Raw genomic sequence first — 57,389 nt, 5'->3', positions numbered from 1 at the left:
GAAGTACGCAAACCCGGAATAGAAGTTGATGCCTTCCAGGATCGAGGACTGGATCAACGACTTCAACAGGGTCTCGGCGGTCTTCTCGCGCATGAAGTCGTCGTATGCACCCATGATCGGTGCGTTGCGCTTGATGATGGTCGGGTGGGTCCGGGCGATCTCGAAAATGCGGTTCTGGTTCGGCAGGTCGGTGATCGAGGCCAGCACGTAGCTGTAGCTTTCGTTGTGGATCACTTCCTGCTGGCCGATGATCGCGGCGTTGGCGTGCGCGGCCGGGTCGGTGATGTACTCGGCCACGTTGTAGATGAAGCGGGTCTGCGGTGAGTCGAGCGTGGCCAGCAGGCCGATGATGGAGTCGTAGGCGTTCTTTTCGCGCGCATTGAGCTCGCCGTACTGGCGGGCATCGAGCTTCATGTCGACCTCGTCGGGAATCCAGAAGTTGGTCGACAGCTCCTTGTAGGCCCGATAGAACGACGGGTACGGGATGTCGTTCCAGTTGAGGATGCCGCTGGTGCGGCCGTTGATGATGCCGGTGCTGCGATTGGGATGTCGCGGTTCGAGGATCTTGATGCGGTCGAGGGGGGTTGCCATGGGTTTCTGCCTTCGTTCTCTTTCTATCGTGTTGCCGGCCAGCGGCCGGCACTACCGAAGATCGCGGTGTTGCCGGCCAGCGGCCGGCACTACCGTGGATCGCGGGGTTGCCGGCCAGCGGCCGGCACTACCGTGGGCCGCCGGCGGTCAGCTGGAGCACCACTCGCATTCGCTGATGTCGATGTCGTTGGAGCGCACGTAGTAGGTGGTCTTCAGGCCCTCGCGCCAGGCACTCAGGTGCAGCTCCAGCAGGGTGCTGGCGCGGATGGTGCTTGGCACGTACAGGTTGAAGCTGATCGACTGGTCGACGTGGCGCTGGCGGCGCGCGTTCTGGCGCACGCTGGCGAACTGGTCGACCTTGTAGGCACCCTTCTCGTAGTACGGCCAGGTCTCCAGCGACAAACCCGGAGCGGCCACCGGACGCCGGAAATCCTTCTTTTCCTCGTAGTAGAACGCGCTGTAGATCGGGTCGATGGAGGCGGTGGAACCGGCAATCTGCGCGGTGCTCATGTTCGGCGCCACCGCCAACAGCCAGCCGTTGCGCAGGCCGTGCGTGGCGACCTCGCGGGCCAGGCTGTCCCAGGCCGCGCCGTTGTAGTCGCGGTCACTGAAGTAGCGTCCGTTGTGCCAATCGCTGCCGGCGAACATCGGGTAGCTGCCCTTCTCCTTCGCCAGCTGCGCGCTGGCTTGGATGGTCAGGAAGTTGATGCGCTCGTACAGGCGGTCGGCCAGCTCTTCGGCATCCGGCGATTCCCACTGGATCGACTGCTGCGCCAGCAGGTGGTGCCAGCCGAACGTGCCCAGGCCGATGGCACGGTACTTGCGGTTGGTGATCGTGGCCTGCGGCACCGGCAATGCGTTGAGGTCGATCACGTTGTCGAGCATGCGCACCTGGATCGGGATCAGGCGCTCCAGCACGTCGGTGGCCAGCAGGTCATCCGGCGCACTGATCGCACGTCCGAGGTTGATCGAGGACAGGTTGCAGACCACGAAGTCACCGGCGCGGCGCGTAGTCACGATCTGGTCGCCGCTGACGATCTCCTGGATCATCCGCGTCGGGCTCATGTTCTGCAGGATCTCGGTGCACAGGTTGCTGGAATAGATCATGCCCGCGTGCTTGTTCGGGTTCCGGCGGTTGACCTCGTCGCGGTAGAACAGGAACGGGTTGCCGGTCTCCAGCTGGCTGAGCATGATCCGCTTGAACAGATCGATGGCCTTCACCGTGCGGCGGCTGATGCGCTCATCGGCCACCAGCTCGGCGTAGCGGTCGCGGAAGCTGCCAGAACCACGCTTCTCGTCGTAGAAGTCCTGCAGGTACCAGCCCTTGGCCTGCTTCACCTCGTGCGGGTCGAACAGGTACCAGTCGGCGCGACGCTCGACCGCTTCCATGAACAGGTCGGGCACGCACACCGAGGTGAACACATCGTGCGCGCGCAGGCGCTGGTCACCGTTGTTGAGGCGCAGGTCCATGAAGGCTTCGATATCGCGGTGCCAGATGTCCAGGTACACCGCCACCGCGCCCTTGCGCTGGCCGAGCTGATCAACAGATACCGCTGTGTTATTGAGCTGCTTGATCCACGGCACCACGCCGCCGGAGGAATTGGCCACGCCACGGATCGGCGCGCCGCTGCTGCGCACATAGCCCAGATAGGCTCCAACACCACCGCCGTGCTTGGACACACGGGCGATATCGGTGTTGGAGTCATAGATGCCCTGCAGGCTGTCGTCCACCGTGTCGATGAAGCAGCTCGACAGCTGCCCGCCCAACTTGCCGGCATTGGCCAGGGTCGGCGTGGCCACCGTCATGTACAGGTTGGACAGCGCCCAGTACGCCTCTCCGACCAGCTGCATGCGCCGCTCGCGCGGCTTTTCCTCCTGCATCAGGTACAGCGCGATGGTCAGCCAGCGCTCCTGCGGCAGTTCATAGACCTCGCGGCTGCGGTCGCTGGCCAGGTAGCGCGTGGCCAGCAGGTACAGGCCGTTGTAGGCGAACAGGCGGTCGCGTTCCGGGTCGATCATCTGGCCGGCCTGCTGCAGCTCTTCCTTGGAATAGCAGCGCAGGATGTCGTTGCTGTAGATGCCGCGGTCGGCCAGGCTTTCCTGCAGGCCCACGTAGGAGCCGTACTTCAGGCCGACGTCGTAGAAGCGGTTGCGGCTGGCGCGCTTGTACAGGCGACGCAGGTAGATGCGCGCTGCAAACTGTTCCCACTCCGGCGCGACCAGGTCCACGCGCGATTCGGCCTCGCGGATCAGCAGATCGACCAGGTCATCGGCGCTGATGCTCGGTTTGCGTTCGACCATCGACTGCACTACACGGCGGTAGTCGCTCACATCCAGCTGCGGGAACTCGGCATGCACGGCGTCGATGCTGCGCTGCAGGCGCTCGGCCTCGAACGGCAGGCGACGGTTGCCGGCCTCCTTGGTGATCCAGGTCGGTACGCGCTCGCCACCGGCGCGCAAGGCGTCGCCAGCGCCGGCCAGATCGGCCACGCGGAAGGTACTGTCGGTCATGGTGGTGAAACTCCAGGCTCGCACGCGCATTGGCGGTCGATGCCATGGCGGCCCTGCACGCGATACCGGCGCACGGGGCGGTCGGGGTGGGATGCCAAAGCGCGGGAACACCAGATCGTCGGCAACAGCCTGCGCCTGCGGCCGGTATCCGGGCCGTGGGGGCGATCTGGGTCCGCTCGATGGCGGCCGCGTCGACACGGCAAGCCTTCAGGGGCGGGCCGCGGGACGTTTGCTGCATGTCCGGCGGCGGCGGCTGACCGGGAGTGACGGACACAACATAGTGGGGATATTCCAACCCGTCAACACAAGATGCGGTAATCAGCACATGTCGCGACGATCAGTCGCAGGATGCCGTGTTGCACCTGCAGCGCCTTGTCGACAACGCCTGCGTCCCCAGTTCGGTACAACATCAACTTTCCCCGGAACACCGCCCATGCGCGCTGCCCAGTACCCCTCCTTCGGCGACCCGGCCGACGTCCTCGCCATTGCAGATGCCGCCCTGCCCGAGCCCGGCCCCGGCGAAGTGCGCATCCGCACCGTGCTCGCCTCGATCCACAACCACGACCTGCTGACCGTGCGCGGCTTGTATGGCTACAAGCCAACGCTGCCGGCGATCGGGGGCAGTGAAGCACTGGGCGTGGTCGATGCACTTGGCGACGGCGTCGACGGCCTGCAGATCGGCCAGCGGGTTGCCGCCGCCTCGGTGCACGGCACCTGGGCTGAAGCCTTCATCGCGCCGGCACGCATGGTGATTCCGATGCCGGAGGCGATCCCCGACGAAATGGCCGCACAGCTGATCGCGATGCCGCTGAGCGCGCTGATGCTGCTGGAATTCCTGCACGTCGAAGCGGGCCAGTGGATCGTGCAGAACACCGCCAACGGCGCAGTGGGCAAATCGCTGGCGATGCTGGCGCGGGCGCGTGGCGTGCATGTGGCCAACCTCGTGCGCAATGCCGATGCGGTCGCACAGTTGAAGGCATTGGGCATCGATCATGTGTTCGACACCTCGGTAGACGGCTGGAAGGATCGCGTGCGTGAGGCGACCGGCGAAGCGCAGGCCGCGGCCGCGGTGGATTCCATCGGCGGCGACGCCAGCGGCGATCTGGTCGACCTGCTTGGCCACCACGGCACCCTGGTGTCGTTCGGTGTGATGAGCGGCGAACCCATGCGCATTCCCGCCGGCGGCCTGATCTACAAGGAAGCCACGGTGAAGGGTTTCTGGGGCAGCAAGGTCAGCCAGGCGATGGCGGTGGAGGACAAGCGCCGGCTGGTTGGCGAACTGCTGAAGCGCGCGGCGAGCGGCGAACTGACCCTGCCGGTGGAGCAGGTCTTCGCGCTGGACGACATCGCCCAGGCAGCAAAGGCCGGTGCCGGTTCGGGCCGCAACGGCAAGGTGCTGCTGCGGCCTTGATGGGCTGGCACTGCCTTCTGTAGAGCCGAGCCATGCTCGGCTGCTTTCCGGTCAGTGTGCGGACCAACGGTCCGCACCCACCGAAGCACAGACCGCCCCACCGAGGCCACAAACTTTCGTTAAGAACCTGTGATGTATAACTGAATGCGCTTTCGTCATTGGAAGGCGCACGTGGCTGCGTGCGGTACTGACGGCTCCTCCCCCGTTTGGCGTTGTCGCTTCCATGTACCGCACCACCCTGAACCTGCTTGCCGGCGCGATCGCGCTGGGCCTCACCGCCGGCGCTGCCGGCGCCGCTGAAACCGCCGATTCCGGCAAGGACAGCACCACCCTCGGCACCGTGCTGGTGACCGGCTCCAACATCAAGCGCAGCGATACCGCCGGGCCCAACCCGGTGCAGATCGTGAGCCGCGAACAGATCGAGCAGACCGGCCGCTCCACCCTCACCGACGTGCTGCGCAACCTGTCGGCCAATGCCGGCAACAGTTTCGACGAACAGTACACCGGCAGCTTCGCCGCGGGCTCGGCCTCGATCGGCCTGCGCGGCCTGTCGCCGAAGAACACGCTGGTGCTGGTCAACGGCTATCGGGTGTCCAACTTCGGCTTCGCACTCAATACCCAGGACACCTTCGTCGACCTCAACGCACTGCCGATCAGTGCGGTCGAGCGCATCGAAGTGCTGAAGGATGGCGCCTCGGCGGTGTACGGCTCCGACGCCATCGCTGGCGTCATCAACATCATCCTGCGCAGGAACTTCCAGGGCGTGGAAGTCGGCGGCGGCTTCGGTACCGCCACCCAGGGCGGCCTGAACGAACGCAAGGCCAACCTGCTGGCCGGCTTCGGTGATCTGGAACAGCAGGGCTGGAACGTGCTGTTCGGGTTGGACCTGCTCAAGCGCGACCGCCTCGATGGCGATGACCGTGCCTATACCCGCAGCGGCGATTTCCGCGACAAGCCGGGCGGTCGCCTGGCCGGGTGGTCCACTGCCGGTGGCAACTGGCTGAGCAACCCGCGTGCGCCGCAACCGTTCGCCAACTGCCCCGACGGCAGCCAGCTGCGCCCGTACAGCGACTTCGGCAGCACCCTGCCCGGCCAGGCCTGCGCCTTCAATGCGCAGCCGTTCAAGACCCTGCAGCCCGGCGCCGAGCGCCTGCAGGCGTCGCTGAGTGCGACCTACCGCTTCAATGACAGCGTCGAGGCCTTCGCCGATGTGCTGTACAGCCACAACAAGGCCGACCAGATCTTCAGCGCGCCACTGACCGTCGGGCCGGGCCTGCGTGCCTACAACCCGGCCACCGGCACCCTGATCGACGTACCGGCGGTGTTGCCGGTCGGCCATCCGAACAACCCGGGCAGCGCGCCGCTGCCGTTCGAGTACACCTTCTTCGATCTCGGCCCGCGCCTGAAGGACAACACGCAGGTGTTCTACCGTGCCCTGGCCGGCGTGCGCGGCAGCGGTGAACGCTGGGACTGGGAAGTGGCGGCGCTGACCTCGCAGAGTGCACAGCGCGAGTACGTCGACAATTTCGTCAACCGCTACGCGTTCGAACAGATCCTGCGCGATGGCAGCTACAACTTCCTCAACCCGTCCAGCACGCCGGGGGCGCTGGATGCACTGCGCCTGCAGACCAAACGCCCCGGCTGGTACAAGCTGCACGCGTTGAACGTAAAGGCGTCGACCACGCTGTGGGAGCTGCCGGCCGGTGCAGTCGGCTTCGCCTGGGGCGCCGAGTTCCGCAAGGAATCATTGGATGCGCGCACCAGCGCACAGGTGCTGTCGGGTACCGAGCTGCGCCCGGCCATCAACGTGGTCAACGGCGAGCGCCAGGTCAGTGCCGCCTACGCCGAACTGAGCGTCCCGCTGCACCGCACGCTGGAACTGCAGCTGGCCGGTCGCGGCGACCGCTACGACGACTTCGGCAAGGCGTTCTCGCCCAAGGTGGCATTGCGCTGGCAGCCGCTGGACAGCCTGCTGCTGCGCGGCTCTTTCTCGCGTGGCTTCCGTGCGCCGTCGCTGCCGGAGATCGCGCCGGGCCAGACCGTCAGCTACGGCTCGGTGATCGATCCGTTCGACCCACTGCAACCGGGTGGCAGCCGCGGCGTGACCAACATCCGCACCGGCAACCCGGACCTGAAGGCCGAGCGCTCGCGAAACTTCAACGTGGGTGCGGTGTGGTCGCCGGATGGCGATACCAGCATCGGCCTGGACTGGTACCGCATCGAACAGGACAACCTGGTCAAGCCTGACAGTGCGCAGTTCATCGTCGACAACCCGACCCTGTTCCCGGGCCGCGTACAACGCGAGAACGGACGCATCCAATTCATCACCAACCAGTACGCCAACCAGGGCGAACTGACCACCTCGGGGCTGGACCTGGACGCCAGCCGCACCTTCCGCACCGACGGTTGGGGCAACTTCACCGTCGCCGGCAGCTGGACCCACCTGCTCAGCTTCAAGCAGCCGCTGGTGGCCGGCCAGGCGCCCTATGACGGGGCCGGCAACAACCGCCACGGCGCACTGCCGCGCACCCGCGGCACCACGTCGTTGAACTGGGCGGTGGGCGACTGGAGCAGCACGCTGAGCCTGCAGTACGTGAGTGGCTACGACCAGCGTGTGGCGACGGTCACCAGCAACCCGGGGCTGCGTGACCGCATCAAGCCGTATCACCAGCTGGATCTTTACGTGGCCTACGAAGGTATTCCCAACACCACGCTGTCGCTGTCGGTGCTGAACCTGACCGACAAGGACCCGCCGTTCGACCCGGCCGGTGGCTCCAACGGTTTCGACATCAGCCAGTACAACCTGCGCGGGCAGTTCGTCTCGCTGGGGGCGCGCTACCGGTTCTGATGGGGCAAAGGGGTGTGCGGACCAACGGTCCGCACCCACCGAATCAGCGGCTCAGGTGCAGGAACTGCAGGTGCCGTTCGTACTGGCTGATGATGTCGTTGATGATCTGCTTGCGGCTGTAGCCGACCAGGTCGTAGTCCTGGCTGCCTTCGAACAGGTGCACTTCAGCGCGGTAGTAGCGCTGGTTGCGCAGCTGCTGCGCGGCGAACGACGGCGTCAGGTAGCCACTCAGGATCACCCGGTACAGGAAGTCCTGCTGCTCGCCGTGATTCACCGTCAATTCCATGTCGCCGGCCTCGAACCGCGTGGCCACATCCCAGCCCTGCCCGCGCAGCTGCTCGGCCACCGCCTCCATCGCTGGCTTCACGGTGTCGTCCATGAAGCGGTAGACCTGGTCGCGCACCGGGAAGTGCATGGCCTGGCTCAGGCGCTGGCGCCAGCCCTGGTGGTGGCGGTCGTCACCGATCAGCGGCGAGGGACGGTACTGCAGCGCGCGCTTGCGGTGCGATTCGTCACTGAAGGCGCGAGTCAGGCCCCACATCATCAGCAACAACACCGCCGAGAACGGCAGCGACGCCAGCACCACCGCCGATTTCAGCGCATCGATGCTGCCGGCCAGCAGCAACCCGGCGGTCAGCACCGCGATCACCGTGCCCCAGAACACGCGCAGCCAACGCGGACCATCATCCTCCGGCGCCCCGCCATGCGAGGACAACGTGGACAGCACCACCGCGCCGGAGTCTGCCGATGTCACGAAGAAAATGAAACTGACGAACACCGTCACCGCGATCACCGCCTTGCTCCACGGATACCCATCCAGCAGGGCATACAGCACGGTGGGTGGATCATCTACCGCCAGTTGCGCCAGTTGCTGCTGGCCATGGTGCAGCACCTGGTCCAGTGCACTGTTGCCGAAGATCGACAGCCACGCCAGGGTGAAGCCGAGCGGGATCAGCAGCACGCCGAACACGAATTCGCGGATGGTGCGGCCACGCGAGATGCGGGCGATGAACAGGCCGACGAACGGCGCCCAGCCGATCCACCAGGCCCAGTAGAACACCGTCCAGCCGCCCAGCCATTCCGGTCGGCCGCCATAGGCGTACACATCGAAACTCTTGCCGACCACGCTGCCGAGGTAGTCGCCCAGGTTCTGCATCAGCGTGCTGAGCAGATACTGGGTGGGGCCGGCGCACAGCATGAACAGCACCAGCGCGATCGCCAGCAGCATGTTGATGTTGGCCATCCAGCGCACGCCCTTCTCCACGCCTGAAACGGCCACGGCCACCGCCGCGCCCATCATGCTGACCACCAGGATGATCTGCACCAGGTTGGAGTGCGGGATGTTGAACAGGTGCGACAGGCCAGCGTTGAGGTGCAGCACGCCGAAGCCCATGTCGGCGCCGATGCCGAACACGGTGGCGACAATGCCCAGCGCGTCCACGGTGTAGCCGATCGGGCCATTGATGCGCTTGCCGATCAGCGGGTACAGCGCCGAACGCAGCGCCAGCGGCAGGTTGTGGCGGTAGGCGAAGTAGGCCATCGCCATCGCCGCCAGCGCGAACACGCCCCAACCGTGCAGGCCCCAGTGCAGGAACAGCAGCTGCATGGCCTGGCGCGCGCCGGCCTCACCGGCCGCCGGATCGCCCTGTGGCGGCTGCAGGTAATGGGTCAGCGGTTCGGAGACGCAGAAGAAGAACAGGGTGATGCTGATGCCGGCGGCGAACAGCATGCCGGCCCAGGAGAGATAGCTGAACTCCGGCTCGTCATGGTCGGCACCGAGCTTGATGCCACCGTACTTGGACAGCGCCACGCCGACCACGAACACCAGGTAGAGGGTCATCGCCAGCAGGTAGTACCAGCCGACATTGAGTGCGGCCCAGTCCTGCGCCTTGACCAGAAGGCGGCCCGCACCGAGCGGGAACAGGCTGACAAACAGCGCGAACGCCACGACAACGATCGCCGCGAAGGCGAACACAGGTCGAAGGGTGCGCACCGGGGATTGTTGCGGCTCCAGTACTTCCATGGGGCGGCGTTCTCCGGTAGATCAAAGGGTTAGCCGACCGATTCTGGCTGAACCGCAGTGGACAGAGCATGAAGTTGCGGCCTGCGGTCACAGGCCCGGCCCACCATTCCGTGTTATCACGCGCGCGCCGAAGCGTGCCTGCGAGCGCAGCCGCGCGCGGACCGCCTGCGAGCGCAGCCGCGCGCGGACCGCCTGCGAGCGCAGCCGCGCGCGGACCGCGTGCATCGCGGCCACGCGCGTACTGTCCAATCACGACATCACATGCACCGCGCACAGCTTGTTGCCATCCGGGTCGCGCAGGTAGGCCAGGAACAGCTGCCGCCCGGCCATGTTGCGGATGCCGGCCGGGTCTTCGATGGCGGTGCCACCGTGGCTTACGCCTGCGTCCTGCCAGCCACGCACGGCATCGGCACTGTCCAGGGTGAAGCCGATGGTGCCGCCATTGGCATGGCAGGCCGGCTCACCATCGATCGGTGCGGTGACGATGAACATGCGGCCGTCCTTGAAATACACCAGGCGCCCCTTGTCATCGAAGACACCGGGACGGGCGCCCAATGCGGTGAACAGGGCATCGTAGAAGCGATGCGCGACGTCCATGTCGTTGGTTCCAACGGTGATGTGGCTGAACATGCGGGCACTCCCTGCGGAAAGACCGCAGTGTCGGCGAGCCCGGCGGTCATCGCAAACGCCCTGGCCGTTGCCCCCCTGCACAGGGTTTGTCGTACACCTCCCGATCACACTATAATGGGAATCATTCTCATTAATGATCGATGCCGATGGCCGTGCCCGCCGCCTCCAGCACCGCGCTGGCGGGGTTCTACCGCGAACACCATGGCTGGCTGCTGGGCTGGCTGCGCCGCCGCACCCACAACGCCGACTGCGCCGCCGACCTGACCCAGGACACCTTCGTGCGCCTGCTCAGCCGACGCGTCGATCCCTCCGAACTGCGCCTGCCACGTGCTTATCTAAGCACTATCGCGCACGCCCTGCTGGTCAACCACTGGCAGCGCGCGGACCTGGAGCGCGCCTACCTGACGGCCTTGGCCGCCCAACCGGAGCCGGTGCATCCATCGGCGGAAGAACGCACGCAGGCACTGCAACTGCTGCACGCCATCGCCGACATGCTGGCCGGCCTGGCCGAACGCCCGCGGCGTGCGTTCCTGCTGGCCCGGCTGTCCGGCCTGGGCTATGCGGAGATCGGCCAACAACTGGGCGTGTCCGAGCGCATGGTCAAGAAATACATGGCGCAGGCGATGCTGCATTGCCTGCGCCTGTCCGGCGACGCAACGGCATGAGCGCCGCGCTGGCCAGCCCGGCACTGGAGCAAGCCGCAGAGTGGTTCGCGCTGCGCGAGCAGGGCTGGACTGATGACGAGCAGTACCGCTGGCGCGCATGGCTGCAGGCTGATGCCGGCCACGCCGATGCGTGGCGTCGGGTCGAGTCGGTCTGGCAGTCCTTTGCGCCCCTGTCGGCGCCGGCCGCCGCCACCGCACTGGATGCCGCAGGCCGTCGTCGCCGGCAGGCTCTGCGCAGCCTCGGTGGTGCACTTGGCATCGGCGCGGTTTCACTGCTGGGCCTGCATGGCCTGCAGGCGCAACGCGGCCTGCAGACGCAGCGCACCGTTGCCGGGCGCACCGGGCACTGGAGGCTGATTGATGGCAGCCAGTTGTGGCTCAACGCCGACAGCGAAGTCACCATCGACATCGGCAGCGGCCGCCGCGCCCTGCATCTGCTGCGTGGCGAGCTGCTGCTGCAGACCGGCCACCATCCTGCATTCACCGGCCTGCCCCTGACCGTGTATGTGCCGGGCGCACGCCTGCGGCCAATGGGCACCCGCTTCGCGGTCGGTCGTGAGGCGCAGGGCAGCCGCCTGGATGTGCTCGAGGGCGTGGTGCGCTGCCTGCCGATGTTCGGTGTGGCGCTAGATGTGGCTGCCGGAGGCGCGGTGCGGATCGGCCCGATGGGCGGGCTCACAACGGTCGCTGCCGATCCTCTGCGCGGTGACTGGCAGGACGGACGCCTGCAGGTACAGGACACGCCTTTGGTCCGCGTCATCGATGAGCTGGCCCGCCACCATCAGGGCTATCTGGGTTGTGATCCGGCGCTCGCCGCATTGAAGGTCACGGCAGTACTGCCACGCCTGGACAGCACCCAGGCGCTGCATCTGCTGGCCCGCGCCCTGCCGATCCGTGTCGAGCAGCGCTGGCCGTGGTGGACCGTCGTGCGTCCGCTTTGAAATCGCGGTTCCCTTTCTGTGCGCTCACCGGGCACTACAAGGGAACCCATTGCGGATGTTGCCGCCCCCATGAAACTGCCCTGCCCCTCCCCTCGTCCCCTGGCCATCGCGCTGTGCCTGGCCATGGCCTCCCCGTGCCTGCTGCCGGCCGCCGCCCATGCACAGGACACTGCGGCCGCCATTCGCTGGCAGATCCCGGCTGGCCCGCTCGACCAGGCCCTGACCGCGTTCGGCCAGCAGTCGGGCCTGTCCATCGCTGCCGATGCGCGTCTGACCCGCGGCCGCCACAGCAGCGGTGTGCAGGCCACGCTCGGTACTGACGCCGCATTGGCGCAGCTGCTGGCCGGCACCGGCCTGGCCTTCCAGCGTGATGCCAGCGGCGTGGTGCTGCAGGCGGCACCTACCGCTGAAGCCGGGGTACGCCAGATCGGCACCCTGCGCGTGGCTGGCCAGGCCGGCGAAGGCGCTTCACCGTGGGGGCTTGCCGATGCCGATGCGGTCTACCGTGACAGCGGCTCGCGCGTGCACCTGGACCATCAGCAACTGGAACGCTTCCGCGGCCAGTCGATCGGCGACGTGCTGGCCGGTGCAGTGGGCGTGCACACCGCTGACGTTCGCAACGGCGGTGCGCTGGACGTCAACATCCGCGGCCTGCAGGGCCAGAACCGGGTGCCGGTGATCATCGACGGCGGCCAGCAGGCCATCGACGTGTACCGCGGTTATGCCGGCGTGCAGCAGCGCAGTTATCTCGACCCGGACCTGATCAGCGCGATCAGCATCGAGAAGGGGCCGAGCCTGGCCGCCAACGCCGCCAGCGCGATCGGCGGCGTGGTCTACATGGAGACGCTGAAGGTCGATGACATCCTCGACGATGGCCAGACCTGGGGCCTGCGCGTGCGCGGCGGCGTGGCCGACAACAGCATCGACCGCACCCGCACCTTCAAGCAGATCGCGCGCGGCAGCGACAACCGCAACAGCCTGCGCGACCCGCGCGACTGGAATGGCAGCGTGGCCTTCGCCCAGCGTGGCGAAGACTGGCAGCTGGTCGCGGCCTATGCGCGGCGCCGCCAGGGCAACTTCTTCGCCGGCAGCAACGGCGCGCATCGCTACGACAACCAGCACCTGTCCAGCGGCGGTACCGGCATGTCCAGCCAGGCCGTATCCAAGCTCTTCCATCCGGGCGATGAGGTGCTCAACACGCATACCGACAACGAATCGGCATTGCTGAAATTCACCTGGACGCCCAACCCGGACCAGCGGTTGGAGCTGAGCCACCGCTACTTCAACTCCAGCTTCGGCGAGATCATGCCGTCGGCGATCGGACGCGTGGGTGAGTCCAATGAATGGGTGACCTACGTGGACAAGGCCAACACCATGTTCCAGTTCGAGCCGGGAAAAATGCGGGTCAACGCCACCTCGCTGCGCCACCGCTACCGGCCCGAGGCACATCCGTGGCTGGACCTGAGCAGCACGCTGTGGTTCACCACCGCCACCAGCCGCATGTTCAACAGCAACATCGCCAACACGCCGCTGTTCAAGGACGTGCCCAACGACCAGATGCCGGACACGCTGGGCGAAACCTACGGCCCGGGACTGCAGTCGGACGTGAAGACCCAGCGCTGGGGCGTGGACAGCAGCAACACCACGCGCTTCAGCAATGCTCTGGGCGACTGGACGTTGCGCTATGGCGCGTCCTTCCAGCACGAGGACACCGCGCCCAACTCACCGGTGCTGCCGGTGGATTTCAACAACAACCGCTACCTGCGCTCGGGCACGCGCCGCGAGGCCAGCGTCGTTGCCTCGCTGCAATGGCAGCCGTGGGACTGGCTGTCGCTGACCGCGGGCGGCCGCTTCACCGACTACCGCACCCGCGACCGCAACCGCGTGGCCTTCGTCAGTGAATCGCGCGACCTGCGCTACACCTTCGCGCGCCTGAGCAAGGGCGGCCAGCTGCTGCCCGGCTGGTACAAGGAGTGGTACCCGGATGCCCAGGGCAATTACACCTATGACTCGCTGCGCGCTACGCCCTATGGCGACAGCACGCTGGGCCAGGCCTACGATTTCGACGGCTTCATTCCTGATCCGCGCGGCGCCAACGGTTTCTATACCAAGCAGATTCCCTCCGCCTGGGGCTACAAGCCGGCGATCCGCCGTTCCGGCCACGGCTTCGCGCCCTATGCCGAAGCACGCTTCAACCTCGACCAGGACATGTTCTTCTACGTGAAGTACGCGCAAGGCTGGAAGATGCCCAGCCTGTTCGAGTCGACGCTGGGCAACAGCACCTCGGCACCGGTGGCCGACCTGAAGCCGGAGAAGAACCGCTCGTGGGACATCGGCTTCAGCCTGCTCAAGCAGGACCTGTGGCGCAACGGTGACCGCCTGGCGTTCAAGGTGGCGTGGTTCAAGAACGATATCGACAATGCCATTACCCGCCGCTTCGATTCCAGCAACTGGGCGTTCTACGTCGACAACGTCGACAACTACACCGTGTCCGGTTACGAGCTGCAGTCCGGTTATGACGCCGGCATCGCCTACCTCGACCTGTCGGCCAGCTACTACCAGCGCGCGCGCACCTGCGATGCGGCCACCGCCAAGCGCCTGCGCGAAGACCCGTATGCGAAGTGGAGCAAACTGGACACTACCCCGGACTGCGTGGACGGCGGCTTCGGCACCTCGTTCGTCAACGCACAGAACCCGCCGAAGTACTCGATCCACAGCACGCTGGGCTTCCGCCTGTTCGACAAACGGCTGGATACTGGCATCCGCCGCATCTACAACAGCGGCCCCACCCACGAACTGGACAAGCCCTGGAACACCACCGGCTCGACCGGCCTGCAGAACATCTACCTGCCGACCGCGATTTATGACTTCTATGCGCGCTGGCAGTTCACGCCGCGCAGCGAAGTGGAGCTGGTGGTCAGCAACCTGCGCAACACCTACTACATGGACACGCTGGCGATGAGCCTGATGCCGGGCCCGGGGCGCACCACGCGGCTGAACTTCACCGCACGCTTCTGAGTGCTTCAGAAACAGCAACGCCCCGGAGATATCCTCCCCGGGGCGCTTGCCTGCGGCAGCTCACGCGCTGGCAGGTACCAACCATGGTTCTAGTAGGCGCCAACCTTTGTTGGCGCAACGATGCATCACTTCGCGGTACTCAGCAGCAGCACTGCAACAGTGACCAGCGCAATGCCGACCCAGCCGATCGGACGCAGGCGGTTGCCGAACAACAGGCGGCCGCAGGTGGCGGTACCGATCACGCCGATCGCACCCCACATCGCATAGGCGGTGGCCAGGTCCATGTAACGCACGGCCTGTCCCAGCAGGGCGAAGGCGATCCAGACCATGACGATCGCGGCGACGCCCCAGCGCCAGCGGCGGAAGCCTTCCGACTTGGCCACCATCATGTTGGCGGCGACGTCGATCAGCGCAGAACAGATCACGAAAAACAGAGCGAGGGTATTCATCAGTGCGCCTCCCCGAGGGTGACGCAGACGATGCCGACCACCGCCAGCACCAGGCCGGCCAGCTGCTGCAGCGACAGGCTTTCACCAAAGACGGTGAGGCCGACCACGGTCAGCAGGGTCAGGCCGAGGCCTTCCCAGACCGCATAGGCCACACCAACGGCGATACGGCGCACCGACTGCGCCAGGAAGAAGTAGGACAGCGCCAGCGCGCCGGCCATGATCAGGTAGCCGGTCCAGCCACCATCGCGAGCGGCATGGGCCATGAACGAGGTGCCGACCACTTCGGCGACGATCGCCACGGTCAGGCAGGCCCAGGCGACCAGCGCGCCACGGGCGGGAACAGTACGGGACATGTGAAGCTCCTTGCAGGGCGGGGACCACGCCGCCTCATCAATGGATCCACGCCGAGCGTGGAGGGTCCGGAACGCCCCGCAGACGGGGGCGACGGAAGCCAGTATCATCGCCTTTTACGGTGGTATCAAAATGGATTCCATCGACAGGAGCGATGGATCAGTGCCCTACTCCCCTGAATCCCTGCAGGCCTTCGTGGAAGCCGCGGCGCTGGGCTCGTTCTCGGCGGCGGCGCGACGCCTGCGCAAGACCCAATCGACGGTCAGCACCGCCATCGCCCACCTGGAAGCCGACCTGGGCGTGAGCCTGTTCGACCGCAGCGGGCGCTACCCGCAGCTGACCGAGGCCGGGCGCCAGGTGCTCGGTCATGCCCAGGAAATCCTCGCCGCCGATACCCGCCTGCAGCAGTTGAGCGTGCGGCTGGCCGCCCCGGTCGAAGCGCGGCTGACCGTGGCCTTCTCCGACGTCTATCAGCTCGACCCGGAGCAGCGCGTGTTGCAGCGCTTTGCCGAGGCGTTCCCGGAGATCGAGCTGGAATGGCTGGATGCCGAGGGCGAGGACGTGCTTGAACTGGTGAGCAACGGACGCGCCGCGCTGGGCCTGCTGCCACGGCAGGAGCACTATCCGGACGGACTGGTGGCACGTCCGCTGGCGCACCACAGCGAGCTGTCGGTGTATGTGGCGCGCGAGCATCCGCTGGCCAGCGCTGGCCGTCGCGCCGCCGCACAGCTGGCGCGGCATAGACAGGTGCGCTTGAGCGCGGAAGTCGATCAATCCCGCGTGGTCACCGGCCTGGCCTGGACCGCCACCGACTACCTGATGGTGATGGAAATGGCCGAGGACGGCCTCGGCTGGGCCGAACTGCCGCGCGCACTGGTACAGCGCTACGACCGCGGGCGGCTGGTGGAACTGGTACTGCCCGGCTGGCCACGGCGCATCCACAGCGACCTGCTGTGGCGCCGCGACACGCCGCCAGGCCCAGCCGCACTCTGGTGGGCCGACGCGCTGGGGTGAAAAGGGGACGGAGGGGATTAAGTCGTTTGTGCCACAAACGACTTAATCCCCTCCGTCCCCTTTTTCAGTTGCCGGCCAGCGGCCGGCACTACCGATCAGGGGTGCGCCAGCGCGTAATCCAGCGCCGAGCACACTGCGGCCACCTGCGCGTCGTTGCACTGCTGCGGGGTCGCACGCGGGCTGTCCGGGTAGACCTCGGTGGTGGTGGTGTACTTCGCACCCGTAATGCCGGCGCACAGGCCCAGCTTCACCAGCGGGTACTCGATCACGCCATGGGCCACCACCGGCGAACCGATGATCTCGCCCTTGTCGTCGGCCGGCGCGATGTGGGTGACCTTCTCCACCGCAGCGATCACCGCCTGCTGGAACGCCGCCTGCGGGGCCTCGCTGTCGTCCACCAGATAGAAGCCATCCGGAATCAGGCCCGGCTCGAACGGCTTGCCATCACGCGCCGCCAGCGCCGGGCGGAACTCGCTCTCGTCGCTGTCGGTGGTTTCGTGCAGGTCGATGTGCAGCACGAACTGGCCCTTGATCGGTGCGACCAGTTCGATCAGCGCGGTCGACTCGCGGGCCGGGCCATCGGCGCGGAAGTTGCGGTTCGGGTCGATCGCATCGAAGTTCCAGCGATTGATGCGCTCGAAGCCCCACGGATTCACGCACGGTGCCACCAGCAGGTTGGCCTTGCCGGCGTAATCGGCGGCGTGCTTTTCGAGAAACTCCAGCGCGCCCATCACGCCGCTGGTCTCGTAGCCGTGCACGCCACCGGTGACCAGCGCGGCCGGCAGCGCCGGGTTCCAGTCGCGGCTGCGCAGGGCGAACAGGGTGTAGGTCTCGCCGGCGTAGTCGAGCTGGCCATAGGCCACCTTGTCGAAGCGCGAAGCCAGTGCCTCGATGCGCGGCAGCACCTCCTCGTCGTAGCGACGCAGGCGCTGCTGGCGGCCACGCCACGCCTCCCGTTCCGCCGCTCCCCACGGCTGGCCAGGGGTTCCGACGGGGTAGAAAGCGGCTTGGGACATGGCAGATCTCAGCGAGTCAGGAAGCAATCACCCACTTTACCACCGGCCCATCAGCATGAACCGGAGGCGCATTCCATTGGCGAATGGAATCAGCAATAATTCTCATTTACGCCCTTCCACGACCTGCATCGATGCCCATCCACGCCCCGCAAACGGCCCGCCTGCCGCTGGCCGCCGCCCTCGCCCTGTGCCTGCTTCCGGCCGCCAACACCTTCGCCCAGGACGGTGCCACCACGCTGGACAGCATCCAGGTCTCCGGCAGCTGGCTGGGCACCGGCCTGCATGACAGCGTCAAGCGTTTTGCCGGCGCGCGCACCGTGGTTGACCGCCAGCGCATCGAGGCCAGCGGCGCGGCCAGCATCGGCGATGCCATGCGCCGCATCCCCGGCGTGCAGGTCACCGACAACTCCGGCACAGCCGGCAGTTCGGTCTCGCTGAACATCGGCGTGCGTGGCCTGACTGGGCGCTACTCGCCGCGCTCGACTGTACTGCTGGATGGTGTACCGCTGGCGGTGGCGCCGTATGGCCAGCCGCAGCTGTCGTTCGCGCCGACCAGCCTGTCCAACATCGAATCGATCGACGTGGTGCGCGGCGGCGGCGCGGTGCGCTACGGCCCGCAGAACGTGGGCGGCATCATCAACTTCAGCACCCGTGCCATTCCCACCGGGGCCGGCCTGCACGGCGAAGCGGGCGTGCGCTACACCGCCTACGACCATGGCGGCGGTGACAGCACCCAGTACAACGCCTTCCTCGGCGGCACCGGCGACAACGGCCTGGGCGCCGCCCTGCTGTACTCCGGCCAGGACGGCCGCGGCTGGCGCCAGGGCAGCGATGACCGTTTCAACGACCTCGCGCTGAAGTTCGCCTACGCCATCGACGAGCAGCAGGAACTGCGCGCCAAGCTCTCCTACTACGATGTACGCTCGCTGACCCCGGGCGGCCTGACCCGCGCCCAGTACGAGGCCGACCCGTTCCAGAACACCCGCCCCACCGATTTCTGGAAGGGCCACCGCACCGGCATCGACCTGGGCTACACCAACACGCTGTCGGACAACAGCGAGTTCGAGGTGCTGGCCTATTACAACGAGAGCAGCCGTGCCAGCTCGCTGATCAACGCGGCCAATACCCAGCTGACCGTGCAGCCGCGCGATTACCGCGTGCTGGGCATCGAGCCGCGCTATACCCAGCGCCTGCACTGGGGCAGCACGGTGCATGACATCACCGCCGGCTACCGCTTCCTGCGCGAGCGCGGCAACGACCGCAGCTACACCGTCACCCGCCGTACCGGCGTGGCCAGCGCCACCAACCGCTTCGACAACGCCACCGACGCACATGCCTTCTACATTGACGACCGCATCGCGATCGGCCAGTGGCGGATCACCCCGGGCGTGCGCATGGAGTGGATCGACATGGACCGCCGCCAGGCCGGGGGCGCGGCGACCTTCAGCAGCCGCAACGACAAGGCCCTGCCCTCGCTCAACGTCGCCTATCTGCTGACCCCGCAGCTGACCGTGTTCGGCAACTACACCACCTCGTTCGGGCCGGTGCAGAACATCCAGCTGAACTCACAGACCGCCAGCAACCCGCTGAATCCGGAAATCGCCAAGACCACCGAACTCGGTGCGCGCTGGCAGGACGGTGCACTGCGCGCGGAAGTGACCGTGTTCAAGATGCGCTTCGACAACCAGATCCTGCAGGTGCCGGGCATCACCCCGCCGACCTTCCAGAACATCGGTGCCACCGACCACAAGGGCGTGGAAAGCGCGCTGGAGTACCGCTTCGCCGAGGGCAGTGCGCTGGCCGGGCTGGAGCTGTACGCCAACTACACCTGGACCAAGGCGATCCAGCAGTCCGGTGACAACCGTGGCCTGGACGTGCCGTTCTACTCGCGCGACACCGACAGCGTCGGCGCACGCTATGCACTGGCCGGCTGGACCTTCAATGTCTCCAGCACCCACCAGAGCGGCCAGTTCTCCGATGCGGCCAACACCTGGGCCGAGAGCGCCGATGCGCGCGTGGGCCGCGTGCCGGGCGTGCGCCTGTGGAACGCGCAGGTGGCCTGGCAGGTGCCGGGACTGGGTGACAGCGAGATCGCGCTGGGCGTGAACAACCTGGCCGACAAGCGCTGGTATACCCGCAACGTCGATGGCAACGCCGGCCGCATGGTGGCTGCGCCGCGCACCTTCTACGTGCAGGGCCGCTACCGCTTCTGACGCAGTAACCGCCCGATGCAGTGACGGCGGCGATCACGGTGGCGGCGTATCATGCCGCCACCATGTCACTGCCTGTTTCGCCATCGCGCCTGCATGCGGCCTTCCAGGGCCTGCGCCTGCGGCTGCGCGGCAGTGACTTGTGGTTCATTGCGCTTGCCCTGCTGGTCGGCCTGATCGCCGGCTACCTGACCCTGCTGCAGTCCGGCATCGCACGCTGGCTGCAGGGCACCCTGTACGGGCTGGACGACGGCATGCGCCTGAGCTCCCTGCCCTCGCTGACCTGGACCGCGCTGCTGGTGCTGCCGCTCGGTGGCCTGCTGGTCGGGCTGGTCAGCCTGGCTGCGACCCGTCTCAAGCGACCCCTGCTGGATGCGGTGGAAGCCAACGCCCTGCATGGCGGGCGCATGTCGATGCGCGACAACCTGATCGTGCTGACCCAGACACTGGTTTCCAATGGCTGCGGTGCTTCGGTCGGCCTGGAGGCCTCCTATACCCAGATGGGTGCCGGCAGCGGCTCGCAGCTGGGCCGAGTGATGCGCCTGCGCCGCAACGATGTGCGCATCCTGGTCGGCGCCGGTGCCGCCGGCGCCATCGCCGCCGCCTTCGGTGCACCCTTGGCCGGTGCGTTCTACGCCTTCGAGATCGTCATCGGCGCCTATACCCCGGCCGCACTCGCCCCGGTCGCGGTCGCCGCACTGGCCGGCGCGTTCGTGGCCGACCAGGCCGGCATCGAGGCCTACCTGCTGCCGGCGGCCTCGACGATTGATGTCCGCGCCGCCGACTACGCCATCTACGGTCTGCTGGGGTGCTGCTGCGCGATGGTCGGCATCGCGGTGATGCGGTTGATCGCCTCGATCGAAGGCACGGTCAAGCGCAGCCCGTTGCCACTGTGGGGCCGGCCGGTGGTGGGCGGCCTGCTGCTGATTCCGCTGGCACTGGCCAGCCCGCAGGTGCTGTCGTCCGGCCATGGCGCGCTGCACCTGGACCTGACCACGCACCTGCCACTGATCTGGATCGGCGGCCTGCTGACCCTGAAGTGCCTGGCCTCCGGCATCTCGCTGGGCTTCGGCTTCCGCGGTGGCCTGTTCTTCGCCTCGTTGTTCATGGGCACCCTGGTCGGTGCCCTGTTCGCCGGCCTGCTGGCGATGGCCACCGGCGTGCCGGTGATTGATGCAACTTCGGCCGCACTGGCCGGCATGGCCGCGCTGGCCGCCGCCGTGGTCGGCGCACCGATGACCATGGCCATGCTCGTGCTGGAAGGCACGCACGACTTCCTGTTGACCAGCGTGGTGATGAGCGCGGTGCTGGTCTCCAGCACGCTCGTGCGGCAGTGGTTCGGCTATTCCTTCTCGACCTGGCGCATGCACCTGCGCGGCGAGACCATCAAGAGCGCCCGCGACGTGGGCTGGGTGCAGAACCTCAACGCCGGCCGGTTGATGCGCAAGGGCGTGGCCACCGCGCCGGCCGACCTCGATGCCGCCGCCTTCCGCCAGCGCTTCCCGCTGGGCTCGGGCAGCCGCGTGATCCTGATCGACAGCGAAGGCCATTACGCCGGGATCGTGCAGATTCCGCGCGTGTACGGCGACGGCGTGAAGCCCGAAACCACGATCGGCGAACTGGCGGAAAACCGCGACGTGTCACTGCTGCCAAGCGCGGACGTGGTCACCGTGATGCAGCGCTTCGACCACACCCAGGCCGACGAACTGGCCGTGGTCGCCGCCGACGGCCAGGTGCTCGGCGTGGTCTCCGAAGCCTTCGTACGCAAGCGCTACGCCGAGGAACTGGACAAGCGCCAGCGCGAACTGATGGGCGAGCGCGTCGAGGACACCGACTGACCCGCGAAAAGGGGACGGAGGGGATTAAGTCGTTTCTGGACCGCTGGAAATCCACGCATGGCGTGGATCTACTGTCACTTCGACCGGGTAGACTCCGACCATGCGCTTCATTGAAACCTTCCAGGCCGGCCCCTTCGCCGACACCGTGGTCAGCCTGCTGGCCGCCTTCGTGCTCGGCACGCTGATCGGCGCCGAGCGCCAGTACCGGCAACGCACCGCCGGTCTGCGCACCAACGTGCTGGTGGCGGTCGGCGCCGCCGCCTTCGTCGACCTGGGCATGCGCATCGCCGGCAGTGCCGAGGCGGTGCGGGTGATCTCCTACGTGGTCTCCGGGGTCGGCTTCCTCGGCGCCGGCGTGATCATGAAGGAAGGCATGAACGTGCGCGGGCTGAACACCGCCGCCACGTTGTGGTGCTCGGCGGCGGTCGGTAGCTGCACCGGCGCGGACATGTTGGCCGAAGGCGTGCTGCTGACGGTCTTGATCATCGCCGGCAACACCCTGCTGCGGCCGCTGGTGAATGCGATCAACCGCATCCCGATCAACGAGACGGCCACCGAGGCCACCTACGAGGTGCGCCTGAGTGTGGATGCCGAAGCCGTGCCGCGCGTGCGCGAGCGCCTGGTCGATGCGCTGGAAGCAGCGCAGTATCCGGTCGGTGATGTGCAGGTGGTCGAGCATGCCGACGCGCCCACCGATGTGATCGCGGTGCTGGTCAGTACCGCCGTCAGTGCCGATGAGCTGGACGTTGTGCTGGCGCGGATGGAGCACGTGCCGGGCGTGCTGCATGCCACCTGGGAAGTCAGTACCCGCGATTGATTCATCCACGCATGGCGTGGATGCGCTTCTCTCACCCACCCGCCAGGCGCTGCTGGGCCCTCAACAACTTGCGGAACGAACCGCACTGGCGCGCGTCCTGTGCTTCCGGGCAGGCCGCCGCGCGCTGTAGATGACGGCGCACCCGCTGCAGCTGGGAGATCTGCTGCTGCAGCACATCGGCCTGTGCCAACAGGGCTTCGCGATCCAGCGTAATGCATCCGCGCTGAGGCGGCAGCGACAACCCGATCTGCTGCAGCGACAACCCGGCCGACTGGCCAAGGCCGATCAACGCCAGGCGCTCAAGCACCTGATCGTCGTACTGCCGGCGCAGGCCGCGACGGCCCAGCGACTGCAACAACCCGAGCTGCTCGTAGTAACGCAGGGTCGAGGCCGGCACGCCACTGCGCTTCACCACCTCGCCGATATCCAGTTCACGCATGGGCTTGACCTCAAGTCGCCTTCAAGCATCAACCTATGGGCAACTTCCCGGCAGGACAAGGTCATGGCCAGTACATCCCCCGTTGATCAGAATGCGCTCTGGAATGGCCCTGGCGGCCAGATCTGGGTCGCCCAGCAGGCCATCCTCGATGGCCTGTTCCAGCCCATGGCCGACCTGCTGGTGGCCGAGCTTCCGCAAACCGTCACGCAACTGCTCGATATCGGCTGTGGCACCGGCGCCAGCCTGCTGGCATCAGCCGCCGCTCGCCCGGCGACACACAGCACCGGCCTGGACATCTCCGCGCCGATGCTGGCACTGGCCCGTCAGCGCGCCGAGGCGGCAGGACTGGACGCGGACTTCATCGTGGCCGATGCGCAGCGGCATCCGCTTCCGTCCGCACACTTCGACTGGATCCAGTCGCGGCTGGGTGTGATGTTCTTCGAAGATACCGAGGCCGCCTTCGCCAACCTGCATCGTGCTGCAACGCCAGGCGCTGGGCTGCGTTTCATCGCCTGGCGCAGTGCCGACGAGAACCCGTTCATGACCACGGCCGAACGCGCGATCGGCGATGCACTTGAGCTTCCGCCGCGGGTGCCAGGAGCACCCGGCCAGTTCGCCTTTGCCGATGGCCAGCGCGTGCAGCGTCTGTTGCAGGCCGCCGGCTGGAAGGATGTGGAGTTGGTCGCGGTAGACCTGCCGTGCTCGATTGCCCGCGATGAACTGCCGACCTATGTCGGCCAGCTGGGCCCGTTGGGCTTGGCGCTGCGCAATCTGCCCGAAGACCGCGCCGACGCACTTCGAAACAAGGCGCTGGCCGCGTTCGCGCCCTTCATCGAAGGCGACCGTGTGCGCGTCGATGCCGCCTGTTGGCTGGTCCGCGCCCGCGCCTGATACAAAAAAGGGGACGGAGGGGATTAAGTCGTTTCCGGCACAGCCGGGGCAAGAACGACTTAATCCCCTCCGTCCCCTTTTTCTACTACAGCGCCTCGCCGGCGTCCGCCAGGCGCGATTCAATCAGCGCATACCACTGCTGCAGCACGTCGATCAGCATGTCCAGCTCGGCGTCGGTGCGCTGTGCGCGCCCACTGCGCAGGCAGGCCTGGGCTTCCTGCAGCTGGGCGAGGAAGCCGGCCACGGTATCGGCCTGCAGGATCAACCCCGGCAGGCGCCGCCCCGGAATGCGCACCACCGCATGATTGCCGAGCTGGCCGTACACACTCAGTGTGGTTTCCGTCTTCATGGAAAGAGGCAGGAATTGGGCGTTCATCGCGTGCACCATGGAAAACCTGAGCCGCCGGCAGGCGTGGACAACGGGGGAGACGTGGCCACGTCCTGCCGGCGGTCAGGGGGGACTCGAGATACCGGGGCGTGGCCCCGGTGCGGGACTCTCAGCGCGGCTGGGCCATTCCGGCGATCTGCACGCGCCGGTTCGGCGCCAGGCAGGCGATCAGCTCGCGACGGTTGCGCTGCTCGCACTGCACGATCGGCTCGGCCGCGCCGCGTCCTTCGGCACTGATGCTGGCTGCAGCCACGCCGCCCTGCACAAGCGCGCTGCGCACGGCCTCGGCACGTCGCTGCGACAGGGCCTGGTTGTAGCTGGCATTGCCGATACGGTCGGTATACCCGGTCACCCGGATTGACTGCACCTGACTGGCCTCGCGCACCTGCGCCAGTACGCCCTGCACGGCCTGCTGGCCTTCGGCACTGAGCACCGCGCTGTCGAAACCGAACAGCGCATCGGCGGACAGGCGCAACGGCTGCTCCGGCAACGGCGCCGGTGCAGGCGGGGCCGGCGGCCGCGGCGGGTCCAGCACCGCCGCACATGATTCAGGCTTCCAGTAGCCACCCTGGGCGATGCCCTTGCTGTCGAATCGCACCTGGAACTGGCAGGTGAAGTACTCCGCGCCCTGCGCAGTGCGGAAGTTGAACAGGTAGTTCCACTCGCGCACGCCCCACATGCCCTCGTTGAAATGCGGCGTGCCCAGCAGCGTGTACAGCTGGCGCTTGCTCATGCCCGGCGCGAAACGGCGCAGGTCGGCGACGTCGGGATAGATGCCTTCCTTCAACGAGGCCTTCGAGGCCTCCGGGAACTGCACGGCGGTGGTTTCGGCAGGACCTTCGGCGGCCGGCGCATGGCTGCGGCAGGCGGCCAGCAGGCCCATTCCCAGGACCAGGCCCAGCACTGCGGCCGTCTGGCCGGTGCGGGCGATGCGATGCTGTTTCATGTCATTCCCCCTTTGGACGTTTCCGCGATGCCGGGCCGCGCGTGCGGCCCGGCGGCGGGGATCACCACTGGATGCCTGCACCGACGGCCACACCGGCCTCGCCACGGCTGTTGGTGGAGCCGCTGAACTTGTAGATCCAGCGCCCTCCTTCGGAGACACCGGAGATACCAACCGCCACGCCCGACTCGCCGTTGTAGCTGCCGGCGGCGACCGAGGCCATGCTGCGGCCCGCTTCGCTGGGCTGCGGCAGTGCTGCGGTGGCCATAGCCGAGGCGATACCGGCCGAGGCGCGGTTGTCGGTCTTGCGCAGGTCGCGCTCGAAGCCACCCATGCGCTCGTCGGTGTATGCCTTCGACCAGTCCAGGGTCTGCGCCATGCCCGACTTCAGCTGGTCGACGTTGACTGCGTCGGTACCGGCGGTGCCGGCGGCGACGTTACGCACCGTGGTCGGGCCGCTGTTGGTGCTGCCCAGCGTGACACTGTTGTAGTTGGTCGCGCCGTTCACCGTGGTGTCGTAACGGATCGTACCCTGCTGCGAGGCCTGCAGCTGGCGTACGTTGACCGCGTCGGTAGCCTGCGAACCGTCGGCCACGTTGACCACCTGGCGTTCGGCACCGGCGGCACCGACCGAGACCGTGTTGGCCCGGTTCGCCACCGAACCCGCACCCAGCGCCACCGAGTTGTCGGCCTGCGCCTGCGAGCCATTGCCCAGCGCGGTCGAGTTGGCACCGGCGGCGGTGGAGCCTGCGCCACCTGCGGCCGAGTTGGCACCGCTGGCGGACGGATCGGCCAGGTTGTTGGTGTTGTTGGCGCGGAAGCTGCCGGCCACGTTGGTGATGTTCTGGATCTTCTGGTCGGTGTACTTCTTCGATTCGTCGATGGCGTAGTTCACGCCGTTCTTCAGCTGGCCGACATTGGTTGCGTCGTACGTATCGGAACCGTCGGCGACATGGGTGATCTTGCGCTCGCTGCCGGTGCTGCCGACCGAAACCTCACCGGCCGAGTTGCTGGCGCCGGTCTGGCCATAGGCGCCGGTGTAGCCGCTCTGCGCACCGACGCTGGCCACCGACCCGGCACCCAGGGCGACGCTGTTGCCGGCACTGGCGCTGGCGCCGTTGCCGACCGCCACGCTGTTGGCACCGGCCGCACTGGCCTGCGGGCCGACCGCCACCGCTTCCGCACCGGCAGCCGTTGCAGGCGCTGCGGTCGAGTTCACTGCCAGGTAGGCACTGCCACCGCTGTTGTTGGTGATGCGTTGGTTGAGGACCTTCAGCGAGCCGTCCACCGCAGTGAAGGCGGCGGTGACATTGTTGTAGTCGCCGCTGGTAAAGGTGCCGTCGGTGGCGATGCTGGAGATGCTGAACTTCGGCGCGGTCCACACGTTGGTGGTGCCGTTGTACGCGGTGGTGCCACCGAAGTAGTTGGCGATGGTGCTGTTCGTGCTGAACAGCTGGTCGCCGGTGATGGCATCACTGCTGCCGGCCAGGATGCTGCCGGCGGCGACGTTGGTGATCTTCACCGCGCCGGTGCCGGTACCCGTCAGCGTCACGCTGTTGAGCACGTTGCCACTGCCATCGACGTCGTACTTCACGGCCAGCTTGTCGATCTCATCGGTCTGGTCGGCAACGTTGGCCAGCGAGTTGCTGACCGCATCGAAGGCAGTACCGACGTCGTTGTAGCTGCCCTTGGTCACGGTGCCGTTGGCGGCGACGTTGTTGATCGAGTAGGTCGGTGCGGTCAGCACGCCGCTGGCGTTGACCGCCGCGCCACCACCGAGGTGGGTTGCCACGGCCTGGTTGGCCGCAAACAGCTGGGCACCGTTGATGGCCTCGCTGCTGGTGGCACTGACCTGGCCCGGGCCGAGATTACGCAGCGTGGTGGCCGTGCCGGTCTGGCCGAGCGTGGCACTGGCGTAGTTGACGCTGCCATCGCCATTGAGGTCATAGCGCAGTGCCCCCTGTTCCGACGCCTGCAGCTGGCCGACATTGACCGCATCGGTGGCGGCGGTACCCGCAGCCAGGTTGGTGACCTGACGCTCGGCACCGGCGGCACCGATGGACACGCTGTTGGCACGGTCAGCCAGGCTGCCGGCACCCACCGCGATGCTGTTGGCGGCGGTGGCGCGGGCGTTGGTACCGACCGCGATCGAGTCGGCGCCGCTGGCCAGTGCCTCGGTACCGGTCGAGTTCACCCGCAGATACTTGGTGCCACCGTTGCGGATGTCGGTGATCTGCGTGTTGAGATTGACCAGCGAACCATCGACCGCGGCGAAGGCATCGGTGGCGTTCTCATACAGACCCTTGGCGATCGCACCGCCGGTGGAGATGGTGCTGATCTCGAACAGTGGTGCGGTGAAGGCACCGCTGGCCGGATCGAAGGCTGCGCGACCGCCGAAGAAGCTGGCGATGGCCGCATTGGTCGCCGCCAACTGGCCGCCATTGACCGCTTCCAGGCTGCCGGCGGTGACCGCACCGCCGGCCAGGTTGCCGATGGTGGTAGTGCCGGTGCCCGCACCGAGCGTGACGCGGCGATAGTTCGGATTACCGGCACCGTCCAGATCGTAGGTCACCGCAGCGGCCGCCACATCATCGATCAGGCTGATGGCACCCTTCAGCTGGGCCACGTTGACCGCATCGGTATTGACACTACCGGCGGCCACGTTGGTGATCTGGCGCTCGCCGCCACCGGCGGTACCCACCGACACTTCACCGGCCGAGACCTGCGGCGCAGTGAGGCCATAGGCGCTGTAGCTGGCCTGGGCACCGCGCAGCGCGGCCGAACGGTAGCCCAGTGCAACCGAATTGGCCTGGTTGGAGGTCGCCTCGGCACCGAGCAGGGTCTGCCCGTTGGCCGTGCCCACCGCGCTGTCGCCGACGATCACCGAATGACCCATGCGTGCGGCGTAGTCCGCGGTCGGCACGCCGGTCGGGTTGCTCGGGTCATTGGTGCCTGCACCCGGGAAGGCCACGTTGGCATCGACCTTCGGCAGTTCGTGGCGGGCATTGGCGCCGATCACCACTTCCTTAGAACCGTTGGCAAAGGCGCCGTCACCCATCAGCACCTGGTAGTCCTGCGCCGCATTGACTGCCCAGCAGGAGATGTCGGCGAGGACGATATCCAGGCACTTGGCCGCCCATGCCGGCGAATCCTTCGGCAGCAGCAGCCCGAGCAGGCCGCCCGGATTGCCGTTGTTGATGTTGTAGATGTAGCTGTCGGAGGTGACACCGCCGATCAGGGTCAGGTGCGAGCTGCCGCCGGTGACGGCGCCGCCCAGGCCATTGAGGGTGCTGCCGACCGGCGACAGGTTGACCACCGGCAGGCCTAGCACATTGACCGTCGAGTAGGTCTGCATCACGTTGGCGTTGCTGAGCTTGAGGTTGCCGTTGCTCAGGTAGCCGTTGCCACCGAACAGGCTGGTGGTGGTCGGGCCGATCAGCTGCCCGACATTGCCGACCAGGCCACCGGTGCCGATGATCAGGCCCGCGTTCGGATCGGCCGGAGCCGGCGCCTTCGGGCTGGTCGGCGGGATCGCCGAGGGCTTGGTCAGGCCGAGACCGCCGAGGGTGCCGCCGACCAGGCCGCCTACGGCACTGCCGAGATTGCCGATGGTGCCGTTGAGGTTTCCATTGAGCAGGTTGCCGACGGCGCCGCCGACATTGCCAAGCGTATCGCCCAGCAGGCCACCGAGGCCGCCGGTGCTGCCACCTGTAGCGCCATTGAGTACACCGCCGACGGTGCTGCCCACCGCACCCACTGTATTGTTGAGCGTGCCGCCCACGGCGCCACCAACTGCACCCACCGTGCCAACCGCACCATTGAGTGCGCCGCCGACGGTGCTGCCGACCGAACCGACCGTGCCGTTGAGCGCACCACCGACGGTTCCGCCGACTGCACCAACCGTGCCAACTGCACCGTTGAGTGCGCCGCCGACGGTGCTGCCGACCGAACCGACCGTGCCGTTGAGTGCACCACCCACAGTGCCGCCGACTGCACCAACCGTGCCAACGGCGCCATTGAGCGTGCTGCCCACTGCTCCGCCCACCGCACCAACCGTGTTGCCGACGGTGCCATCAAGCACGCCACCCACGGCGCCACCTGCCGCACCGACAACGCCGCCCACCAGGCCACCCACGCCCAGTGCGCTGTTCTGCGCTGCCACAGTCGCTTGGCCGGCCAGCTTCAGATTGCGGTCGGCCACGACTTCCTGGCCATCGGGCGCCTGCACGCGCACTTTGCCGGCAACACCGGTATCGAAAGCTGCGGTGATCGCACGATCATGGGTCTCGCCCGGCAGCTCCTCCTTTGCCGGCAACGTGACCGCCGCCGTCGCCTTGACCTGCCCCTGACCATCGATCTGGTGGCCCGCCAGCTTCAGCTGCGAATCCACCTTGCCGTCAACGGACGCCTTGAGGCCGGACAGCGAGCCAGCGGATGCGCCAGCAACAGCGGCGGCCGCCTTGGCACCGGTATCGATCGAGGCCACCTGGGCACCGGCGATGCCAACCCTGGCCTTCGCCTGCGCATCCGCAGCCACACCGAGCGGCGCATGCGCGGACGGCGCAACGTTGGCCGCCAGTGAGGCATCAATCTTCGCCACATTGGACGCTGCGTGCCCCAGCCCGACATTGGCGCGAACATCGGCGGCCAGTGCAGGAACCGCGACCTGCTTCGGCGCGGCGTTCGCCGCCAGCTTCACCTGTACGGTCGCCGGCAGCACGTCGCGCACGATCGGCAGCGAGGTCGTACTCAGCTGCAGGCCCACACGCGCGTCCGCGCTGATCGCCGGACTGCTCTGCGCCTGGCGCGATGCCGCGGCCAGCGCGACTTCTGCGTCGACCTTGACCGGCATCGGCTGCGCGTACTTCGCGGCCAGTGCCTGCAGATCACGCAGCGACTGATTGGATTCGGATGCTCCTGCATGCCCGCTGGCCAGCGCACACAGCAGGGCCAGGGCCAGTGCGGTCGGCATCAGCAGGACACTGCGCGGATCGCGGGCGGCGCTGCCGCCGCTATCGCCGGTGGCCAGTTCCGAGGCCACAACCAGAGCATTGAGCTGGCGGTTCCATACACGCCGGTAGATGCGGTTCATGAGCATTTCCCCCGTAGGCGAACAACTGGAATGTCAGTGGACTTGCCGTTAGGCAGGTGACTGACATTTCAGCGTTTGCAACGGCGGCTGCGCACTTCATTCCGGCACGGCAATCGCGCATTCCGGCAAATCCACGGTCGGAATCGGCAGCCGGTTATGCAGAAGCGGCAACCATATCGGCAAGCGGATATGCAATTCCGGCAGGAACCGCCGGGAAACCCTTATGGGGTCTGGATCAGGCGGGCTGGCCGATCTGCGCGGGTGCGCGCATCAGCGTGTCACGCGGCAGTTCACCGAAGACCTTGCGGTAGTTGTCGGCGAAACGCGACAGGTCCCACAGGCCACAACTGAGGGCGATGGCCTTGACCGAACGGCGGCTGGAATCGGCCATCGACAGGCTGCGGCAGGCTGCGCACAGGCGCAGCATCGACAGGTAACGATTGGGCGACGTACCGAACAGGTCCTCGAACGCATAGCGCAGCCCACGCTCACTGACACCGGCAGCGTCGCAGATCTCATTCATGTAGATATTGCGACGCAGGTTGAGGCGCATGAAGTTTTCCGCCCGCTGTGCGATCAGATAATGCGTGCGCCGCGCACGGCTGCAACCCGGGCGTTCGGCGGAACCCGCACCCAGCAGTGCCTGCACGTGTTCGTGCAGCAGCCGCTCGGTTTCTTCCGGCTGCAGGCCCGTGCCCTGGCCCAGTTGCAGGTGCAGCTGCTGGTAATGCTGTGCCAGCGGGGCGGCCTCGCTGGCGAGATTGAACAGTGAAAGCGCCTGTCCGGCCGGCGGCGTGCTGCGCAGGCTCAGTTCGGTCAGCTTGCGTTGCACCCGTGCCACCGGCACCAGCATCAGGGTCATGTGCGTGCCCGGGCTCAGGGTGAACTCGCTGATGCCCTCGGGCATCACGGTCAGCGCCATCCCAGGGGCAAGCGGTACGCCATGGCACCAGCTCAGGGTTTCATCGGTCGCATGCAGATACCCCAGCATCGCCCAGTCCGGCGGCAGCATGAAACGTCCACGGCAATGGAATCCACAGCTGATGCTGCAGAACAACGCCTCCTCGTGCACGCGTGACGCGAAGGCCGCCCGCGGCCCATTGCCATCGAGCAGAAGCAGTTCGACATCACATACACGAAGCACGCCGCTCAGCGTCGCCAGGTCGATCGACCGCAGGCCGCTGTCGTCGCTGTCTCCTACCCCACCATCGACCATGACAGTGTCGTCCCCCCGATTATCCGCCGTGCGGTACGGCCCCCACTGCCTGACAGGGCGCGCACCTCTCATGGAATCTCTTCCATCACCGGGATGCGCGCCGCCAAGGTGCGCACCCCAAAAGAAACGCGAGTACTTGAATGCGAGTATGCCCGATAATTCAACGGGGTAAACATCTGCACCGCGTTGAATAAGATGGATACAGAGGTGAAAATCAGATTGTCGTGTTTGGCACAGTTTTCGCATGCGACCTGAAGCCTGCCTCACATTATCTGCACGTCGATGAATCGTTGTGCGGGCGAACGGATTTCCGTCACAGAACCCGGCTTGAAAATTAAGGAGCAATGGGATTCTGCCGAATTTGCATATAGGTTCCGGTTGCAGCCGGCCGCCATTCAGGCAAAGTCGATAACACGGTGATCCGGTCTTTGATAATGACCGCACCCAGGGGGACAGCATGACCATGCACGTATCGCTCGACACGTCGACCACCGGCCCCGCGCCGCGCGGTCGCGGTTGCGCGAACGGCGTCCTGCCTGGAAACGATCACCCTGCTTGAGCACAGCGGGTCCATCCCGCCGTGCCTCCTCCGCCAGGACGTGCGGAGGTCCACGGACGATCCCGGCGGAGCCGGGCCACCGCCCAACAGGTGTCCTGTAGCAGACAGGTAGAGGGAGACAAACGTCATGAACGCATCGATCCGCAAGTTCCTGAAGGAAGAAGATGGCGTCACCGCACTCGAGTACGGCCTGCTGGCGGCTGTGATTGCCGGCATCCTGATCGCGGTCGGCAATGCGCAGATCAAGTCCTTCTTCGAGACCTTGTTCACCAATCTCTCCGCATTGGCCACCAAGGCCTCCGGTAGTGCAACACCGCCTGCCGGCGGGAACTGACCGGGACCGCGCAGCCGTCGGCTGCGCTTGCGGCTCATTGCAGAAGGCGGCGGCTGACCGTCCACTGACGGACAATGGAGGGTGCGATGACACTGCTGGGATTGCTGGCCATCGGTGTGTGCCTGCGGATCGCGATCAGCGATCTGTACGCCCGTCGGGTGCCCAACGCCTGGCTGCTGTCTGCATGCGCGATCACCGTTGTCGTGCTCATCGCCGGACAGTTCAACGCGCCGCGCCTGCCGTGGGCTTCCCACGTTGCCGGCGCGGCGCTCGGCCTGGTCGCATTGCTGCCTTTCCATGCAGTGCGCTGGATGGGCGCCGGTGATGTCAAATTCTTTTCGGTACTGGGATTGATGCTGGGCTGGCAGGCACTGCTGCCGATCTGGATCGCGGCCAGCCTGGCAGCGGGCGCACATGCCGCACTGGTGCTGGTATCGCGACGGTTGGGTCCAGTACTGCCCATCGGCCTTCAAGCCCATATGCATCGGGCAAGTTCGCAATGGCATTCGCACCCGGCGCTGCGCGGGATGCAGAGCGCCCGCCAGGGACGCCAAGGCATTCCCTACGCCGCCTACCTGGCGGTATCCGCCATCGCCTGGGTCCTGATCAGCACGTACGGAGGTGTGGCATGAACATCCACAACCGACGCCGGCAACGTGGCGCGGCCAGCATCGAGTTCGCGCTGATGTTGATGCTGGGCCTGCTGCCGCTGCTGCTGTTCACGTTCTCCGGCGTAATGATCATGGCGGCCCAGCAGACGTTGGCAACCGCCTCGGCCGAGGGTGCACGTGCATCGCTGCGCTATGGCAGCGCCAACGAACGCCGTACTGCCGCCTGCGTTGCGGCGCGTAGTTCGATGCAGTGGCTGCTGAACTTCTCGGGTCAGCCGGTCGATTGCAGCAATGGCGGAAACAACGCCATTCTGGTTTCCGCGCAGGCCCCCTGCGCCGGACTGGCCAGCGCCCAGTGCATGACCGTGACGGTCAGCTACGACTACGCAAGCCATCCCTTCCTGCCCGGCACCGCCACGCTTTACAAGTGGGTGATGCGGGCTCCCATCCGCAGCGTCGCGGTCGCTCAGCTCGACCTCGGCAGCGGCAACTGACGTTCGGTACAGGAGACGGTTCCATGCTCAAGTTGACCCGCATTGCTGCCGTCGCCCTGATCGGGCTGGCCGTGCTGCTGGCGGTGATCGCCTTGATGATCGGGCGCAAGCAGGCCGCACCGGCAACGGTTGCCCCGATGACGCAGAGCGAAGCCCAGGCGATCACCGTGGTGGAAGCGGTGGCGCGACTGCCGGCCGGCGAACCGATCTCTGCCAACGGACTGCGTCTCGCACAGCGCAGCGCCCCGGTTGCCGGTGCCGCCACCAGCATTTCCGCCGTGGTCGGAAAGGTGCCGGTGCAGGACATCGCCGAAGGCACGGCGATCAGCAGCAACGCACTCGCGCAGGGATTCTCGCTGCAGCTGCGCCCCGGGGAACGCGCACTGGCGGTCCCGGTCGACGAGCTGGTGGGGGCCGGCAACCGCATCCTGCCCGGTGATTTCGTCGACGTGTTCCTCAACCTGCGCAATGCCCAATCCACTGCCGGCGGCCCGGCCGACGCAGCACAGACGCGCCTGCTGCTGTCGCGCCTGCGCGTGCTCAGCTATGGCCAGCAGGACATCGCCCCGGCCAACCATGACGCTGTTGCCAGCAACGAGGCCGATGGCCGCAACGATCCACGCGCCGCCGACATCACCGGAAGCAGCAGCACCCAGAGCACGGGCAGCGGGACCGCCCAGCCGGCACGCAGCGCGGTACTGGCGGTGCCGGTGGCCGATGCCAACCGGCTGCTGCTGGGTGCGCAGCAGGGCAAGCTGTTCCTCGCCCTGCGCAACCCTGCCGATTCCGGCCAGCCCGATCTGGCGCTGTTCCCGCAGGCACGCGGGGTGATTGATCCCCTGCGTGGCCTGGATGCGGAACAGCAGCTTGCGCTGCAGCGGCCAGAGAATCACGCCTTCGCCGGCATCGACGGCGATGCATTGGCCGGCCGCAGCAACGCGCCCGCGCGCAGCACCCAGGATGCCCCGGCACGCGTACCCGCACCACGGCGCAGCGCCCCACGCGCATCGGGCATCGAAATCATCCGAGGTGACAGCTCCGCCCCCCGTGGTTCCCTTTGACCTGCATCGAGCGCATCCATGACCGAACGTCGCCGCAGTCCACGCCCTTCCCCCCGCCAGCGCTGGCTGGCCCTGCTGCTGGTGCTGCTGGCACCGGCGACAAGCGTGGCCGCCGACGACCTGGTGCTGCAGGCGCGTGAGCAGCGCCCCTGGACCCTGCCGGGTGATCTGGAGCGGGTCGCCATTGCCGATCCGGGCGTGGCCGATATCGTGATGCTGCGCGGCCAGCGCCAGGCCCTGCTGGTCGGCAAGGCGCCGGGCACCACCACGCTCCTGCTCTGGCACCGCAAGCAGACCGAACCACAGCGCCTGCAGGTGCGGGTACAAAGTGCGGTGCAGGGTGCGGCCGACGCCGGCGCGAACGGGCTGGTATTCACCCAGCAGGACAATCAGGGCCTGCTGAAGGGAAGCACCAAGAGCGTGCTGTCGCACATGCAGGAGCAGAAGGCTGCCGCCATGGCCCTGGGCAAGGATGGCCTGCTTGCCGACGCATCCACGGTGAGCAGCGGCGGCGTGGTCCAGGTCGAGGTCAAGGTGGTCGAGTTCAACAAGACCGCACTGAAGCAGATCGGCATCAGCTTCCAGAACCGCAATGGCAACTTCGCCTACGGCTTCGCCCGCCCGGGCGGCCAGCTGCCGGGCAATACCGGCATCCTGCCCGGCATGAAGGAAGGCAACTCCGGCAACGAAGCCGAATCGCCCATTTCTTCGGCCTTCCGCCTGGTGTTCGGCTCGACCAAGGGCCTGTGGAATGCCGACGTCGACCTGCTGCAGAGCAATGGCATGGCGCGTGTGCTGGCCGAACCGACACTGGTCGCGCTGTCCGGGCAGAGCGCCAGTTTCCTGGCCGGCGGCGAGCTGCCGATCCTGGAACCGCAGGGACTGGGCACCACCACCATCACCTACAAGCCCTTCGGCATCGGCCTGACCGTGACACCGACGGTACTGGCACCGAACCGCATCGCCCTCAAAGTCGCACCGGAAGCCAGCGACCTGGACTACAGCAACGCCATCGCGCTCAACGGCGTGCAGATTCCCTCCATCACCACCCGCCGCGCCGATACCACGGTCGAACTGGGCGATGGCGAGAGCTTCGTGATCGGTGGCCTGGTCAGTTCCAACGTGGTTTCCAGCGTCGGCAAGATCCCGCTGCTGGGTGACCTGCCGATCATCGGCTCGTTCTTCCGCAACTTCGACTACAAGCGCCAGGACAAGGAACTGGTGATCATCGTCACGCCACGCCTGGTGAAGCCGTTGGCACGCAACACCGAGCTGCCGCTGCCCGGCGACCGCGAGGCCAAGCCGCACATGCCCGAATGGGGCGCCTGGCTGCTGGGTCCTATCAGCCAGGACCCGGTGCCCGGCTTCTCACGCTGATTCCATGATGCCTGCGATACCACGCCCATGCCCTACGCCACTGCCCAGCCGCTGCATCCGCAAGGACCGCCGATGAACCTGGTCCTGTACGGAATGGATCGCGAACTGCTGCCCCGGCTGGCGGCGAAACTGCCGCCAACCACCACCCTGCACTGGCAGGACAGCAGCACCCCGACCTCCGCCCAGGACCTGCAACGCGGGCCGCAGAGCCTTGTGCTGCTCGACTTCCGCCCGGAACATGCGGCCGCCTCCAGCGTGCTGGCGCAGCAACTGCAGCAGACCGAGCCGGATCTGGCATTGGTCGCGGTCGGTGCCACCAGTGCCGGCCAGGTGGAAGGCGTTGTCATCGCATTGCGGGCAGGCCTGCGTGATGTGCTGGACCTGGACAGCGACAACGTCGGCATCGAGGCCGCGCTGCGTCGCGCCCTGTCACCACGACCGGCCGCCGCCGCGCAGCAGGCGCACAAGGCCCGCCTGATCGTCCTGCTGGGCGTGCGCGCCGGGGTCGGCACCAGTACGCTGGCCGCGCATCTTTCGGTGCTGGCACAGCAGACCCGTGCACTGGCACAGGGCGAGGCACTGCAGCAGGATGGCCTGCTGATGGAGCTGGCCCAGCCTTCGGGCGACCTCGCCCTGTACCTCAACCTGGACAGCCGCTTCCACTACGAAGACGCGCTGCGCAACGCCAGTCGCATCGACGCCACCCTCGCCCGTACGGCCATGGCCCGTCACGATTCCGGGCTGGTGCTGCTGGACCGCGCCAGCGGCAGCGATGCGGTACCGCCGTCCGATCCGGGTGCGCTGCTGCAGCGCCTGCGCACCGTGTTCGCCAGCGTGCTGTGTGATGCCGGTGGCTGCCCGCTGCGTCAGCTGCCGCCGCTGCTGCTGGACCAGGCCGACGAGATCTGGCTGGTCACCGATGCCTCCATTGCCACGCTGGTGTCGCTCGACCAGGCACTGAAGCATCTTGCCGGCCAGCGCGAACGCGAGAAGCGCCTGCAGCTGGTGATCAACCGCCACGATGACAGCAGCGGCATGAGCCCGGAGCAGATCGCGCGCCGCTTCGAGGTTCCCCTGCTGGCCACGCTTCCCGAACGACCGCGCGTGCGCCTGGCTGCCAGCCAGGGTCACCTGCTGCTGCAGGATGCGCCGCGCGACCCCTACCTGCGTGCCCTCGCCCCGCTGGTTTCGCGCCTGGATCCGGCTGCCTGCCCGGTCCAGGCGCAGGGCCTGCGGGAAAGACTCTCCCTTGCCCTGGGTGGATCGCAATGGAAGACAAGGTAACCCCGTTCCCGCATGCCGTTGCCCGGCCGGTGCTGCCCGAAAGCTCGCCGGGCCATCAGCCGTTCGCGCAGACCGAGCAGTACCAGAAGGTGCTGTCGGCCGCGCATGAGCACCTGCTCAACAGCATCGAGGACGAGCGCATCGACATCGATTCCTGGGCCCCCGACACCATCGCCCGCTGGGTGCAGGTGCAGACGGTTGGATTCATCCAGGAATGGCGCATCCCGATCAACGAAGAGGAGATGCAGGTGGTTGCCGACGGCCTGGTCAAGGAGCTGACCGGCTTCGGCCCGCTGGACGACCTGCTGCACGACCCGTCCATCGAAGACATCCTGATCAACGGTTTCAAGGATGTGCACGTGTCCCAGGGCGGCCAGCTCAAGCGGGCCACCCAGCGCTTCACCGACGATACGCATCTGCTGCGCATCCTGCGCCGCATCCTCGCCCCGCTTGGGCGCCGCCTGGATGACTCCAATCCGATGGTCGATGCGCGCCTGCCCAACGGCGGCCGTCTCAACGCGATCATCTCGCCACTGGCGGTGGATGGACCGATGGTGTCCATCCGCAAGTTCCGCAAGGACCCGTTCACCCCCGATGAACTGCTGGCCAAGGGCACCTTCGATGCGCCGATGCAGGCCTTGCTGAAGGCGATGGTACTGGGTCGCTGCAACATCCTGGTGTCCGGCGGCACCAGCTCGGGCAAGACCTCGCTGCTGAACGCCCTGGCCAGCTACGTCCCCGCGAACGAGCGCGTGATCACCGTCGAAGACACCGCCGAGCTCTCGCTCAACCACCCGCATGTAGTTCGCCTGGAAAGCCGTATCGGCGGCGCCGAAGGGCATGGTGCGGTCAGCATCCGCGATCTGGTCCGCAACAGCCTGCGCATGCGCCCCGACCGCATCGTCGTCGGCGAGGTGCGCGGTGCCGAGGTGCTGGAAATGCTGCAGGCGATGAACACCGGCCACGATGGCTCGATGGCCACCATCCACGCCAATTCGCCCCGCGACTGCCTGTACCGGATCGAGATGCTGGCCGGCTTTGCTGGCTTCCAGGGCAGCGAGGACAGCCTGCGCCGGCAGATCGCCAGTGCCATCGACTTCATCGTGCAGATCTCGCGCCTGGGCAGCGGCCGCCGCGTGCTGGTCTCGATCACCGAGATCACCGGGGTCAGCGACAACCTGATCACCACCCAGGAAATGTTCCGCCACGAGCTGCAGATCGACGGTAACGGCAAAGAGATCGATCGCTGGGTCGGGCTGGGCTTCCATCCGCACTCGCACAAGCTGGAGCCGTTCCGCCAGCAGCTGCGCGAATCGCTCTACGGAGACTTCTGAGCATGGGAACCGGCGCGCTGCTGGGCATGCTGAGCATCATCGCGGTGCTGCTGGCGCTGGCAGCCTGGCTGTGGGGCACGGCCAGCAGCCGTGAGCAACGCCAGGTTTCAATGCGGCACGCCGAGCAGCAGCTTTCGCGCGGAAGCGCCACGGGCGGAGCACCCGCCGGGCCGTCCGTCACCGCTGCCAACGACCCGGCGCGGCCCGCCAGCGCCGGGCGCCGCGTGCTGCCGCTGGATGGCCTGCTGCAGCGCGCAGGGCTGCAGACCGGCTGGAAAATTCCCATCATGCTGCTGGTACCGGGGCTGGTACTGTCGGTGGTGGCGATGCTGCGGCTGGGCACCGCATGGATGTTTCCGCTGACCCTGCTGCTGTACCTGCTTGGCTGCTGGCTGTGGGTGATGCGGCGGACCACCAAGCTGCGTGCGCAACTGCTGCATCAGCTGCCGGACTTCCTCGACAACCTGGTGCGGCTGACCGCACTGGGCAACAGCCTGCAGGCCGCGTTCCAGGTTGCGTCGATGCAGACGAGCGCGCCGTTGCGCGGGCTGCTGGACACCACGGTGCGCTTTGCACGCAGTGGCATGGAGCTGGACCGTGCACTCGCACAGGCCTCGCATCCCTATCGCATGGATGTGCTGAAGGTGTTGTCGGTGGTGATCGGTGTCAGCGTGCGCATCGGCGGGCGCTCCGACCAGATCCTGCAGCGCATGGGCGATTTCATGCGCGATCTGGAACAGGCCCAGCAGGAGCTTGCAGCCACCACCTCGGAGACGCGGATGTCAGCGTGGGTGCTGGGCCTGTTGCCACCGGCCTGCGCGGTACTGATGGCGATCACCAGCCCGGACTTCTTCCAGCCGGTGCTGCACGATCCGCTCGGCCACAAGATCCTGCTGCTTGCACTGGGCATGGAACTTGTCGGTGGCTTCCTGCTGTATCGCCTGGCCAAGTCGCTATGAACCCCCTTCGCCCCGCCGGAGACAACCGATGAGCGCCAGTGCCTGGTTCGCCCTCTCCCTGCTCGTGCTGGCCGCCGGTATCGCCCTGCTCGGTATCGGCGGCTGGGTACGCAGCCATCGTGAGCAACGTACAACGGCCACCTTGAAGACCGCCCTGCAGCCGCGCGAGGCGTCCCGTGACACCGAGCCTGCGCGGCACGATTCGCTGGGCTGGCTGGAACGCTTCGGCCGTGCCCTCAGCGGCGGCCGCCTGGAAACGGCGTTGCTGGCCAATGAAGACCGGCTGCTGTTGGATCTGGCCGGGTGGAACACCCGCCGCGGTACGGCCATCTACCTCGGCCTGCGCCTGCTGCTGGCCGTGCTGGTGCTGGTACTGGTGCTGACATTCAGCAGCGTCACCGGGCTGGCCAGGATCATGGTGATCATCGGCGCCCTCGCCGCCGGCCTGCTGCTGCCCAAGTTCGTTCTCTCCTCCTGGGTGAAACGGCGCCGACGAGCGGTCGACAACGAGCTGCCGCTGCTGATCGACCTGCTGCGTCTGCTGCAAGGCGTGGGCTTCAGCATGGACCAGAGCCTGCAGACGCTCGGCGACAAGCTGCGCGATGCATTGCCGGTCCTCGGCGGCGAGCTGCAGGAGGCCAACATCGCCTATACCCACGGCCGCACGCGCGCACAGTCCCTGCGCCGGCTGAGCGAGGTCTATGCCGACGATGACCTGACCAGCCTGATGCAGCTGATCCTGCAGGTGCACGCCCATGGCGGCGCGGTGCAGGAGCCCCTGCGGCAGTTCAGCATCCGCCTGCGCGAACAGCGTCGCAACACGCTGAAGGAAAAGGTCGGCAAGCTCTCGGTGAAGATGACCGTGGTGATGATGCTGACCCTGCTGCCAGCGTTGATGCTGGTCCTTGCCGGTCCGGCGCTGGTCGCGCTGGCCACCACCATGTCCAAGATGGGGTCCCCCTGATGCCTGCCCTGCGCACTTCCTGCCTCATTGTTGCCCTGGCTGCCGTTGCCGGCGCCAGCGGCTGTGCATCGACCACGCCGAAGTACCTGCGCGCGCCCAGCCTGGCCGCGCCCGAACCGGCGCCGCAGGACAGCCGCAATGCCTACCTGGAGCTGATCGAGCGCATGCAGCAGCAAGGCGCATGGTATGCCTCGCTCGCCCACGTCGACGCCTTCCGCCAGCGCTACGGCGATCCGCCGGCGTTGCGCCTGCTGCAGGCCGACGCGCTGCGCGAGACCGGCCAGGCCGATGCCGCGGTCACCCTGTACCGCGATCTTTCCAGTGGCCCCCAGGCCGCCGCGGCCGCCCATGGCCTGGGCCTGATTGCCGCGCGCCGCGACGACGACGCCGGCAGTGAGCAGGCGTTGGCGCGGGCGACCGAACTGCAGCCATTGAATACAAGTTATCTCGGCGACCTGGGCTATGCGCGGCTACGCGCCGGGCAGTTCGAGCGCGCGCGCGAACCCCTGGCCAAGGCGCTGGAGCTGTCACCGGGCAATGCCAAGGCCACCGCCAACCTCGCCCTCTGGGCGGTACTGCGGGGCGACACCGCCACTGCCGAACGCCTCGCCCAGCAAGCAAACCTCAACGACGAGACCCGGCTCAGCATCCAGCAACAGGCGGCGCAGATCCGTACCCGCCTGCAGCAGCGCCAGGCCGCAGCGGCAGCCGCCGCAGTCGTGCCGGCCACTGCCCGTGCTCTCGCCAGCGATGCCGCCGGCAACCCGCCCGGCGCCACGCGACTGGCGGCGGAACCGCGCCGCGACACCCGCGATGAACGCGATCCGCAGCGCCTGCCGCCCTCGATGCTGGAACGCTTCAGCGCCTCCGACCACCCGAACGGGAACACACCATGACCGCGACGCCCCTGACCCGACGCCTGCTGCCCGTTCTGATCTGCCTGCTGCCAGCCGCCGCCGTGCAGGCGCAGCAACAGCCGCTGACCGGGCAGATGCTTGGCGGCAGCACGCCGGCTGCGTCGTCTTCGCAGCCGCTGCAGTCCGAGTCACTGCCCACCGTGGACCTGGCGGCCCCGCCAGCACCGGTGCCGCAGGCGGCGCCTGCAGCAGTGGCCATCACCGACGGCAGCACTGCAGCCCCGCGGCCCGGCCGCAGCCAGATAGGCGATACCACGCGCAACCTGTTCCGCCTGCAGGCATCGGGGCAGCAAGCCGGACAGCACCTGCCGATCCTCGGCGACCAGGCGACGCTGAGCTACGCCCGCTACATGAAGAGTTTCGAACACGAGATCCCGGACTTCTTTGAAGCCGATGTCGCCAAGTCCAAGGGATCATCCTCATCCGGACGCTGAGGTAGGCCATGAAACGCCCACGCCAGTTCAGTTTCAGCCGCCCACGGGGCGGCATGTCGATCACCATGATGCTGGTCATGCTGGCGCTGCTGGCGATGCTGGGCCTGATCGAGATCGGTTACCTGTTCTGGGCCAAGCGCGATGCACAGAAAGTCGCTGATCTGGCCGCACTGGCCGGAGCGCAGCGACTGGAACTGTGCACCTCGGACAACAGCGACAACAGTGCTGCGCGGCAGAGCGCACTCACCCAGAACACCTTCGCAGGAAGCCTGGAAATCCGCTGCGGAAACTGGAACGTGACCCGCGCCACCGAAGGGCACTTCAGCCCGGTCGTCGATGCAGCGAATCAACGCAACGCTGTCCGTGTCATCACCCGCCGCGCGGTGCTTCCCTTCTTCGGGCAGAACAGCAGCCTGCCGACCGTGACCGCCCAGGCGGTGGCGCGCCGTGCAGAACCGACGGCGGTTTTCAGTGTCGGCTCGCAACTGCTGCGCATCAATGGCAACACGCCACTGGGAAATGTCCTGAAACTGGTGGGTGCCGACCTCGACAAGACCACCCTGCTCGGCTACGACGGCCTTGCACAGGCGCATATCACCCCGAACGGACTGCTGCAGGCACTGGGCATTCCGATCGACGTCAACATGGGCGTGGCGGAGTTCAACAATCTGCTGGCCGGCCGCAAGGTCAAGCTGGGCAAGATCCTTCAGGCGACCGTTGACCTGCTCACCCAGCAGGGCGTTGCCCACGTGGACCTGAGTGCACTGGAAAATGCCCTGGTCGTGAAGGGCATCGACCTCAAGCAGCTGGAGGTGAAACTCGGCTCCGATGACAGCGGTGGCGGCCTGTTCGCACGCGTGGTCGCGCCGGATGGAACGATTTCCAGCGCGCTGCAGGCCGATGTCAATGTGCTGGACCTGATCGGCACCAGCATCAGCATCGCCAATGGCGGCCGTGCGGTCTCGGTCGATGAACTCAACCTGCTGGGCCTGGTCAATGCCAAAGCCGCCGTGGTGGAACCGCCGTCCATCGCCATCGGTGGCGTTGGCTCTCGCGCTTACAACGCGCAGATCCGTGTCTTCCTCGACATCGACACCAACAACATTCCCGTTGCAGGCGGCGTGCTTTCACTGCTGGGCATCCGCCTGAAGCTGCCGGTCCATGCGGACGTGACCAATGCAATGGCGACCCTGACCAGCCTGCAATGTGGCAGCACGCCTCCCACGGCGACGATCAAGGTCGAGTCTTCCGTGCTGCGCGCCTGCGTCGGCAAGGTGGCCGACAGTGAGCGGTTCTCCAAGCAGAATGTCTGTGGCGACACTCTGCAGAAGGAACAGATGCTCACACTGCTCGGCGCCCCGTTGATCAATGACAGCATCAAGGTCAATACGCTGACCGACACGCAAAGCCTCACCCTCCCCGCCGGCGCGACCGGTTCAACCCAGGTCAACTCCCTGGAGGTGGGCACCGCCGTGTCCGAGCTGGTCAGCGAACTGCTGCGCGTACTGTCCGGCATGCTCGATCCGCGCGACGATGGCATGAGCCAGGGCTCGACCGCAGCGCAGTTGGCCGATCGCTACCTGAAAGCAGCCAACGTTGGTCGCAATCGCTACGACGTCGATGCGTCCATCAAGCTGCTTGAACTTGGCGACCAGACGCGGGGGTTGAAGCCTTTGGGCGCGTGGGATGTACCCAAGGGTGTTCCAAAACCCTGCCTGGTGGGCCTGCTCACATGCTGGGAGGATGGCTCGGTCTGGAAAGGCTATCGCACGGCTGTGACTGGCGAAGGGCTGGGCGTGCTGCCGGCACTGCTGGGTAGCCTGCTCGGCGGACTGACCGTCAACCGGTGTGCAAGCCTGCTGATTTCCTTGAGCGACCAGGCCTACAACAACTGCATGACGCAGAACCTCGCGTCTTACCTGCAGACCGCCCACGACGGCTTCCTGGACCAGTTCGCCGGCGACGGCGTCACCGCCCCCGGCAATGGCCCGGTCAGTTGTTCGGGCCTGCTGTGCTTGCTGCTGAAGCCCGCCCTGGACGTCCTGAAGCCGCTGCTCAACAGCGTCGGCTCCCTGCTGCGCTCGCTGCTGGCGCAGGTGCTGGGCCTGGAACTGGGCCGTACGGATGTGCATGTCCAGTCCATCCAGTGCACGCCCGCACAGCTGGTCTACTGACCCGTGACGGGCGCCCTTGGCGGCGCCCGCGCACATGCTAGACTCCCGGCGGGGAACCACCTTCATCTCAACCCACACTCATCCGTGGATGGTCTAGACATGCGAGAAACTTCAGGGGGCGCGGTCTTCGCCCGGCACGCGCGCGGCGCGGCACTGCTGGCCGTGGCCATGATGCTGGTGGCACCGGCGGCGATGGCTGCCCGTGGCGACCGCGAAGCAGCCGCAGAGCCGGCCGCACGTACCGCACCGGTGGTGCGCAACACCGTTGACGAGCTCAAGCAGCTGATGGATGCCCGCCAGCTGACCGAGCTGCGCACCACCTACAACGGCAACTACGGCGCCAGCCTGCTGTTCAATGCCAACACCCTGACCTACTACGTCGCCCTGTTCCAGGAGAAGAACTTCTGGCGGGTGATCAAGACCGATGCCGTCGACAACGCCGAGCGTGTCTACCGCACCTTCGCGCAGCAGTCAGAGCAGCTGGCCCAGGTCTACATCGACACCACCCGACTGGAAGCCGGCAAGCGCTATACCGAGCGCCTGGTGGCCTACAACGAGGAGCGCCTGCGCACCCTGCAGCAGGAAATGGAACAGCAGCAGGCACAGTCGGCCCAGGTCAGCGCTGCCCTGCAGCAGGCCCAGCAGCAGGCGGTCAGCCTGAGCAGCGACGTGCAGAGCACCAACAGCCAGCTGGATTCCCTGCAGCGCCGCATCCAGATCCTGCAGGCCGAACAGGGCAACCCGGAGCTGAGCCTGCCCAAGCCGGACAGCGTGCCCTCGCCGGCACCGGCGGCCGCCAGCGACGGTCGCTGAGGTCCAGCGCCTGGCGTGCCCTCCAACGGCGCCTACGGGCGCCGTTGTCGTTTCCGGCACCATTCCATTTCAACGGCACGCCTCATGCACGGCATCGTCCAGTTGCCGGCGCTGCACGAAGTCCATGCGCTTGCCATTGGCCAGCACCTTCCCACGATGCTGCCGCGCGCGCCCACAGGCGGCGGGATCCGCGCTGATCGGTATCACTGCAGCCCGCGCACGCCGCTGCTGCACCACACGCGGACGCATTGAAGCTGGGCTCGCTGCCTTGGCCGCGCTCGCACCTGTTGAGGGCGGCTCCGCCGGCACCTCCCAGCGCCATTCCGCGCGCCCCTGGCACGGCGTCTGCTGGTAGACCGGATGCGGCCCGTCCACACATTTGTAGACGTTGGTCTGAGCATGCGCCCCCGTGGCCAGCAGCAGGTACAACAGCGGGCTCCAACACGCGTTCGACATTGCAGGCTCCTCGTCAGGGCTGCCGCCATCCTCGATGCCGGCACGGCTTCGTGCCAGAGCGATACACGTCACATCCGGCGTAATCCAGCACAGCCGTGCAAGTCGTCGGTCTGGCGCTGCGCTGTACTGCCGAAGGCACCGGCATCCACGCCAGCGCCTTCCCTCCCTTCCGTCAAGGAAACCACAATGAGCAACTTCGTCACCGTCGCCGACGGCGCGCGCATCTTCTACAAGGATTGGGGTACCGGCCAGCCGATCGTGTTCGCGCACGGCTGGCCGCTGTCGTCCGATGCCTGGGACCCGCAGATGCTGTTCATGGGCCAGAACGGCTTCCGCGTGATCGCTCACGACCGTCGCAGCCACGGCCGCTCCAGCCAGACCTGGGACGGCAACAACATGGACACCTACGCCGATGACCTGGCCGCCGTGCTCGAGGCGCTGGACCTGAAGGACGCGATCCTGGTCGGCCACTCCACCGGTGGCGGCGAAGTGGCCCATTACATCGGGCGCCACGGCAGCAAGCGCGTGGCCAAGGTGGTGCTGGTCGGCGCCGTGCCGCCGCTGATGCTGAAGACCGATGCCAATCCGGCCGGTACCCCGCTGGAGGTCTTCGACGGCATCCGCAAGGGCACCGGCGGTGACCGCTCGCAGTTCTTCAGGGATCTGACCACACCGTTCTTCGGCGCCAACCGCGACGGCAACAGCGTTACCCAGGGCATGCGTGATTCGTTCTGGCTGCAGGGCATGCTCGGCGGCGTCAAGGGCCAGTACGACTGCGTGCACGAATTCTCGGAAGTGGATTACACCGAAGACCTGAAGAAGATCGACGTGCCGACGCTGGTCGTGCACGGTGATGACGACCAGATCGTGCCATTCGATGCTTCGGCCAAGCTGTCCTCGCAGATCATCAAGGACGCCGAGTTGAAGGTGTACGCCGGTGCGCCGCACGGCCTGACCGTCACCCACGCCGACCGGTTCAACGCCGACCTGCTGGCGTTCGCACGCGGGTGAGGCACTGCGGCGGCGCCACCCAGCGCCGCCGCCCCTGTGGTAGAGCCGGCCGCTGGCCGGCTGCGCAGGATCGGGATGGATTGATCGCGCAAAAAGGGGACGGAGGGGATTAAGTCGTTTGTGCACAAACGACTTAATCCCCTCCGTCCCCTTTTTTGTCAGATATCGCTGTGGTGGTGCGGGACCCCGGTCTTCGGCAGCGGGTCATGCCCGCCCACGAAGTGGCGTACCACCGGTGCACGCTCACCGCGATGCAGCCCGCGCAGCACTTCCTGGATCGCCTTGTCATCGGCAGTGATGCGTTCGTGCTGGCGCAGATGCTCCAGCCACGACGGGGTCACGAAGTACTCCAGGTGGATACCCGGGCTGGCCACGTCCTCCACCACACCCCAGACCACCGCGCCATCGCGGCGGCGGATCGTGCCCAGTGCGCGCATCTGTGCCAGGAACGCGGCGCGGTCAGCCTCGTCGATGCGGTACTCCAGGGTGACCAGTACCGGGCCGCGATCGTTGGATACCGGCACCGACAGTTCCGGTGCAGGCCAGTGCCCGGCCGGACGCAGGTTCAGATCCTCGGTGCCAGCGATGCGCACGCGCCACACCAGCAATCCGCCGATCACCGCGCCGGCAGCCGCCACCAGCAACGCCAGCTCCGGCGAGGTGCGCTGCGCCAGCGCGCCCCAGCTCAGGCCACCGGCCGCCATGCCAGCGGAGAACACCATGATGTACAGCGCCAGTGCACGCGCCCGTACCCACGCTGGCACTGCGGTCTGCGCGGCAATCTGCAGCGACGACAGCACGGTGATCCAGGCAAAGCCATTGATCAGCATCACCAAGGGCAGCACGTACCAGCTGCGGGTCAGCGCCAGCCCGACCAGGCTGAGCGCCAGCGACAGCGTGGCCAGCAGCACCAGCAGGTCGCGATCCATCTGCGCGCGCAGCTTCGGCAGCAACAACGCACCACCCACGGCACCGATCCCGATGCAGCCGAGCAGCATGCCGTACTGCCCCGCCCCACCCTGCATCTGGCCGCGTACCACCACCGGCAGCAGTGCATTCATTGCTGCAGCAAAGAAGAAGAAGCCGACCGACTTGATCAACACCGCCTGCAGGCGCCCGGCGCGGCTGGCATAGCGCAGGCCCGCCTTCAGGCCGGCACCGAAGCCTTCCGGCGGCAGGCTGGACTGTTTCGGGTCGCGCTTCCAGCCCCACACCACGAACAGCATCGCGGCAAAGGTGATGGCGTTGAAACCGAAGGCCCAGACCGCGCCGAGCTGGGCGACGATCACACCGCCGATGGCCGGGCCGATCGAGCGCGCGATGTTGATGCCGATCGAGTTCAGCGCCACCGCCGAGGCCAGCATCGGCTGCGGCACCAGTTCGGACACGATCGCGGCCTGCGCCGGCATCGCCATCGCCGCACCGCAGCCCATGCAGAAGGTCAGCAGCACCAGCAGCTGCGGGGTCAGCATGTCCATCGCGGTCAGTGCCGCCATCACCGCGGCGACCAGCAGCATCCAGCCCTGGGTGGCCAGCAGGTACCTGCGGCGATCGACGATGTCGGCCAGGGTGCCGGCGGCCAGCGCCAGCAGCACGATCGGCACCGTGGTGGCCGACTGCACCAGCGCCACCATCAGTGGTGAGCCGGTGCGCTCGGCCATTACCCAGGCGGCGGCCACATCGTTGACCCAGGTGCCGATGTTGCTGGCCAGGATCGCCAGCCAGATCGAGCGGAACATCCGGATCTTCAGCGGGGACCAGGCACCTGCGGCCTGTGCGGGGGGTTGCGACGCGGTTGCGTTCACCATTGCCATGCTCCAACGATCGAGGCGAACAGCGTGTCCTGGCCTCCGGCCTGCTTCAGTGCAGGACCGGCATCGACCCAGGCCAGCTGCAGCTGCCATTGCCAGTGTTCGCTGGCCTGCCAGCGTGTTTCGGATTTGTATTGATTGCCAATGCGGCGCGCGCCACCGGCGCTGCCTGGCAACGCCACCAGCGGTGCCGGCGTGGTGTAGACCGCATCGGCACGACGATGCTTCCAGGCCATCTGTACGCCCAGTTCCGTCGTCACCGCGTCTTGCAGGCGCAGGGACAGGGTCGGCTGAAGGTCCATCAGGTTGGCCGGGGCCAGCAGGCTGGCCTCGCTGAAGTAGGCCGATTTCGGGAACAAGGCGTTGAAGGTTCCCAGGCGGCCGTCATGCAGGTTGCCATCGCCACTGGCGATGTCGGCCTTCAACCCCAACCGCGGCTGCAGCGGCAGGTTCGTCCAGCGCCACCCCGTATCGGTCGCCAGCGTCCAGGCGCGGATATCGAGGGTGCCGGCGGTCGTCCGCAGTTCACCGCCCTGCGCCACCAGCTCGCTGTTCCAGTCCAGTGCACCGGCCTGGCCGAACCAGCGCGCGCCCAGGGTCTGCCGACGTTCGGTACCGCTGCCTGCGGCGAAGCGCGCGCCTTCGCGGCGGTAGTCCAGCAGATACAGATCCCACTGTCCCGCGCCCTGTCCCCGCACCGTGGTGGCATAGGCACCCCACAGGTGGGCACCGTGCTCGGCGCGATCATCAAAGGCACCCGGTCGGTTTTCCACTGGCCGCAATGCCATCAGATCAAGCGTACCGAGACGACCTTTCCAACCTACACGCGCACCGTCGAACGCCAGGCGGATGTTCGGCCCGTCGCGCACCGACAGCAGCCGTGAACTGCCATAGCCGGCTTCCTGCCGGCCGAGTTGCAGGTGGAAGCCATCGCGCTGCCAGCGCCAGTACGCCTGCTGCACATCCAGCGCGCTGCGGTCGGTGCGACCCGGGCCGCCGGCCTTGCCATTCTCCCCATGCACACCCAGCTGCAACTTCGCCTGCCAGCTGTCTTCCACATAGGTGGCCGAGGCCAGCGCGCGCAGCAGGCCATAGCCATCCTCGCTGCCGCCAATGCCGAACCGGGTCGGGTCGTAGTACAGGCCACGCGCCCGCAGCGATGCGTCCCATTGCAGCTGGCCGTCCCCAGCCGCGCTGCAATGACCGCCGTCGCAGGCCTGCACCAGCGACGGTGCGGCCAGCAATGCCAGGCTCAGAACGCGAAGCACGAGCATCCCATCGCGCCCCAGAACGCGGTCAGGTCATCGGTGGGCGCCGCGTGCCGTACAGCATGACCATGAGCACCGTGGGTGCTGCAGGCTACGCCGTGATGGTGACGATGGGCGGCGGCCAACCCGGTGGCGGTACCGCCGACGTGGTAGCCGCCGAACCGGTTGACCGGCGACCAGTTGGGCATCGCCGGCGGCAGCTGTGGCGCAAGCCCTGCATAGTCGGCGTCGGCATGCACGATGCGGCCGCCAACCACGGTCAACACGCTGGTGATGTCGGCGATCTGCGCATCATCGACACGGAAGAAATCGGCCGAGAGCAGGATGAAATCGGCCAACTGGCCGACCTTCAACGTACCCTTCACTGCTTCGTCGCCGGAGAACCAGGCACTGCCCTGGGTCCACAGGCGCAGCGCCTGCTCACGTTCGAGCAGGTTCTCATCGCCATACAGGGCCAGCCCGCCCACGGTGCGTCCGGTCACCAGCCAGGACAGCGCCACCCACGGGTTGTAGCTGGCCACGCGGGTGGCATCGGTTCCAGCACCGACCGGCACGCCTTCGGCCAGCATGCGCTTGACCGGCGGCGTATGCCGCGCGGCCTGCACGCCGTAGCGCTCGACGAAGGCTTCGCCCTGATAGGCCATGCGATGCTGCACGGCGATGCCGCCACCCAGCGCACGGATGCGCTCGATGTTGCGCGGGGTGATGGTTTCGGCGTGATCGATGAACCAGTGCAGGCCATCGAACGGCACCTCGCGGTTGACCTGTTCGTACACATCGAGGATGCGGGTGATGCTCTCGTCGTACGTCGCATGGATGCGGAACGGCCAACGCTTCTCGACCAGCAGCTTCACCACATCGTGCAGTTCCGGCTCCAGCTCCGGCGGCAGTTCCGGGCGCGGCTCGTTGAACAACTCGAAGTCGGCCGCGGAGAACACCAGCATCTCGCCGGCACCGTTGTGGCGCAGCAGGTCATCACCCTGCCGCGGCTGCAGCATCTCGCTCCATCCGCGGAAGTCATCCACTTCCTTGCCCTTGTTCTGGGTGAACAGGTTGTAGGCGATGCGCACGGTCAGCTGGTCATCGCGGTGCAGCTGCTCGATGACCTGGTAGTCCTCGGGGTAGTTCTGGAAACCACCGCCGGCGTCGATCACCGAGGTGATGCCGAGACGGTTCAACTCACGCATGAAATGACGGGTGGAATTGGCCTGGTACTCGATCGGCAGCTTCGGACCCTTGGCCAGGGTCGCGTACAGGATCAGCGCGTTGGGCTTGGCCAGCAGCAGCCCGGTCGGGTTGCCCAGCGAATCACGCACGATCTGCCCGCCCGGCGGATCCGGGGTGTCCTTGGTATAGCCGCAGGCGCGCAACGCGGCACGGTTGAGCAGCGCCCGGTCGTACAGGTGCAGCAGGAACACCGGCGTGTCCGGCGCGATGTCGTTGAGCTCCTGCAGCGTGGGCAGGCGCTTCTCGTTGAACTGGGTGGCGGTGAAGCCACCGACCACGCGCACCCACTGCGGTGCAGGCGTGCGGTCGACCTGCGCCTTCAGCATGTCCAAGGCATCGCCCAGCGAACGCAGGCCGTCCCAGCGCAGTTCCAGGTTGTAGTTCAGGCCACCACGTATCAGGTGGGTATGGCTGTCGTTGAGGCCGGGCAGCAGGCGCCGGCCCTGGGCGTCGATCAGGGTCGCTTCATTGCCCCAGCCACGCATGATCTCCTCGTCGCTGCCGACGGCAACGATGCGCCCTTCCTGCACGGCCAGCGCCTGTGCATGCGGCTGCTGCGGGTCGAGGGTGGTGATGCGGGCATTGCGGATGACCAGCGTGCTCATGCGACGCTCCTTGGAAGTGGAATCGAGTGCGGCACCGGCACGGCCGGCCAGGCCCAGCGCCACCGCGGCGCTGCCGGCCAGCACCACGTTGCGGCGGCCGTGATCGAGTGGATCGTGACTCATGCGAGATCTCCCGGAAGGCGTTGGCCGTCCAGTGCCCAGGCGCCGGGCCCGGTCAGCGCGAGGGCCAGCAGTACCGTGGTCCACATCAACGGGTACTCACTGCCGCCGCGCATCCAGAACCAGCCCTTGGGCAGGGCCAACAGAACGGTGAAGCCGATGAAGGCCGCCGCTGCAAGCGCGGCGACGCGGGTCTGCCAGCCCAGCAGCACGGCCAGCCCTGACAGCACCTGCAGCAGGGCCAGCAGCAGCGGCAGCGGTGCCACCGCTGGCAGGCCGAAGCCGCGCAGTTCGGTGGCGAAGCCGGCCAGCCCAGGACCGCCGAACCAACCGAACAGCTTGCCGAGCGCGTGTGGCAGCAGGAATCCCCCGGCTGCCGCGCGCAGCATCAGCAGGGCCAGGTCGAGGCCATGGCCAGCCAGCATGCTCAGTGCCCGCCTTCCTGCGCGCCGAACATGCGCTTGGCGTACTGGATGCCGATGCCATAGCCGCCGGCATGGTCGCGGGCAATGCCGGTGGTCAGCTCGTAGGTCTCGCCACGCGCCCAGTCACGCTGCAGCTCCAGCAGGTACTGCACGCTGGTCATCGGCACTGCACCGGCCTGCACCATGCGGGTGATCGCACGCTCGTGGGCTTCTTCGCTGACATCGCCGCAGGCATCGGTGATCACATACACCTCGAAGCCCTGTGCCAGCGCCGACAGCGCCGGTCCCACGATGCAGACGCTGGTCCACAGGCCGGCAACAACCAGGCGACGCTTGCCGATGCGGTTGATCTCGTCGATCACCGGCTGGTCTTCCCAGGTGTTCATCGAGGTGCGGTCGAACACCGTCTGGCCCGGGAAGATCTCCGGCAGTTCCGGGAACATCGGGCCGGAGAACGACGCTTCGGCGACGGTGGTCAGCAGCACCGGCACGTTGAAGCCCTTGGCGCCCTTGCTGATCAACGACACGTTGTTGCGCAGCGCGGAGATATCGATGGTGTGGGTGGCAAATGCCATCTGCGACTGGAAGTCGATCAGCACCAGGGCATGGTCGGTGGGCGACAACAGGGCCGGGGCGGGCGTGGCGGTGGCAAGGCTCATGGTTGGACTCCGTTGGAAACACGATCAGGGGGAAGCAACAGGGCCGCATCGCCGGCCAGGTACTGGCCGGGGCTGCAGCCGGTCTCGGCGCGGAAGCTGCGGACGAAATGGCTCTGGTCGAAGAAGCCCAGCTGCTGCGCCAGGCAGGACATCGGCAGCTGCGCGACCGGCAACAACTGGCGCGCACGTTCGATGCGGCGACGGCGCACGTAGCGCAGCGGGCTGGCGCCGGTACCGGTCCGGAACAGGCGCACCAGATGGAAGCGGCTGACGCAGGCGGCTGCGGCCAGCTCGGTCACCCGCAGCGGCTGCGACAGGTGCTCATCGACATAGCGCAGGGCGCGCTGCAATGCGGCGGCCTGCTGCGGTGCCAGCGCCACGGCGGGCGGATCGGGCGAAAAGACGGTGGCCATGCGGGACGCCGCGAGGGGGTGCCCCATGGTGCGTGGCCGCCGCACGATGCCCTACCCCCGTCGGTCGAGGCCAGCACCTACCCGAATGGGGGAGGCCGACGCCCGAGCAGGCGACGACCGAACAACCGCGCATCCAGTGAATAGGCGCCAGGGCCCAACATCAACAGCGCCAAGGGCAGCACCACCTGTGACCACGGCGCCTGCTGCGCGAACAGGCCCACGGCCGCCATCAGCACGGCCAGTGGCGTCAACACACCCAGCGTGAGCATCGGCACTGCCAGCAGGCACAGCGCCGACCACCCGCCCGCATGCGTGCCGGGCGTGCACAGTGCCGAGGACAGGCACAGCCGCAGCCACAGCAGGCCGATGCCCGGCCCGCGGTCGGGGAACATCACGAACAGGCGCTGCATGGCCGGGCTCCACAGGACATGCCGGCGTGATAGCCGACCGCGGCGGCGACCGCCTACCCCGTTCGGGTCACCCCGGACTGCCCCGCACCTGCCAGAATGCGCGCCATGCGTGGCTGCCCCTTCCCGTTCCTGCGTCGCCTGCCGACGCTGCTGACGTGCCTGCTGCTGTGGACCGCCCTGCCCGCCCTTGCCGTGCAGCGGCCGGCCGTGAACAGCGGGTTGCCCGGCTACGAGCACACTGCGTGGCGGGTCGGCCAGGGTGCACCCGGCGATATCTGGGACATCACCCAGGACCGCGACGGCCTGTTGTGGCTGGCCACCGGTTCGGGCCTGTACCGCTTCGATGGCCGTCGCTTCGAACGGCAGGCAGCGCCCGTCGGCAGCCAGTTCCCGTCCACCAACATGGTCACGCTGGCGCATGCCGCCGACGGTGCCCTGTGGATCGGCTACTTCCAGGCCGGCATCAGCCGGTTCGCACAGGGGAGGCTGCACAACTACGGCCGCGAGCAGGGGGTGCCGGTCGGCGTGGTCCCACGCTTCAGCCAGGATCGCCAGGGCCAGCTGTGGGCGGCGATCAATGGCGGGCTGCGCCGCTTTGATGGACAGCGCTGGCAGCCACTGCCGGCCGCAGCCGGCCTGCCCGAGCGCCGTGTGCAGTGGGTGCTGCACGACAGCCGGGGCAGGTTCTGGGTGCTGGCCGACCTGAAGATCTGGATGCGTGCGGCCGGCCAGACCACGTTCGAGGACACCGGCATCGCGGTCTCGCAGATGGCAACGCTGGCCGAAAGCCCGCAGGGTGAAGTGTGGTTGGCCGACCGGGTGCGCGGCACCTCACCCCTGGCCAACGCGCAGGGCCTGTTGGCGGCCAGCGAACGTGAAGCGCGGCGTCTTCCGGAACTGGTTGCTGCACGCCTGCAGTTCACTGCCGATGGCGCGCTGTGGGCCACGATGAGCCCGCACGGCGGCGTCGCCCGCATCACCTTCGACGACAGCCGCGCCGTGCGCATGGAGCGCTTCGATTCGCCGCACGGGCTGACCGCCACCTCGGCGGTGCCGATCATCGTCGACCGCGAAGGCAATCTCTGGGTCGGCACCAATCTCGGCCTCAACCGCTTCCGCGCACGCAGCGTGCACACCCTGGCAGTGGGCCCGAGTGATCCCTACCGCTCGCTGGTGCGGGCCAGCGATGGCCGCGTGTATGGCTATGGCGAAGACCTCAAACCCTACGATCTGCGGCGCACTCTGCTGGATGGCAGTGCCCCGCAGCTGCAGGCCGCCGCGCGCCAGGCACCCACGCCGATCTGGCAGTTCGATTGGGTCAATCTTGCGCGCACGGTCGCCGGCCACACCTCGTTGATCCCGCTGCCGGCCCCGTTCACCGGGCAACCGCTGCACGCCCTGCTGTTCCCCGACGACGCGCAGGCCTGGGTATGCACGGGTGAACGCGGCGTCCTGCACTACCTGCATGGCCAATGGCAGCGCGAGGTCCGCCTGCCCGAGCAGGCCTGCTCATCGCTGGCGCTGGATGCCCATGGCCAGCTGCTGCTCGGCTATGCCGACGGCCGCCTGCGCCGGATGAGCGCGGGCCACATCGAGAGCTTCGATGCCAGCCAGGGCCTGTCGGTGGGTCCGATCACCGCAATGCTGCATCACCAGGACCTGCTGCTGGTCGCCGGCGAAGCCGGTCTGGCTGCGCGCGTTGGCAACGGTCGTTTCGTTCCGGTGCGTACCGACATGGCCGGCGTACTGGAAGGCATCACCGGCATGGTGGCCGATCCGAACGGACACCTCTGGTTCAATGGCAGCCGTGGCCTGGTCCGGCTGGGGAGCCATCAGCTGCGACGGGCGCTGCGCACCGGGCAGCCGGTGACGCCACGCCTGTTCGATGCGGTCGATGGCATGCCGGGCATCGCCCTGCAGAGCGGACCGATCGCCACCGCCACGCTGGCCGATGACGGACTGCTGTGGCTGGCCACCAACCAGGGCCTAGCCTGGCTGGACACCACCCGCTCGCACGTCAACACCATGGCGCCCAGCGTGCGCATCGGCGAAGTACTGTATGGCAGTGAGCACGAGCCACTGCGCGATGGCCTGCGCCTTCCGGCCGGCACCAGCCAATTGCAGATCGATTACGTGGCGCTGTCGCTGGCACGTCCGGAGCGCAACCGCTACCGCTATCGCCTGTCCGGCGTCGACGACGGCTGGCAGGATGCCGGCAGCAGCACGCGGGCGTACTACACCAACCTCGCCCCGGGCAATTACCGGTTCGAGGTGGAAGCCGCCAACGAAGACGGCATCTGGAGCACTGCACCGGCCAGTCGCAGCTTCCGCATCGCCCCCACTTTCATGCAGACGGTGTGGTTCAAGCTGCTGTGTGCGGCCGCGATCCTCGCACTGCTGGTGATGGCGGTGCGCATCCGCAGCGGGCAGCTGGCCGCGCTGTTCCGCGCGCGCCTGCAGGAACGCAATGGCGAACGCGAACGCATCGCACGCGACCTGCACGACACCCTGCTGCAGGGCAGCCAGGGCCTGATCCTGCGCCTGCACGCGATCAGCCAGTCGCCGCAGACCCCGGAGCAGGTACGCGGCCAGCTGGAATCGGCGATGCAACTGGCCGAGCGCAACCTGGCCGAGGGCCGCGAGCGGGTCAATGCCCTGCGTGAGGGACCGTTCGCTGGCCGCGACCTCGCTTCGGCACTGGCCGATGTGCACGCCGAGTACGCCGGGCATGGCACCAACCCACTGCGCCTGACCGTGGAAGGTGCAACGCCACCGCTGCAGGCCGACGCGGCCGAAGAAGTGTTCCTGATCGGGCGTGAGGCGATCCGCAATGCGTTGCGTCACGCCAACGCCAGCGCCATCGAAGTGGAGCTGTCCTACGGCACGCGGTGCTTCCTGCTGCACGTGCGCGACGATGGCGTCGGCATCGCCGACGACAATGCCGGCCATGGTCATTGGGGCCTGCAGGGCATGCGTGAGCGCGCGCAGCGCCTCGGTGCGGAACTACAGCTGTGGACCCGCGCCGGACTGGGGACCGAAGTCGCGCTGGCGGTTCCCGCCCGGCGCCTGTATCACCGCCGCCCATCGCGCTGGCGCTGGCCCTGGAGTAAAGCAAACCATGACTGAGTCCCCTGCCCTGATCGGCGTGCTGGTGGTCGACGACCACCCGCTGCTGCGTGACGGCCTGGCGGCGCTGCTGGGCGCACAACCCGATCTGCGCCTGCTCGGCGAAGCCGCCGATGGCGAGGAAGCCATCGCCTGCTACCAGCGGCTGCAGCCCGACGTGGTACTGATGGACCTGCAGATGCCACGGCTGGATGGTGTGGAAGCGATCGTGCGGATCCGCGCGATGGACCCGCGCGCGCGCATCATCGTGCTGACCACCTACCGCGGTGACGTACGTGCGGTAAGGGCACTGCAGGCCGGCGCCAGCGCCTATCTGCTGAAGGACATGCTGCGCCATGAGCTGGTCGATACGATCCGCATGGTCGCTGGCGGCCGCCGCGCACCGATTCCCCCGGCGGTGGCGGCCAGCATCGCCGCGCATGTGGTGGAAGACCGGTTGTCGCCGCGCGAAACCGAGGTACTGAGGCATGTGGCCGGGGGCCTGTCGAACAAGCGCATCGGCGAGCGCATGCAGATTTCCGAGCAGACGGTGAAGGCGCACATGAAGAGCCTGATGGACAAGCTGGGCGTGGGTGATCGCACGCATGCGGTGACCCAGGCGCTGCGGCGCGGGATCATCAGCCTGGACGACAGCGGTCACGATTAGGGGTTGTTCGGCAGGGCTTGCAGCCCTGCACCCGCGGTAGTGCCGGCCGCTGGCCGGCAACCTCAGGAGCAACAACAGCAACAGCGGGCTTTCCATGGGATGGCGGGGTGGGTCCGGTTGCGGGGGGCGCTGCAAGTCCCCCTTCGGGGCCCGGCCCAGCCGCTGGCGGCTGTGCGTTCGGGCGCTTGCGAAGCAATGCTTCGCAAGCAAAGCGCCCTCACCCATGTAAGCTCGGTCGCCGCTTGCTCGTGTGCGCAGTCCTGCGCACACGGCAAGACCGGGGTTGGGCGTCCTGCCCAACCCGCCCAAGGCATGCCTCGGGCCCATGCGGCTCACGCCCCCGCAACCGGACCCACCCCGCCTTCGACAGTTCCCCGCGGCCTGTCGTGTATTGCATTCTGTAGCCGAGCCATGCTCGGCTCAGATCTCACAGATATTGAAATATTCGATTCCGATGGAGTCATCCACACAGGCGTGGATCCATCAGACATCGGGAAACTGTCAGAGGTGGGGCGGTGTCGGAGTGCGGGGTGTCAGCCGCATGGACGCGGCTGCCAAGCCTACAAGGACGTACTTGCGGCGTCCCCGCACTCCG

Annotated in this window: 46 protein-coding genes (1 of these 46 running past the window's edge); 26 read left to right on the top strand and 20 right to left on the bottom strand. The window is 67.1% G+C overall.

Annotated features, from left to right (window positions below; genetic code table 11):
* Both V3B48_RS17025 and V3B48_RS17020 read right to left on the bottom strand, forming a co-directional pair.
* Positions 1–591, bottom strand: the 5' portion of a protein-coding gene (locus tag V3B48_RS17025; RefSeq protein ID WP_024957408.1) for a ribonucleotide-diphosphate reductase subunit beta. Its footprint begins 450 nt before the window's first position; only the first 591 of its 1,041 coding nucleotides appear in the window; the start codon lies at positions 589–591; the stop codon falls past the left edge of the window.
* Positions 592–738: 147 nt separating this feature from the next.
* On the bottom strand, positions 739–3,102 hold the full coding sequence (locus V3B48_RS17020) for a ribonucleoside-diphosphate reductase subunit alpha (protein ID WP_329894123.1): 2,364 nt from the start codon (positions 3,100–3,102) through the stop codon (positions 739–741).
* A gap of 433 nt (positions 3,103–3,535) precedes the next feature.
* On the opposite strand from V3B48_RS17020, the gene V3B48_RS17015 reads away from it, so the two are divergent.
* Together V3B48_RS17015 and V3B48_RS17010 are read left to right on the top strand one after the other, a co-directional pair.
* Positions 3,536–4,513 carry a zinc-binding dehydrogenase gene (locus V3B48_RS17015; RefSeq protein WP_182266261.1) on the top strand — a complete coding sequence of 326 codons (978 nt, stop codon included), beginning with the start codon at positions 3,536–3,538 and terminating at the stop codon, positions 4,511–4,513.
* A 223-nt stretch (positions 4,514–4,736) separates the two neighbouring features.
* Positions 4,737–7,361 carry a TonB-dependent receptor gene (locus V3B48_RS17010; protein WP_329894122.1) on the top strand — a complete coding sequence of 875 codons (2,625 nt, stop codon included), beginning with the start codon at positions 4,737–4,739 and terminating at the stop codon, positions 7,359–7,361.
* A gap of 43 nt (positions 7,362–7,404) precedes the next feature.
* Here V3B48_RS17010 and betT read toward each other — a convergent pair whose 3' ends face one another.
* Positions 7,405–9,384 carry a choline BCCT transporter BetT gene (gene betT, locus V3B48_RS17005; RefSeq protein WP_049400600.1) on the bottom strand — a complete coding sequence of 660 codons (1,980 nt, stop codon included), beginning with the start codon at positions 9,382–9,384 and terminating at the stop codon, positions 7,405–7,407.
* A gap of 249 nt (positions 9,385–9,633) precedes the next feature.
* Positions 9,634–10,014 carry a VOC family protein gene (locus V3B48_RS17000; RefSeq protein WP_006372781.1) on the bottom strand — a complete coding sequence of 127 codons (381 nt, stop codon included), beginning with the start codon at positions 10,012–10,014 and terminating at the stop codon, positions 9,634–9,636.
* A gap of 146 nt (positions 10,015–10,160) precedes the next feature.
* Between V3B48_RS17000 and V3B48_RS16995 the strand changes: the two genes are divergently transcribed.
* The 3 genes from V3B48_RS16995 to V3B48_RS16985 all read left to right on the top strand — a co-directional run bounded on the left by V3B48_RS16995 (position 10,161) and on the right by V3B48_RS16985 (position 14,638).
* Entirely contained in the window at positions 10,161–10,679 is a 519-nt protein-coding gene (locus tag V3B48_RS16995; RefSeq protein ID WP_197613774.1) for a sigma-70 family RNA polymerase sigma factor, read from the top strand.
* Complete coding sequence (locus V3B48_RS16990; protein WP_329894121.1) at positions 10,676–11,620, top strand: FecR domain-containing protein; 945 nt, start codon at positions 10,676–10,678, stop codon at positions 11,618–11,620. The genes V3B48_RS16995 and V3B48_RS16990 overlap by 4 nt, the downstream gene beginning before the upstream one ends.
* A 69-nt stretch (positions 11,621–11,689) precedes the next feature.
* Positions 11,690–14,638: a TonB-dependent receptor gene (locus tag V3B48_RS16985; protein ID WP_329894120.1), complete on the top strand. Its 2,949-nt coding sequence runs from the start codon at positions 11,690–11,692 to the stop codon at positions 14,636–14,638.
* Positions 14,639–14,763: 125 nt separating this feature from the next.
* On the opposite strand, the gene V3B48_RS16980 is transcribed toward V3B48_RS16985, so the two are convergent.
* Positions 14,764–15,087, bottom strand: a complete 324-nt coding sequence (locus V3B48_RS16980; protein WP_121503503.1) for an SMR family transporter — start codon at positions 15,085–15,087, stop codon at positions 14,764–14,766.
* A complete protein-coding gene (locus V3B48_RS16975; protein WP_010485170.1) occupies positions 15,087–15,440 on the bottom strand; it encodes an SMR family transporter in 354 nt (117 codons plus the stop codon). The genes V3B48_RS16980 and V3B48_RS16975 overlap by 1 nt, the downstream gene beginning before the upstream one ends.
* 160 nt (positions 15,441–15,600) lie before the next feature.
* Here V3B48_RS16975 and V3B48_RS16970 point away from each other — a divergent pair, with 160 nt between their 5' ends.
* Positions 15,601–16,452, top strand: a complete 852-nt coding sequence (locus V3B48_RS16970; RefSeq protein ID WP_329894119.1) for a LysR family transcriptional regulator — start codon at positions 15,601–15,603, stop codon at positions 16,450–16,452.
* A gap of 95 nt (positions 16,453–16,547) precedes the next feature.
* Here the strand turns inward: V3B48_RS16970 and V3B48_RS16965 are convergent, their stop codons facing one another.
* A complete protein-coding gene (locus tag V3B48_RS16965) occupies positions 16,548–17,468 on the bottom strand; it encodes a M14 family metallocarboxypeptidase (RefSeq protein WP_329894118.1) in 921 nt (306 codons plus the stop codon).
* A gap of 131 nt (positions 17,469–17,599) precedes the next feature.
* Here V3B48_RS16965 and V3B48_RS16960 point away from each other — a divergent pair, with 131 nt between their 5' ends.
* The 3 genes from V3B48_RS16960 to V3B48_RS16950 all read left to right on the top strand — a co-directional run bounded on the left by V3B48_RS16960 (position 17,600) and on the right by V3B48_RS16950 (position 22,333).
* A complete protein-coding gene (locus tag V3B48_RS16960) occupies positions 17,600–19,681 on the top strand; it encodes a TonB-dependent siderophore receptor (RefSeq protein WP_329894117.1) in 2,082 nt (693 codons plus the stop codon).
* A 62-nt stretch (positions 19,682–19,743) separates the two neighbouring features.
* Positions 19,744–21,516: a chloride channel protein gene (locus tag V3B48_RS16955; protein ID WP_329894116.1), complete on the top strand. Its 1,773-nt coding sequence runs from the start codon at positions 19,744–19,746 to the stop codon at positions 21,514–21,516.
* 100 nt (positions 21,517–21,616) lie between these two features.
* Entirely contained in the window at positions 21,617–22,333 is a 717-nt protein-coding gene (locus tag V3B48_RS16950) for an MgtC/SapB family protein (RefSeq protein WP_024957423.1), read from the top strand.
* 31 nt (positions 22,334–22,364) lie between these two features.
* Here V3B48_RS16950 and V3B48_RS16945 read toward each other — a convergent pair whose 3' ends face one another.
* Positions 22,365–22,772 (bottom strand): MerR family transcriptional regulator, encoded by a 408-nt coding sequence (locus V3B48_RS16945; protein WP_329894115.1) that lies wholly within the window; start codon positions 22,770–22,772, stop codon positions 22,365–22,367.
* Between the two features lie 63 nt (positions 22,773–22,835).
* Here V3B48_RS16945 and V3B48_RS16940 point away from each other — a divergent pair, with 63 nt between their 5' ends.
* Positions 22,836–23,663, top strand: a complete 828-nt coding sequence (locus V3B48_RS16940) for a class I SAM-dependent methyltransferase (RefSeq protein WP_285302944.1) — start codon at positions 22,836–22,838, stop codon at positions 23,661–23,663.
* An 85-nt stretch (positions 23,664–23,748) separates the two neighbouring features.
* Here the strand turns inward: V3B48_RS16940 and V3B48_RS16935 are convergent, their stop codons facing one another.
* The 4 genes from V3B48_RS16935 to V3B48_RS16920 form a co-directional block, all read right to left on the bottom strand.
* On the bottom strand, positions 23,749–24,039 hold the full coding sequence (locus V3B48_RS16935; RefSeq protein WP_019659952.1) for a hypothetical protein: 291 nt from the start codon (positions 24,037–24,039) through the stop codon (positions 23,749–23,751).
* Between the two features lie 121 nt (positions 24,040–24,160).
* The gene (locus V3B48_RS16930) at positions 24,161–24,997 is read right to left on the bottom strand and encodes an OmpA family protein (protein ID WP_329894114.1); all 837 of its coding nucleotides are present in this window, start codon (positions 24,995–24,997) and stop codon (positions 24,161–24,163) included.
* Positions 24,998–25,058: 61 nt separating this feature from the next.
* Positions 25,059–30,086, bottom strand: a complete 5,028-nt coding sequence (locus V3B48_RS16925) for a YadA-like family protein (protein ID WP_329894113.1) — start codon at positions 30,084–30,086, stop codon at positions 25,059–25,061.
* A gap of 235 nt (positions 30,087–30,321) precedes the next feature.
* Positions 30,322–31,302, bottom strand: a complete 981-nt coding sequence (locus V3B48_RS16920; RefSeq protein ID WP_032128070.1) for a helix-turn-helix domain-containing protein — start codon at positions 31,300–31,302, stop codon at positions 30,322–30,324.
* A 686-nt stretch (positions 31,303–31,988) separates the two neighbouring features.
* On the opposite strand from V3B48_RS16920, the gene V3B48_RS16915 reads away from it, so the two are divergent.
* From V3B48_RS16915 to V3B48_RS16855, 13 genes are all read left to right on the top strand, one after another.
* The gene (locus tag V3B48_RS16915) at positions 31,989–32,195 is read left to right on the top strand and encodes a Flp family type IVb pilin (RefSeq protein WP_107432184.1); all 207 of its coding nucleotides are present in this window, start codon (positions 31,989–31,991) and stop codon (positions 32,193–32,195) included.
* 86 nt (positions 32,196–32,281) lie between these two features.
* Positions 32,282–32,827, top strand: a complete 546-nt coding sequence (locus tag V3B48_RS16910; protein ID WP_032128071.1) for an A24 family peptidase — start codon at positions 32,282–32,284, stop codon at positions 32,825–32,827.
* Positions 32,824–33,300, top strand: a complete 477-nt coding sequence (locus V3B48_RS16905; RefSeq protein WP_049398481.1) for a TadE/TadG family type IV pilus assembly protein — start codon at positions 32,824–32,826, stop codon at positions 33,298–33,300. Before V3B48_RS16910 ends, V3B48_RS16905 begins: the two co-directional genes overlap by 4 nt.
* Positions 33,301–33,323: 23 nt before the next feature.
* Entirely contained in the window at positions 33,324–34,361 is a 1,038-nt protein-coding gene (cpaB, locus tag V3B48_RS16900; RefSeq protein ID WP_329894112.1) for a Flp pilus assembly protein CpaB, read from the top strand.
* A gap of 18 nt (positions 34,362–34,379) precedes the next feature.
* Positions 34,380–35,738, top strand: coding sequence for a type II and III secretion system protein family protein (locus V3B48_RS16895; RefSeq protein WP_329894111.1), 1,359 nt, complete (start codon positions 34,380–34,382; stop codon positions 35,736–35,738).
* Between the two features lie 27 nt (positions 35,739–35,765).
* The gene (locus V3B48_RS16890; protein ID WP_032128075.1) at positions 35,766–37,022 is read left to right on the top strand and encodes a fimbrial protein; all 1,257 of its coding nucleotides are present in this window, start codon (positions 35,766–35,768) and stop codon (positions 37,020–37,022) included.
* Positions 37,007–38,356: a CpaF family protein gene (locus V3B48_RS16885; protein ID WP_049398477.1), complete on the top strand. Its 1,350-nt coding sequence runs from the start codon at positions 37,007–37,009 to the stop codon at positions 38,354–38,356. Before V3B48_RS16890 ends, V3B48_RS16885 begins: the two co-directional genes overlap by 16 nt.
* A 2-nt stretch (positions 38,357–38,358) precedes the next feature.
* Positions 38,359–39,315, top strand: a complete 957-nt coding sequence (locus V3B48_RS16880) for a type II secretion system F family protein (RefSeq protein WP_032128077.1) — start codon at positions 38,359–38,361, stop codon at positions 39,313–39,315.
* Positions 39,316–39,343: 28 nt separating this feature from the next.
* On the top strand, positions 39,344–40,279 hold the full coding sequence (locus V3B48_RS16875; protein WP_032128078.1) for a type II secretion system F family protein: 936 nt from the start codon (positions 39,344–39,346) through the stop codon (positions 40,277–40,279).
* On the top strand, positions 40,279–41,175 hold the full coding sequence (locus tag V3B48_RS16870) for a Flp pilus assembly protein TadD (protein WP_329894110.1): 897 nt from the start codon (positions 40,279–40,281) through the stop codon (positions 41,173–41,175). The genes V3B48_RS16875 and V3B48_RS16870 overlap by 1 nt, the downstream gene beginning before the upstream one ends.
* Entirely contained in the window at positions 41,172–41,630 is a 459-nt protein-coding gene (locus V3B48_RS16865; RefSeq protein ID WP_049398475.1) for a DUF3613 domain-containing protein, read from the top strand. Before V3B48_RS16870 ends, V3B48_RS16865 begins: the two co-directional genes overlap by 4 nt.
* Positions 41,631–41,638: 8 nt before the next feature.
* The gene (locus V3B48_RS16860) at positions 41,639–43,804 is read left to right on the top strand and encodes a TadG family pilus assembly protein (protein ID WP_329894109.1); all 2,166 of its coding nucleotides are present in this window, start codon (positions 41,639–41,641) and stop codon (positions 43,802–43,804) included.
* Between the two features lie 99 nt (positions 43,805–43,903).
* Complete coding sequence (locus V3B48_RS16855) at positions 43,904–44,617, top strand: DUF2968 domain-containing protein (RefSeq protein WP_043402505.1); 714 nt, start codon at positions 43,904–43,906, stop codon at positions 44,615–44,617.
* Between the two features lie 69 nt (positions 44,618–44,686).
* Here V3B48_RS16855 and V3B48_RS16850 read toward each other — a convergent pair whose 3' ends face one another.
* Complete coding sequence (locus V3B48_RS16850; protein WP_329894108.1) at positions 44,687–45,073, bottom strand: hypothetical protein; 387 nt, start codon at positions 45,071–45,073, stop codon at positions 44,687–44,689.
* 186 nt (positions 45,074–45,259) lie between these two features.
* Between V3B48_RS16850 and V3B48_RS16845 the strand changes: the two genes are divergently transcribed.
* Complete coding sequence (locus tag V3B48_RS16845; RefSeq protein ID WP_285302950.1) at positions 45,260–46,084, top strand: alpha/beta hydrolase; 825 nt, start codon at positions 45,260–45,262, stop codon at positions 46,082–46,084.
* Positions 46,085–46,242: 158 nt separating this feature from the next.
* Here the strand turns inward: V3B48_RS16845 and V3B48_RS16840 are convergent, their stop codons facing one another.
* The 7 genes from V3B48_RS16840 to V3B48_RS16810 all read right to left on the bottom strand — a co-directional run bounded on the left by V3B48_RS16840 (position 46,243) and on the right by V3B48_RS16810 (position 53,022).
* Positions 46,243–47,892, bottom strand: coding sequence for an MFS transporter (locus V3B48_RS16840; protein ID WP_329894107.1), 1,650 nt, complete (start codon positions 47,890–47,892; stop codon positions 46,243–46,245).
* Positions 47,886–49,169 (bottom strand): alginate export family protein, encoded by a 1,284-nt coding sequence (locus tag V3B48_RS16835; RefSeq protein ID WP_329894106.1) that lies wholly within the window; start codon positions 49,167–49,169, stop codon positions 47,886–47,888. Before V3B48_RS16835 ends, V3B48_RS16840 begins: the two co-directional genes overlap by 7 nt.
* On the bottom strand, positions 49,148–50,995 hold the full coding sequence (locus V3B48_RS16830) for an amidohydrolase (protein ID WP_329894124.1): 1,848 nt from the start codon (positions 50,993–50,995) through the stop codon (positions 49,148–49,150). The genes V3B48_RS16835 and V3B48_RS16830 overlap by 22 nt, the downstream gene beginning before the upstream one ends.
* 119 nt (positions 50,996–51,114) lie before the next feature.
* The gene (locus tag V3B48_RS16825; protein ID WP_032128088.1) at positions 51,115–51,540 is read right to left on the bottom strand and encodes a DoxX family membrane protein; all 426 of its coding nucleotides are present in this window, start codon (positions 51,538–51,540) and stop codon (positions 51,115–51,117) included.
* Between the two features lie 2 nt (positions 51,541–51,542).
* Entirely contained in the window at positions 51,543–52,199 is a 657-nt protein-coding gene (locus V3B48_RS16820) for a hydrolase (protein WP_049422794.1), read from the bottom strand.
* Positions 52,196–52,639, bottom strand: coding sequence for an AraC family transcriptional regulator (locus V3B48_RS16815; RefSeq protein WP_053091059.1), 444 nt, complete (start codon positions 52,637–52,639; stop codon positions 52,196–52,198). The genes V3B48_RS16820 and V3B48_RS16815 overlap by 4 nt, the downstream gene beginning before the upstream one ends.
* A 50-nt stretch (positions 52,640–52,689) precedes the next feature.
* Positions 52,690–53,022 (bottom strand): hypothetical protein, encoded by a 333-nt coding sequence (locus V3B48_RS16810; protein ID WP_329894105.1) that lies wholly within the window; start codon positions 53,020–53,022, stop codon positions 52,690–52,692.
* 96 nt (positions 53,023–53,118) lie between these two features.
* On the opposite strand from V3B48_RS16810, the gene V3B48_RS16805 reads away from it, so the two are divergent.
* Positions 53,119–56,148 (top strand): two-component regulator propeller domain-containing protein, encoded by a 3,030-nt coding sequence (locus tag V3B48_RS16805; protein ID WP_329894104.1) that lies wholly within the window; start codon positions 53,119–53,121, stop codon positions 56,146–56,148.
* Positions 56,141–56,794, top strand: a complete 654-nt coding sequence (locus tag V3B48_RS16800; RefSeq protein ID WP_107432195.1) for a response regulator transcription factor — start codon at positions 56,141–56,143, stop codon at positions 56,792–56,794. The genes V3B48_RS16805 and V3B48_RS16800 overlap by 8 nt, the downstream gene beginning before the upstream one ends.
* Positions 56,795–57,389 lie beyond the last annotated feature (595 nt).

The sequence above is a fragment of the Stenotrophomonas sp. SMYL20 genome, from assembly GCF_036320045.1.
GTDB lineage: Bacteria > Pseudomonadota > Gammaproteobacteria > Xanthomonadales > Xanthomonadaceae > Stenotrophomonas > Stenotrophomonas maltophilia_A.
The sequence above is the reverse complement of the archived record's forward strand: the minus strand, read 5'-3'. Positions and strand labels throughout refer to the sequence as shown.

What these genes read in the sequence shown, in the direction of transcription:
- V3B48_RS17000 (WP_006372781.1), bottom strand. Translation starts at nt 10,014, where the DNA reads ATGTTCAGCCACATCACCGTTGGAACCAACGACATGGACGTCGCGCAT.
- V3B48_RS16840 (WP_329894107.1), bottom strand. Translation starts at nt 47,892, where the DNA reads ATGGTGAACGCAACCGCGTCGCAACCCCCCGCACAGGCCGCAGGTGCC.
- V3B48_RS16980 (WP_121503503.1), bottom strand. Translation starts at nt 15,087, where the DNA reads ATGAATACCCTCGCTCTGTTTTTCGTGATCTGTTCTGCGCTGATCGAC.
- V3B48_RS16945 (WP_329894115.1), bottom strand. Translation starts at nt 22,772, where the DNA reads ATGCGTGAACTGGATATCGGCGAGGTGGTGAAGCGCAGTGGCGTGCCG.
- V3B48_RS16920 (WP_032128070.1), bottom strand. Translation starts at nt 31,302, where the DNA reads ATGGTCGATGGTGGGGTAGGAGACAGCGACGACAGCGGCCTGCGGTCG.
- V3B48_RS16815 (WP_053091059.1), bottom strand. Translation starts at nt 52,639, where the DNA reads ATGGGGCACCCCCTCGCGGCGTCCCGCATGGCCACCGTCTTTTCGCCC.
- V3B48_RS16880 (WP_032128077.1), top strand. Translation starts at nt 38,359, where the DNA reads ATGGGAACCGGCGCGCTGCTGGGCATGCTGAGCATCATCGCGGTGCTG.
- V3B48_RS16855 (WP_043402505.1), top strand. Translation starts at nt 43,904, where the DNA reads ATGCGAGAAACTTCAGGGGGCGCGGTCTTCGCCCGGCACGCGCGCGGC.
- V3B48_RS16910 (WP_032128071.1), top strand. Translation starts at nt 32,282, where the DNA reads ATGACACTGCTGGGATTGCTGGCCATCGGTGTGTGCCTGCGGATCGCG.
- V3B48_RS16975 (WP_010485170.1), bottom strand. Translation starts at nt 15,440, where the DNA reads ATGTCCCGTACTGTTCCCGCCCGTGGCGCGCTGGTCGCCTGGGCCTGC.
- V3B48_RS16960 (WP_329894117.1), top strand. Translation starts at nt 17,600, where the DNA reads ATGCCCATCCACGCCCCGCAAACGGCCCGCCTGCCGCTGGCCGCCGCC.
- V3B48_RS16885 (WP_049398477.1), top strand. Translation starts at nt 37,007, where the DNA reads ATGGAAGACAAGGTAACCCCGTTCCCGCATGCCGTTGCCCGGCCGGTG.
- V3B48_RS17020 (WP_329894123.1), bottom strand. Translation starts at nt 3,102, where the DNA reads ATGACCGACAGTACCTTCCGCGTGGCCGATCTGGCCGGCGCTGGCGAC.
- V3B48_RS16805 (WP_329894104.1), top strand. Translation starts at nt 53,119, where the DNA reads ATGCGCGCCATGCGTGGCTGCCCCTTCCCGTTCCTGCGTCGCCTGCCG.
- V3B48_RS16895 (WP_329894111.1), top strand. Translation starts at nt 34,380, where the DNA reads ATGACCGAACGTCGCCGCAGTCCACGCCCTTCCCCCCGCCAGCGCTGG.
- V3B48_RS16955 (WP_329894116.1), top strand. Translation starts at nt 19,744, where the DNA reads ATGTCACTGCCTGTTTCGCCATCGCGCCTGCATGCGGCCTTCCAGGGC.
- cpaB (WP_329894112.1), top strand. Translation starts at nt 33,324, where the DNA reads ATGCTCAAGTTGACCCGCATTGCTGCCGTCGCCCTGATCGGGCTGGCC.
- V3B48_RS16965 (WP_329894118.1), bottom strand. Translation starts at nt 17,468, where the DNA reads ATGTCCCAAGCCGCTTTCTACCCCGTCGGAACCCCTGGCCAGCCGTGG.
- V3B48_RS16865 (WP_049398475.1), top strand. Translation starts at nt 41,172, where the DNA reads ATGACCGCGACGCCCCTGACCCGACGCCTGCTGCCCGTTCTGATCTGC.
- V3B48_RS16830 (WP_329894124.1), bottom strand. Translation starts at nt 50,995, where the DNA reads ATGAGCACGCTGGTCATCCGCAATGCCCGCATCACCACCCTCGACCCG.
- V3B48_RS16890 (WP_032128075.1), top strand. Translation starts at nt 35,766, where the DNA reads ATGCCCTACGCCACTGCCCAGCCGCTGCATCCGCAAGGACCGCCGATG.
- V3B48_RS16905 (WP_049398481.1), top strand. Translation starts at nt 32,824, where the DNA reads ATGAACATCCACAACCGACGCCGGCAACGTGGCGCGGCCAGCATCGAG.
- V3B48_RS16870 (WP_329894110.1), top strand. Translation starts at nt 40,279, where the DNA reads ATGCCTGCCCTGCGCACTTCCTGCCTCATTGTTGCCCTGGCTGCCGTT.
- V3B48_RS16820 (WP_049422794.1), bottom strand. Translation starts at nt 52,199, where the DNA reads ATGAGCCTTGCCACCGCCACGCCCGCCCCGGCCCTGTTGTCGCCCACC.
- V3B48_RS16925 (WP_329894113.1), bottom strand. Translation starts at nt 30,086, where the DNA reads ATGAACCGCATCTACCGGCGTGTATGGAACCGCCAGCTCAATGCTCTG.
- V3B48_RS16800 (WP_107432195.1), top strand. Translation starts at nt 56,141, where the DNA reads ATGACTGAGTCCCCTGCCCTGATCGGCGTGCTGGTGGTCGACGACCAC.
- V3B48_RS16995 (WP_197613774.1), top strand. Translation starts at nt 10,161, where the DNA reads ATGGCCGTGCCCGCCGCCTCCAGCACCGCGCTGGCGGGGTTCTACCGC.
- V3B48_RS16845 (WP_285302950.1), top strand. Translation starts at nt 45,260, where the DNA reads ATGAGCAACTTCGTCACCGTCGCCGACGGCGCGCGCATCTTCTACAAG.
- V3B48_RS16930 (WP_329894114.1), bottom strand. Translation starts at nt 24,997, where the DNA reads ATGAAACAGCATCGCATCGCCCGCACCGGCCAGACGGCCGCAGTGCTG.
- V3B48_RS16825 (WP_032128088.1), bottom strand. Translation starts at nt 51,540, where the DNA reads ATGCTGGCTGGCCATGGCCTCGACCTGGCCCTGCTGATGCTGCGCGCG.
- betT (WP_049400600.1), bottom strand. Translation starts at nt 9,384, where the DNA reads ATGGAAGTACTGGAGCCGCAACAATCCCCGGTGCGCACCCTTCGACCT.
- V3B48_RS17010 (WP_329894122.1), top strand. Translation starts at nt 4,737, where the DNA reads ATGTACCGCACCACCCTGAACCTGCTTGCCGGCGCGATCGCGCTGGGC.
- V3B48_RS16985 (WP_329894120.1), top strand. Translation starts at nt 11,690, where the DNA reads ATGAAACTGCCCTGCCCCTCCCCTCGTCCCCTGGCCATCGCGCTGTGC.
- V3B48_RS16860 (WP_329894109.1), top strand. Translation starts at nt 41,639, where the DNA reads ATGAAACGCCCACGCCAGTTCAGTTTCAGCCGCCCACGGGGCGGCATG.
- V3B48_RS17015 (WP_182266261.1), top strand. Translation starts at nt 3,536, where the DNA reads ATGCGCGCTGCCCAGTACCCCTCCTTCGGCGACCCGGCCGACGTCCTC.
- V3B48_RS16950 (WP_024957423.1), top strand. Translation starts at nt 21,617, where the DNA reads ATGCGCTTCATTGAAACCTTCCAGGCCGGCCCCTTCGCCGACACCGTG.
- V3B48_RS16915 (WP_107432184.1), top strand. Translation starts at nt 31,989, where the DNA reads ATGAACGCATCGATCCGCAAGTTCCTGAAGGAAGAAGATGGCGTCACC.
- V3B48_RS16875 (WP_032128078.1), top strand. Translation starts at nt 39,344, where the DNA reads ATGAGCGCCAGTGCCTGGTTCGCCCTCTCCCTGCTCGTGCTGGCCGCC.
- V3B48_RS16850 (WP_329894108.1), bottom strand. Translation starts at nt 45,073, where the DNA reads ATGTCGAACGCGTGTTGGAGCCCGCTGTTGTACCTGCTGCTGGCCACG.
- V3B48_RS16990 (WP_329894121.1), top strand. Translation starts at nt 10,676, where the DNA reads ATGAGCGCCGCGCTGGCCAGCCCGGCACTGGAGCAAGCCGCAGAGTGG.
- V3B48_RS16835 (WP_329894106.1), bottom strand. Translation starts at nt 49,169, where the DNA reads ATGCTCGTGCTTCGCGTTCTGAGCCTGGCATTGCTGGCCGCACCGTCG.
- V3B48_RS16810 (WP_329894105.1), bottom strand. Translation starts at nt 53,022, where the DNA reads ATGCAGCGCCTGTTCGTGATGTTCCCCGACCGCGGGCCGGGCATCGGC.
- V3B48_RS16940 (WP_285302944.1), top strand. Translation starts at nt 22,836, where the DNA reads ATGGCCAGTACATCCCCCGTTGATCAGAATGCGCTCTGGAATGGCCCT.
- V3B48_RS16935 (WP_019659952.1), bottom strand. Translation starts at nt 24,039, where the DNA reads ATGAACGCCCAATTCCTGCCTCTTTCCATGAAGACGGAAACCACACTG.